This is a genomic window from Rhodococcoides fascians A44A (genome assembly GCF_000760735.1).
GTDB lineage: Bacteria > Actinomycetota > Actinomycetes > Mycobacteriales > Mycobacteriaceae > Rhodococcoides > Rhodococcoides fascians_E.
In genome coordinates this window covers 181,500-228,844 of the sequence record NZ_JMEX01000008.1, presented here as the reverse complement: position 1 = coordinate 228,844, position 47,345 = coordinate 181,500, and the positions used below count along the sequence as shown (strand labels likewise).

44 protein-coding genes (1 of these 44 only partly in view) are annotated in these 47,345 nt (G+C 65.3%); 23 read left to right on the top strand and 21 right to left on the bottom strand.

Annotated features, from left to right (window positions below; genetic code table 11):
* Positions 1-181: 181 nt before the first annotated feature.
* Together BH95_RS13255 and BH95_RS13250 are read left to right on the top strand one after the other, a co-directional pair.
* A complete protein-coding gene (locus BH95_RS13255; RefSeq protein ID WP_037158461.1) occupies positions 182-1,378 on the top strand; it encodes a metallophosphoesterase family protein in 1,197 nt (398 codons plus the stop codon).
* A complete protein-coding gene (locus tag BH95_RS13250; RefSeq protein WP_037182675.1) occupies positions 1,375-4,377 on the top strand; it encodes an AAA family ATPase in 3,003 nt (1,000 codons plus the stop codon). Before BH95_RS13255 ends, BH95_RS13250 begins: the two co-directional genes overlap by 4 nt.
* Here BH95_RS13250 and BH95_RS13245 read toward each other — a convergent pair.
* The 6 genes from BH95_RS13245 to BH95_RS13220 form a co-directional block, all read right to left on the bottom strand.
* On the bottom strand, positions 4,356-5,576 hold the full coding sequence (locus BH95_RS13245; protein WP_019665456.1) for an AI-2E family transporter: 1,221 nt from the start codon (positions 5,574-5,576) through the stop codon (positions 4,356-4,358). The two genes, BH95_RS13250 and BH95_RS13245, sit on opposite strands and share 22 nt — an antisense overlap.
* Before the next feature lie 193 nt (positions 5,577-5,769).
* Positions 5,770-6,282, bottom strand: a complete 513-nt coding sequence (locus BH95_RS13240) for a methylated-DNA--[protein]-cysteine S-methyltransferase (RefSeq protein WP_037158456.1) — start codon at positions 6,280-6,282, stop codon at positions 5,770-5,772.
* Entirely contained in the window at positions 6,279-7,724 is a 1,446-nt protein-coding gene (locus BH95_RS13235; RefSeq protein ID WP_037185132.1) for a DNA-3-methyladenine glycosylase 2 family protein, read from the bottom strand. Before BH95_RS13235 ends, BH95_RS13240 begins: the two co-directional genes overlap by 4 nt.
* 74 nt (positions 7,725-7,798) lie before the next feature.
* Positions 7,799-7,969, bottom strand: a complete 171-nt coding sequence (locus BH95_RS13230; RefSeq protein ID WP_371828032.1) for a YbdD/YjiX family protein — start codon at positions 7,967-7,969, stop codon at positions 7,799-7,801.
* A 1-nt stretch (position 7,970) separates the two neighbouring features.
* Positions 7,971-10,256 carry a carbon starvation CstA family protein gene (locus BH95_RS13225; protein WP_026347850.1) on the bottom strand — a complete coding sequence of 762 codons (2,286 nt, stop codon included), beginning with the start codon at positions 10,254-10,256 and terminating at the stop codon, positions 7,971-7,973.
* Between the two features lie 137 nt (positions 10,257-10,393).
* On the bottom strand, positions 10,394-11,569 hold the full coding sequence (locus BH95_RS13220; RefSeq protein WP_020112630.1) for an ROK family protein: 1,176 nt from the start codon (positions 11,567-11,569) through the stop codon (positions 10,394-10,396).
* 148 nt (positions 11,570-11,717) lie between these two features.
* Between BH95_RS13220 and edd the strand changes: the two genes are divergently transcribed.
* The 4 genes from edd (at position 11,718) to BH95_RS13200 (ending at position 17,013) form a co-directional block, all read left to right on the top strand.
* The gene (gene edd, locus BH95_RS13215) at positions 11,718-13,541 is read left to right on the top strand and encodes a phosphogluconate dehydratase (RefSeq protein WP_020112629.1); all 1,824 of its coding nucleotides are present in this window, start codon (positions 11,718-11,720) and stop codon (positions 13,539-13,541) included.
* A gap of 46 nt (positions 13,542-13,587) precedes the next feature.
* Complete coding sequence (eda, locus tag BH95_RS13210; protein WP_019665449.1) at positions 13,588-14,205, top strand: bifunctional 4-hydroxy-2-oxoglutarate aldolase/2-dehydro-3-deoxy-phosphogluconate aldolase; 618 nt, start codon at positions 13,588-13,590, stop codon at positions 14,203-14,205.
* 91 nt (positions 14,206-14,296) lie between these two features.
* On the top strand, positions 14,297-15,376 hold the full coding sequence (gene ychF, locus BH95_RS13205; protein ID WP_019665448.1) for a redox-regulated ATPase YchF: 1,080 nt from the start codon (positions 14,297-14,299) through the stop codon (positions 15,374-15,376).
* A gap of 77 nt (positions 15,377-15,453) precedes the next feature.
* Entirely contained in the window at positions 15,454-17,013 is a 1,560-nt protein-coding gene (locus tag BH95_RS13200; protein WP_037182672.1) for a carboxylesterase/lipase family protein, read from the top strand.
* Between the two features lie 4 nt (positions 17,014-17,017).
* Here the strand turns inward: BH95_RS13200 and BH95_RS13195 are convergent, their stop codons facing one another.
* The 3 genes from BH95_RS13195 to BH95_RS13185 are packed head-to-tail and all read right to left on the bottom strand — an operon-like array spanning position 17,018 to position 20,154.
* A complete protein-coding gene (locus BH95_RS13195) occupies positions 17,018-18,022 on the bottom strand; it encodes a polysaccharide pyruvyl transferase family protein (RefSeq protein ID WP_037182670.1) in 1,005 nt (334 codons plus the stop codon).
* A gap of 7 nt (positions 18,023-18,029) precedes the next feature.
* Complete coding sequence (locus BH95_RS13190; RefSeq protein ID WP_037158434.1) at positions 18,030-18,950, bottom strand: glycosyltransferase; 921 nt, start codon at positions 18,948-18,950, stop codon at positions 18,030-18,032.
* 40 nt (positions 18,951-18,990) lie between these two features.
* Positions 18,991-20,154 carry a winged helix DNA-binding domain-containing protein gene (locus tag BH95_RS13185; protein ID WP_037182667.1) on the bottom strand — a complete coding sequence of 388 codons (1,164 nt, stop codon included), beginning with the start codon at positions 20,152-20,154 and terminating at the stop codon, positions 18,991-18,993.
* 100 nt (positions 20,155-20,254) lie between these two features.
* Between BH95_RS13185 and BH95_RS13180 the strand changes: the two genes are divergently transcribed.
* The gene (locus BH95_RS13180; protein ID WP_230620848.1) at positions 20,255-20,614 is read left to right on the top strand and encodes a helix-turn-helix transcriptional regulator; all 360 of its coding nucleotides are present in this window, start codon (positions 20,255-20,257) and stop codon (positions 20,612-20,614) included.
* Positions 20,615-20,645: 31 nt separating this feature from the next.
* Here the strand turns inward: BH95_RS13180 and BH95_RS13175 are convergent, their stop codons facing one another.
* Positions 20,646-21,605, bottom strand: coding sequence for an SDR family NAD(P)-dependent oxidoreductase (locus tag BH95_RS13175; protein ID WP_020112623.1), 960 nt, complete (start codon positions 21,603-21,605; stop codon positions 20,646-20,648).
* A 35-nt stretch (positions 21,606-21,640) separates the two neighbouring features.
* Between BH95_RS13175 and BH95_RS13170 the strand changes: the two genes are divergently transcribed.
* The 4 genes from BH95_RS13170 (at position 21,641) to BH95_RS13155 (ending at position 25,491) form a co-directional block, all read left to right on the top strand.
* Positions 21,641-23,542 carry an alpha-amylase family protein gene (locus BH95_RS13170; RefSeq protein WP_037141174.1) on the top strand — a complete coding sequence of 634 codons (1,902 nt, stop codon included), beginning with the start codon at positions 21,641-21,643 and terminating at the stop codon, positions 23,540-23,542.
* Between the two features lie 83 nt (positions 23,543-23,625).
* Complete coding sequence (locus BH95_RS13165) at positions 23,626-24,612, top strand: alpha/beta hydrolase (protein ID WP_019665440.1); 987 nt, start codon at positions 23,626-23,628, stop codon at positions 24,610-24,612.
* A gap of 26 nt (positions 24,613-24,638) precedes the next feature.
* Positions 24,639-25,004: a VOC family protein gene (locus BH95_RS13160; RefSeq protein WP_019665439.1), complete on the top strand. Its 366-nt coding sequence runs from the start codon at positions 24,639-24,641 to the stop codon at positions 25,002-25,004.
* A 13-nt stretch (positions 25,005-25,017) separates the two neighbouring features.
* On the top strand, positions 25,018-25,491 hold the full coding sequence (locus BH95_RS13155) for an SRPBCC family protein (RefSeq protein ID WP_026347847.1): 474 nt from the start codon (positions 25,018-25,020) through the stop codon (positions 25,489-25,491).
* On the opposite strand, the gene BH95_RS13150 is transcribed toward BH95_RS13155, so the two are convergent.
* The 4 genes from BH95_RS13150 to BH95_RS13135 all read right to left on the bottom strand — a co-directional run bounded on the left by BH95_RS13150 (position 25,473) and on the right by BH95_RS13135 (position 29,249).
* Positions 25,473-26,351, bottom strand: a complete 879-nt coding sequence (locus tag BH95_RS13150) for a PE-PPE domain-containing protein (RefSeq protein WP_020112619.1) — start codon at positions 26,349-26,351, stop codon at positions 25,473-25,475. The two genes, BH95_RS13155 and BH95_RS13150, sit on opposite strands and share 19 nt — an antisense overlap.
* 49 nt (positions 26,352-26,400) lie before the next feature.
* Entirely contained in the window at positions 26,401-27,708 is a 1,308-nt protein-coding gene (locus tag BH95_RS13145) for a WS/DGAT domain-containing protein (protein WP_033188041.1), read from the bottom strand.
* A gap of 52 nt (positions 27,709-27,760) precedes the next feature.
* Positions 27,761-28,540, bottom strand: coding sequence for a hypothetical protein (locus tag BH95_RS13140; protein WP_019665435.1), 780 nt, complete (start codon positions 28,538-28,540; stop codon positions 27,761-27,763).
* 130 nt (positions 28,541-28,670) lie between these two features.
* Complete coding sequence (locus tag BH95_RS13135; RefSeq protein WP_019665434.1) at positions 28,671-29,249, bottom strand: TerD family protein; 579 nt, start codon at positions 29,247-29,249, stop codon at positions 28,671-28,673.
* 135 nt (positions 29,250-29,384) lie between these two features.
* Here BH95_RS13135 and BH95_RS13130 point away from each other — a divergent pair, with 135 nt between their 5' ends.
* Entirely contained in the window at positions 29,385-30,152 is a 768-nt protein-coding gene (locus BH95_RS13130; RefSeq protein WP_019665433.1) for a DUF1906 domain-containing protein, read from the top strand.
* A gap of 62 nt (positions 30,153-30,214) precedes the next feature.
* Here BH95_RS13130 and BH95_RS13125 read toward each other — a convergent pair whose 3' ends face one another.
* Both BH95_RS13125 and BH95_RS13120 read right to left on the bottom strand, forming a co-directional pair.
* Complete coding sequence (locus tag BH95_RS13125) at positions 30,215-31,444, bottom strand: MFS transporter (protein WP_037182663.1); 1,230 nt, start codon at positions 31,442-31,444, stop codon at positions 30,215-30,217.
* A 51-nt stretch (positions 31,445-31,495) separates the two neighbouring features.
* Positions 31,496-32,338, bottom strand: coding sequence for an Rv1157c family protein (locus BH95_RS13120; RefSeq protein WP_442981367.1), 843 nt, complete (start codon positions 32,336-32,338; stop codon positions 31,496-31,498).
* A 285-nt stretch (positions 32,339-32,623) separates the two neighbouring features.
* On the opposite strand from BH95_RS13120, the gene BH95_RS13115 reads away from it, so the two are divergent.
* The gene (locus tag BH95_RS13115; RefSeq protein ID WP_019665430.1) at positions 32,624-33,868 is read left to right on the top strand and encodes a mannosyltransferase; all 1,245 of its coding nucleotides are present in this window, start codon (positions 32,624-32,626) and stop codon (positions 33,866-33,868) included.
* Here BH95_RS13115 and BH95_RS13110 read toward each other — a convergent pair.
* Positions 33,810-34,100 carry a 4a-hydroxytetrahydrobiopterin dehydratase gene (locus BH95_RS13110; protein WP_019665429.1) on the bottom strand — a complete coding sequence of 97 codons (291 nt, stop codon included), beginning with the start codon at positions 34,098-34,100 and terminating at the stop codon, positions 33,810-33,812. The genes BH95_RS13115 and BH95_RS13110 overlap by 59 nt on opposite strands.
* Here BH95_RS13110 and BH95_RS13105 point away from each other — a divergent pair.
* Complete coding sequence (locus BH95_RS13105; protein WP_052060061.1) at positions 34,099-34,518, top strand: (deoxy)nucleoside triphosphate pyrophosphohydrolase; 420 nt, start codon at positions 34,099-34,101, stop codon at positions 34,516-34,518. The genes BH95_RS13110 and BH95_RS13105 overlap by 2 nt on opposite strands.
* Here BH95_RS13105 and BH95_RS29075 read toward each other — a convergent pair.
* Entirely contained in the window at positions 34,496-34,672 is a 177-nt protein-coding gene (locus BH95_RS29075; protein WP_019665427.1) for a hypothetical protein, read from the bottom strand. The genes BH95_RS13105 and BH95_RS29075 overlap by 23 nt on opposite strands.
* A 187-nt stretch (positions 34,673-34,859) precedes the next feature.
* Between BH95_RS29075 and typA the strand changes: the two genes are divergently transcribed.
* The 5 genes from typA to BH95_RS13085 all read left to right on the top strand — a co-directional run bounded on the left by typA (position 34,860) and on the right by BH95_RS13085 (position 40,207).
* The gene (gene typA, locus BH95_RS13100; RefSeq protein WP_020112613.1) at positions 34,860-36,797 is read left to right on the top strand and encodes a translational GTPase TypA; all 1,938 of its coding nucleotides are present in this window, start codon (positions 34,860-34,862) and stop codon (positions 36,795-36,797) included.
* A 134-nt stretch (positions 36,798-36,931) separates the two neighbouring features.
* The gene (locus tag BH95_RS13095; protein ID WP_037182661.1) at positions 36,932-38,659 is read left to right on the top strand and encodes an ABC transporter family substrate-binding protein; all 1,728 of its coding nucleotides are present in this window, start codon (positions 36,932-36,934) and stop codon (positions 38,657-38,659) included.
* On the top strand, positions 38,635-39,540 hold the full coding sequence (gene mshB / locus BH95_RS13090) for an N-acetyl-1-D-myo-inositol-2-amino-2-deoxy-alpha-D-glucopyranoside deacetylase (RefSeq protein WP_020112612.1): 906 nt from the start codon (positions 38,635-38,637) through the stop codon (positions 39,538-39,540). The genes BH95_RS13095 and mshB overlap by 25 nt, the downstream gene beginning before the upstream one ends.
* 27 nt (positions 39,541-39,567) lie before the next feature.
* Complete coding sequence (locus BH95_RS29070) at positions 39,568-39,726, top strand: hypothetical protein (RefSeq protein WP_019665422.1); 159 nt, start codon at positions 39,568-39,570, stop codon at positions 39,724-39,726.
* Positions 39,727-39,754: 28 nt separating this feature from the next.
* Positions 39,755-40,207 (top strand): hypothetical protein, encoded by a 453-nt coding sequence (locus BH95_RS13085; protein ID WP_019665421.1) that lies wholly within the window; start codon positions 39,755-39,757, stop codon positions 40,205-40,207.
* On the opposite strand, the gene BH95_RS13080 is transcribed toward BH95_RS13085, so the two are convergent.
* From BH95_RS13080 to BH95_RS13070, 3 genes are read right to left on the bottom strand one after another with little or no spacing between them, the layout of a single operon-like run.
* Entirely contained in the window at positions 40,134-40,826 is a 693-nt protein-coding gene (locus BH95_RS13080) for a uracil-DNA glycosylase (RefSeq protein ID WP_208601171.1), read from the bottom strand. The genes BH95_RS13085 and BH95_RS13080 overlap by 74 nt on opposite strands.
* Positions 40,823-42,313: a PH domain-containing protein gene (locus BH95_RS13075; RefSeq protein WP_020112611.1), complete on the bottom strand. Its 1,491-nt coding sequence runs from the start codon at positions 42,311-42,313 to the stop codon at positions 40,823-40,825. Before BH95_RS13075 ends, BH95_RS13080 begins: the two co-directional genes overlap by 4 nt.
* On the bottom strand, positions 42,310-42,798 hold the full coding sequence (locus BH95_RS13070) for a PH domain-containing protein (RefSeq protein ID WP_019665418.1): 489 nt from the start codon (positions 42,796-42,798) through the stop codon (positions 42,310-42,312). The genes BH95_RS13075 and BH95_RS13070 overlap by 4 nt, the downstream gene beginning before the upstream one ends.
* Before the next feature lie 236 nt (positions 42,799-43,034).
* Between BH95_RS13070 and BH95_RS13065 the strand changes: the two genes are divergently transcribed.
* From BH95_RS13065 to dapC, 4 genes are all read left to right on the top strand, one after another.
* Complete coding sequence (locus BH95_RS13065; RefSeq protein ID WP_052060060.1) at positions 43,035-45,614, top strand: bifunctional FO biosynthesis protein CofGH; 2,580 nt, start codon at positions 43,035-43,037, stop codon at positions 45,612-45,614.
* A gap of 1 nt (position 45,615) precedes the next feature.
* Positions 45,616-46,365: a hypothetical protein gene (locus BH95_RS13060; protein WP_037182656.1), complete on the top strand. Its 750-nt coding sequence runs from the start codon at positions 45,616-45,618 to the stop codon at positions 46,363-46,365.
* A gap of 111 nt (positions 46,366-46,476) precedes the next feature.
* On the top strand, positions 46,477-46,800 hold the full coding sequence (fdxA, locus tag BH95_RS13055; protein ID WP_019665415.1) for a ferredoxin: 324 nt from the start codon (positions 46,477-46,479) through the stop codon (positions 46,798-46,800).
* Between the two features lie 2 nt (positions 46,801-46,802).
* A protein-coding gene (gene dapC / locus BH95_RS13050; protein WP_037182653.1) for a succinyldiaminopimelate transaminase crosses the window boundary here: on the top strand, positions 46,803-47,345 show its beginning. Its footprint extends 561 nt past the window's final position; 543 of the gene's 1,104 nt are visible here — the first part of the coding sequence; the start codon lies at positions 46,803-46,805; its stop codon lies off the right edge, out of view.

Below are 47,345 nucleotides of genomic sequence, written 5' to 3'. Positions count from 1 at the left end.
CCCGCCGTTCCGCAGGCTCCACCCCCGCCCCCCGGGTCGTTCCGCAGGCTCCACTCCCGCCCCCCGGGTTGTTCCGCAGGCTCCACTCCCGCCCCCCGGGTCGTTCCGCAGGCTCCACTCCCGCCGACAGGCCGCGCCACGTCACGGAGTTTGTCGGTAGGTGAAGTTAGCGTCTTGTTCCATGAGGATCCTGCACACGTCGGACTGGCACATAGGCCGCACGTTTCACGGCACCGATCTGCTTGCCGACCAGGCTGCTGCGTTGAGCGCCATTGCAGATCTGGTTGCCGAGCGCGCGGTGGACGTCGTCGTCGTACCGGGCGACATCTACGACAGGGCGGTGCCCAGCGCCGACGCTGTGCTCGTGTGCAACCGCGGGCTCGAGGCCATCCGTGCCGCGGGAGCGGTCATCGTCGCGACGTCGGGCAACCACGATTCGCCTGCACGCCTGGGCGCTGGGTCCGCGTTCGCCGCTGCAGGCGGGTTGCATCTGATGACCCGCGTGTCCGAGGTGGGCACACCGGTGCTGCTCGAGGACCGGTTCGGCCCCGTCGCGTTCTACGGCATCCCGTATCTCGAGCCGGAGACCACCCGCGGCGAGCTCGACATCCCGGGCGCACGTAGCCACGCCGAGGTGCTCGAGGCCGCGATGAGTCGAGTGACAGCGGACCTGGAGCAGAGGCGCAGCAGCGGTGATGCGGTGCGGTCGGTCGTACTGGCGCACGCGTTCGTCGTCGGCGGGGAAGCAACCGGTTCGGAACGGTCGATCTCCGTCGGCGGGGTGGAGACGGCGCCGGCGTCGGCGTTCGACGGTGTGGACTACGTGGCCCTGGGGCACCTGCATTCTCCGCAGACTCTGACGGACAGGGTCCGCTACTCCGGGTCGCCGCTGCCGTATTCGTTCGGCGAGCGCAGCCACCGCAAGGCCGTCTGGATTCTCGATCTCGACGCTCAGGGTCTCGCCGACGTCGAACGCGTGGACCTTCCCATCGTTCGCGGACTGAGCCAGGTCCAGGGGACGGTCGAGGAACTGCTCACCGACGATCGCTTCACCGAGGCCGAGGATCATTACGTCTCTGCCGTGCTGACCGACGCCGTACGGCCGGTCGACGCGATGCGTTCCTTGCAGACGAGGTTTCCCCATGCAATTCACCTCGAATGGAAGCGTCCCGCAGACGATTCCACTGTTCGCTACCGTGACCGCGTGCGCGGCCGGACCGACAGCGAGATCATGGCCTCGTTCGTGACGGACATGCGCAGCGCGCCCAGTGCGTCGGAGATCCGCTTGCTCGAACGCGCCCTGGCCAGCGTTCAGCGAGACGAGGTCACAGCCGACGAGGCGACCGGCCAGTACGAGCTGTTCGGGAAGTCCGCGTGAGGCTGCATTCTCTGGAGATCACTGCATTCGGGCCGTTCGCCGGTACGGAGAAAGTGGATTTCGACGCTCTCGGAGCAGACGGGCTTTTTCTGCTGCACGGTCGTACCGGCGCCGGCAAGACCACTGTGCTCGACGCCGTTGCGTTCGCCCTGTACGGGACGGTGCCCGGTGCCAGGAAAGAAGGCAAGCGTCTGCTGTCCGATCACGCGGAGATCGGCGCCGTCCCCACGGTCACATTGGAAGCGACGTTGGGCGGCAGGCGGATTCGCATCGTTCGCAGCCCGGAGTTCCACCGCCCGAAGAAGCGCGGAACGGGCACCACGAAGCAGAACGCCAAGGCGTCGATGACGTGGCTGGACGGCAAGAGTCAGAACTTGACGCGGCTGGACGAGATCGGCGACGCCGTCGGCGCGGCTCTTGGTATGAGTGCGGATCAGTTCTTCCAAGTGGTGTTGCTTCCCCAGGGTGAGTTCGCCCGGTTCCTCCGGGCGGACAGCGACGAGCGCGGCAACTTGCTCGAGCGATTGTTCGACACGGCACGGTTCGGCGACATCGAGGAATGGTTCGCTGAGCAACGTCGTACCAGCGCCGCGGCTCTCGAATCGAGCCGGATTGCAACGGACAAACTACTGGGGCAGATTTCCACGGCATCGGGCGTGGCGGAGGAGCTGGATCGACCGCCGGTGGAGTGGGCGGGGGACGTTCTCGAATCGGCGCGGCACGCATCGGTGGACGCTGCGCGCACGCTGGCCCTCGCCCGTGAGGTGTCCGAGTCGGCAACCAAAGAACTGGCGGCACTGGACGCAACTCGGCAACTGCAGACACGCAGAGAGCTGGCCCGGCAGCAGCTGGCGGAATTCCACGCCGCCGCGTCCGCGAGGGACGCACTCGCCAAGGAACTGGAGCAATCCGCAGCGGCAGGCCCCATCGCAGCTCTTGCCGCGGACTGCGCGCGTATCACCTCGGCGAGCGAGGCCGCGACGCGGGAATTCGACTCCGTCCGAACGCTGTTCGAGCGCACCGAAGGATCGACCGTCGTGCTCGACGCCCTGGCGGTGGATCGGTCGCCCGACGCCTCGGACACGCCCGAGGCCCGGGCCGTCGTCGCGGCAGCAGTACGGCAGTGGACGACGGAGGTCGCGGCCTTCGAAGAGCTTCGTGTGCTGACGCGCAAGGCCGACGCAGCGGACAGATCGGCTCGGTCTCTTCTGGCCGAGCACGCAGCCGTCGAGAAGAAGTCGAGCGCTCACCGCGCCGATCGCAACGTCCTGCCCGAGCAGATCGCTCAGGCCGAATCGTCGTTGCGCGCGGCCGTGCATGCGGCTGCCGAAGTGCCTGCGCTCGAGGCAGAGTGGTCTCGTATCACGAGCGCCGTGGAAGCAGCGATCGAACTCGCGAAGACTCGGAAGCGGCTCGTTGCTGCGGAGAAGGCGCATCACGTAGCGGTCGCGTCGTTCAACGATGCGCGCGCTCACACCCTGGACCTGCGCGAGCAACGGCTGTCCGGAATGGCCGCCGAGTTGGCGTCGAGCCTGGTCGACGGTGCGCCGTGCGGAGTGTGTGGGTCACTGTCGCATCCCGCGCCGACCCGCGCCGAGGAGTCGACCGTCACCAAGGACGACGAGGCGGACGCCGCAGCCAGCGAGCGTCGGGCGGGAACCATCGCCGAGAAGAAGGCGGCGGAGGTCACTGCGCTGCTGCGGACCCGAGACGTGCTGGTTCAGCAATCGGGAGACCGCGACAGCGCAGAGTTGGTCGCTTCCCTGGACAAGGTCTCCGTAGCGCTCCGATCCGCACGGACGGCCGCGGAGCAACGAGAGAGCCTGGACGCACGGCTGACGCACCTGCGCGGCGAGGATCAAAGACTCGCCGCAGTGATAGCCGACGAGCAGGCCGCGGCAGCAGGATTGAGTGCGCGGGCCGCGCAGATGGCCGACGACGTGGCGCAGATGAGAGCCACGATTGCCGCAGCCGTCGACGGGACGGAGGGAATCGACGCCGAGGTGAAGCGGCTGGAAAAGCTCATCTCACTGTCGTCCGTCGTCGTCGAGCGGCGAGAGGAGGCTTCGCGCGCGCTCCTCGACATGGAGGACGTGACTCGAAGGCTGGATGCGCTGATCGCGGAGTCGGGCTTCTCGACTGCTCGCGAGGCTGCGGCCGCCGTGGTGTCTCCGTCGCGGGCGCAGTCCATCGAAAAGCAGCTCGCGCAAGCCAACGACATCCGCGCCCACGCCGAGCAAGTGCTCGCCGAACCCGCGATCGCGGCCGTCGCGGACCTCGACCCCGTCGACACCGCGGCGGCGCGGGTCGCCGTCGAGGACGCGCAAGTACGCTTGCATGCTGCCGTTGCCGAGCACGCCGAGTGCAAGCGGCGGGCCGAACAGTTGGAGGAGTTGACGGCCGGCTTGTGGGCGGCCATCGACCGTGCTGCGCCCATGCAGACCAAGCACGACGAACTTGCGGCACTCGCCGACGTAGTGGCCGGCCGCGGTCAGAACTCGCGGAAGATGTCCCTCCGGTCGTACGTGTTGGCGTCGCGGTTGGAGGAGGTCGCGGAATCCGCGTCGGCGAGACTGCGTCGAATGTCTTCGGGCCGATACGATTTCGTTCACTCCGACGAGGCAGAATCGCGGGGTCGACGTGGTGGACTCGGTCTCGACATCCGCGACGACTACACCGGTGCCGTGCGCTCGGCGAAGACTCTGTCCGGGGGTGAATCGTTCCTGGCATCGCTGGCATTGGCACTCGGCCTTGCCGACGTCGTCGCAGCGGAGAGCGGCGGTGTCGTCCTGGACACCATGTTCATCGACGAGGGCTTCGGCACGCTGGACGCCGACACCCTGGAATCGGTGATGGGAGTTCTGGACGAACTACGTGCAGGCGGCCGGGTGGTGGGCATTGTCAGCCACGTCGACGAGATGCGTCAACGCATCCCGACGCGCCTGCACGTCATTCGTGAGCGAGAGGGATCGAGGCTTCAGCTCTTCGCGGCGTCCTGATCCTTCTGTTTCTTCTCCTTGGAATCCTTGTTGACACCGTCCTCGTCGGTGACGAGATCCTCCGTGTCCGGAGCCTGTTCCTCGAGCTCCACTCGGTCTGATTCGTTGGAGTGCCTGTCGATCTGTTCCGACACGTAGCGGATCAGCACAGCTGCCACGGCTGCTGCGGGGACAGCCAGGAACGCGCCGATGATGCCGAAGACGGAACCACCGCCGGTGACCGCCAACAGAACGATCGCGGGATGCAGGTTCATGCTGCGGCTCTGCAGAATCGGTTGCAGCACATTACCTTCCAGTTGCTGCACCGCGATGATGATGACGAGCACGATGAGTGCCGTAGTCGGCCCGTTCGCGACGAGCGCGACCAACACGGCCAACGCACCTGCGACGAACGCACCGACGATCGGGATGAAGCCACCCAGGAACGTCAACGTCGCCAGCACCAGGGCCAGCGGCACGCCCAGAATGACCAAGCCGAGGCCGATGAAGAAGGCGTCGATCAGACTCACGATGGCCTGAGTGCGGATGAAGCCGCCGAGCGTCGCCCACATACGCGCGAGGACCTCGGCGAGGTGGCGACCAGCGCGGCCGCCGGCGATTCCGTGCAGCCACGGAATGAACCGGACGCCGTCCTTGACGAAGAAGAACGACAGAACGAGCACCAACGCGAGCGTGACGAGAATCGAACCCGCAGCGGAGACGCCGGTGAACACGCCCGAGGCGATCGCGGTGCCACTGTCCTGCAGTCGCGAGGTGATCGCCGACACGGCGTTGTCGATCTGCTCGTCCTGCAAGTTGACCGGCGGGCCCTTGAGCCAATCCTGAACCTGCGCGACGCCGTCGGTCGCCTTGTCCGCGAGTTCGGGTGCCGAGTCCACCACCGACGGCACGATCAACGTGATGATGCCGCCGATGACGAGGAAGAACACGACGAGTGCGGCAGTCGCGGACAACGCCGGAGGCAGCCCGACGCGCATCATCCATTTGGTCGGTGGCCACAGGACCGTCGCGACGATGATCGCGAGCAGAGCCGGCAGGATCACCACCCACAACGCCGAGATGAGCCAGCCGAGAACCCAGGCACCCGCCGAGACGGACACCAGGATCAGCGACCATTTCGCCAACCAGATTCCGCCGACACCGATGAGGTCGCCGCGATCACGCCCCGGTTTCACTTCGGGCGCTGTCTTGTCCGTCACGCTGCACGTTCCTTCCGTCGCCCCGCCGCTCGGTGCATCGTTCGATCCACTCGAGTGACCTTAACGTTTCATGACTCCACTCCCGCTCCCCTGGTCATTCCGCAGGCTCCACTCCTGCCTCCACCCGTCATTCCGCAGGCTCCACTCCTGCCTCCACCGGTCATTCCGCAGGCTTTACTCCTGCCTCCACCGGTCATTCCGCAGGCTCCACTCCTGCTTCGTGTGTCAGGAGCCATTCCTTCGCCGGCAGACCCCATCTGAATCCGCCGAGCGCGCCGCCGATTCGGAACACTCGGTGGCACGGCACGAACAGTGCGGCAGCATTGCGCGCGCAGGCGGACGCAGCCCCTCGAATGGCCGCCGGGCGCCCGGCCATTTCCGCGAATTGCGAGTACGTCACCGGCGACCCGGCAGGCACTGTCCGCAGAACCTTCCAGGCGTGGACCAGAAATTCTCCCGACTGTTGCGATACCGGTACGTCGTCGATGGCGTGCACGTCGCCGCGGTGATAGGCGTCGACGGCTGCGGTCACGCTGCCGAGCGTCGAGGCCTGCCGAAGATCGGTAGGCCGGAGACTTGTGTGGATCAGCGGGACCAGATTGTCGATCGAGTCCGTCCATCCCGAGGCGAGCACCGACCCCGCGTCGTCGACGACGGTCGTGAACGGGCCGATCGGGGTGTCGGTGGTGGCGAACGATGCAGTCATGCTGCTCTCCTTGTCAGGGCGATGTTCCACAGGTGCATGGAGACGTAGGACCGCCACGGCGCCCAGCGGTCCGAGTCCTTCAGCGAAAGTCCGAGTGCCTCGGCGCCCTGGCGGACGACGAGATCGGTGTCGAGCAATACATCCGGGTCGGCGAGAGTGCGCATGACGACGTACCGCGCCGTCCACGGGCCGATCCCTTTGAGCGCGAGCAAGTCCCGTTCCAGCTCCTCGGCCGGCCGGGCCGGATGAAGGACGATCTTGCCCGACGCCACCGCGTCGGCGACGCCGATGATCGAACTGACCCGTGCACGCGGGCCGGTGAGTACCTCGTGTCCGCGTTCGGCGATGACGGCCGCGCTGGGAAACAACCGCGTGACGGTGCCGCCGAGTGGATCCTCGATGTGGTCGCCGAGCGCGTCGACCAGGCGCGCAGTGTGGGTGGCGGCGGCGCGTAGTGAGATCTGCTGCCCGATCATGGTGCGCAGCAACAGTTCCTCACCGTCGATGCTGCCGGGCGCTCGCATCCCGCGGTGTGCGGCGATGTTCGACGCCAACGCCTGGTCCTCGGACAGCGCGGAGTCGACGGCTTCGGGGTCGGCGTCCAGATCGAGCAGGTGACGGATCCGGGCGACGGCGGGGGCGAGGTCTCGCATGTCCATCAGGCTCAGCGTTGCCTCGACGTACCCGTCGACGAAGCGCATCCCGACGACGGCGTGACCGTGGGGGAGACGCAGTGACCGCCGGTAGAGGCCGTTCTCGAACGATTCGATGCCGGGTACCGCGTGGCCTTCGAGGAACCACTCGAGCCACCCGGTGTCCATCGGCTGACGATAGGGGAGTCTCACCGACACGGTTCCGTTGGACGAGATGGTCTTTCGGCGATTCGCTTCGTCGCGCAACGTCGTGGGGTTGACGGCGAATACTTCCCGAACGGTGTCGTTGAACTGCCTGATGCTAGAGAACCCCGATGCGAATGCGATGTCGCTCATCGACATGTCGGTCGTCTGGATCAGGGTGCGGGCCGTGTGGGCGCGGTGGGCCCTGGCCAGCGCGAGCGGGCCCGCGCCGATCTCTGTGGTCAGCACCCGCGTCAACTGCCGGGTCGAGTACCCGAGGGTATCGGCGAGAGCGTCGACGCCACCGCGCTCCACCGCGCCGTCGGAAATCAAGCGCATGGCGCGCGACGTCAGATCCGAGTGGATGTTCCATCGCGGTGAGCCCGGAGTGGCGTCGGGCTGACAGCGTCGACACGCACGGTATCCCTCGTGCTGCGCGGCGGCAGCGGTCGGAACGAACGTGACGTTATGTGCCTTGGGGGTGGTCGCCGGGCACGACGGGCGACAGTAGATGCCCGTCGTGCGCACGGCAGTGAAGAACTGCCCGTCGAAACGGGTGTCTCGTGCCGAGACGGCGCGGTAACACCGGTCGAAGTCCAATTCCATGGACTCCACTGTGTCACCGCGCCCCCTGTAGTCGCTAGCGGGAATCGGACACGCATGTACGACGCCAGTTCACCTCAACAGCAGCGGGCGCCGGGGTTCGTGTCGGCGTCGGCGTAGCGGTCCCGCCAGAACTGACGTTCGGACGGAACCGGTTCGCCGGGGTGGACCCGCTGCATGTGGGCGACGTAGCGCTCGTAGTCCTTGTCGCCCATCACCGAAGTGATCCACCACAGAAGCCCGCGCATGTCAGTGATGCCCTGCGTGCGCCGCACCCGGTGCGCGGACGGTGCCGTCGGCGATGAGCTTGTCCCATTCGCCCTGGATTTCCTTCTCTGCCGCGGTCGGGACGAAGCCTGCGGGTCCGAAGATCTTCGACGGAACCTCGGGTTCTTCGTTGTCCGGGAGTCCGCCTGCTCGAACAGCCTTGATGCAGACCAGAATGCCGGCTGCGGCGACGATGATGACCAGCACGGCGAAGATGATCGACAACGTTCCCTGGATGAACGTGTTCCTGATGACGGCGTCGATTGCTTCGGCGGACTTGGCGCTGCCGAATTCGGTGAGGCCCTGGTTCTTGGCGTCGACGAACTGGGAGTGCTGCGCCCAGTATCCGATGGCGGGCACCGACGAGAAGATCTTCTGGTACGACGCGGTCATCGTCACGATGAGGTCCCAGGCAAGGGGGACACCGGGAATCCAGGCCCACTTGAACAGGCCGCGCTTCATCACGATGGTCAGGACCACCGTCAAGGCGATCGCGGCGAGCAACTGATTTGCGATGCCGAAGAGCGGGAACAGCGTGTTGATGCCGCCGAGCGGGTCGGTGACGCCCATGAGAAGGATTGCGCCCCACGCTGCGACGACGATGAACGAGCACACCCATGCGCCGGGTCGCCACGACGGGTCCTTGAACTTCTTGGCCGACGAGCCGGGCAGGTTGCCGATGCTGTCGGAGAGCATGAAGCGTGCAACGCGCGTGCCTGCGTCGACCGTCGTGAGAATGAACAGTGCCTCGAACATGATCGCGAAGTGGTACCAGAACGACTTGAGGCTTTCGCCGCCGAAGACCTGATGCAGCACCTCGGACATACCGAATGCGAGCGTCGGTGCACCACCGGTGCGGGAAATGATCGATTCTTCGCCGACGTCGGATGCCGCCTGGCTCAATTCCGCTGCGGTGATGTCCCCGCCGCTCAAGCCGAGCCCGTTGACGTAGTCCGCCGCGGTTTCCGGGGTTCCGCCGGTGAGCGTCGCCGGAGCGTTGAGCGCGAAGTAGATGTGCTGATCGAGAACACAGGCGGTGACGAGCGCCATGATCGCGACGAAGGATTCGGTGAGCATGCCGCCGTAGCCGATCATCCGCATCTGCTTTTCCTTCTCCAGCAGCTTCGGAGTGGTGCCGGAGCAGATGAGGGCGTGGAACCCGGACAGGGCGCCGCAGGCGATGGTGATGAACAGGAACGGGAACAGCGAGCCGGAGAACGCAGGACCGTTGCCCTCGGTGGCGAACGACGTCATCGCGGGCATCTGGATCTCGGGCCGTGCGATGAGGATGCCGACGGCCAGCAGTGCAATGGTGCCGACCTTCATGAACGTGGACAGGTAGTCACGCGGAGCGAGAAGCAGCCACACCGGCAGGATCGAGGCGGCGAGGCCGTATCCGATCAGGCACCAGGCGACGGTGACCTTCGAGAGAGTGAACCAATCGGTGCCCCATTCGGTTTCGGCGACCCAGCCGCCGGCGACGATGGCGAACAGCAGCAGCACGACGCCGATCAACGACACCTCGGACACCTTGCCGGGACGCAGGTAGCGCAGGTAGACGCCCATGAACAACGCGATGGGGATGGTCAGTGCGATGGAGAAGACGCCCCACGGGCTCTCCGCGAGAGCGTTGACGACCACCAGCGCGAGCACGGCGATGATGATGATCATGATGACGAAGACGCCGATGAGTGCCGCGGTGCCGCCGACCACTCCCAGCTCGTCGCGGGCCATCTGGCCGAGGCTGCGGCCCCGGCGTCGCGTCGAGATCCACAGGACGAGGAAATCCTGCACGGCACCGGCGAACACGACGCCGATGATGATCCACATCGTGCCCGGAAGGTAGCCCATCTGAGCGGCCAGAACAGGGCCGACGAGGGGGCCTGCACCGGCGATCGCGGCGAAGTGGTGACCGAAGAGCACCCGCCGATCCGTCGGCATGTAATCCTTGCCGTTCTCGAGGATCTCGGCAGGCGTGGCTCGGTCGTCGCGAGGGAAGACGATCTTACGCTCGATCAACCGTGCGTAGAACCGGAACGCGATGATGTAGGTGCAGACCGCTGCGATCACGAACCACACCGCATTGGGGTTCTCGCCTCGGACGATCGCGACGACCGTCCAGGCCACACCACCGAGCAATCCGATGAGGACGAACAGGACGCGTTTGGCGGGAGTCATCGGAGATTTGTCGACTACTCCGACCGGGGGCAGATCCGCATCGGTCTTCAACAACTCGATGTTCGGATCGTCTGCCGCTTTCAAAGCCATGGGGACCGCTTTCAGCATTCGCGAATGTGACAGCGATCACCCTAGACGCTCCTGGTGGCAGCCCGGCCACATTCCGGTGTAGCTGCGGTCAATGGTTCCGATCCTGCGCCGAACGGGAGAAGCGCCGTGGGCGGACGTCAGCCGCCCAGTGCGTCGTCGACCGCTCGCGCGCTCAGTACCTGGTCCAATACCATTGCCGCGCTACCTATGACGCCGGAGTAGTCGCCGTGTGTTGTCGCTTGAATGGTCAAAGCCTTGGTGGCCAGCGCCGTCGCATTTCCGTAGACGGTCTCACGTAACCCGGCGACGAAGATGTCGTAGGCCTTGGCCATGTCTCCGCCGACGATGAGGACCTCGGGGTTGAGTAGGTTCACGGCGCCTGCCAGCGTCTCGCCGATGTGGCGGCCGCTGTCGCGAATGAGCCGACGCGCCTCGGGGTCGCCGCTCACCGCCAGGTCGACGACGCCTCGAATGTGGCCGACGCTTCTGCCTTGTTCCTGCAATGCGCGTACCAGTGCCCAGCCGCCTGCGATGGCTTCCAGGCAGCCGCTGTCTCCGCAGCGACATGCGACTCCGGCCGCGGCGGAGGTTTTGGTGTGGCCGAATTCTCCTGCTGCGCCGAGTGATCCGCGCTGCAGTTCGCCGCCGGCGACAATCCCCGCGCCGAGACCCGTCGACGCCTTGACCAGCAGCGCATTCGTGAATCGATGCCGGTTGTCGCGGCGTTCGGCCAGCACCATCGCGTTGGCGTCGTTGTCGAGGAAGACCGGCGCGTCGGTCGTGTCGGCGAAGAACGGTGCGAGCGGGACTCCGTCCCAGCCGTGCATGATCGGGGAGTCGAGACTGCACCCACGGGCGGTGTCCGCGGTGCCGGGGATGGACAGGCCGACTCCGAGAATGCGGTGATCGCTGCGTGCAGCGTCGTCGACGAGCGCTTCCAGTCGCTTGGTGATCTGCGGCATCAACTCGTCCGGTCCGATGCCGATCTCCTGGTCGACGGTGTCGCCGAGGAGGAATTCGCCACCGAGGGTGAACACGCCCAGTTGTGAACGACTTCGGCCGATGGCTGCAGCGAGCACGATTCCCGCGTCGACGTCGAACGACAACCGGGCAGGTGGCCTGCCCCCGGTCGAGAGAGTGTCCTCGGTTTCGACGATCAATCCGAGTGTGGTGAGCGCAGTGACGCGTGCGGCGACGGCCGATCGCGACAGGCCGGTCGTCTTTCCGAGGTCCGCTCGGGTGTCGGCATCACCGTCACGGATCAGCGCGAACATCTCACCTGCTGTCGCAGGTGGAGCACTTGCACGTGACATTCGCATATACGTCATTCAACCAATCCGCAACCGTTGCGGCAACAACGCAAGATCGCAGACTTAGGGTTTTGAAAAACGTAAGTTGGGTTGTCGTGACGCGTAAGTGCCTCTAGTCTGAATCGTGAAAGACCGAACAGGGAGACACCTCATGGACACCATCCACCCGGTCCTGCGTCAGGTCACCGACCGCATCGCAGCCCGCAGCCAGTCCGCCCGGGCCACCTACCTCGATCGCATCGCCGCAGCAGGAAGTCGAGGCCCCGCTCGCGGGCGGCTTGCCTGCGCCAACATCGCCCACGGTTTCGCCGCGTCGGGAAAAGCCGACAAGCAAGCCCTGCGCGGCATGGTGAAGCCGAACATCGCCATCGTGTCCGCGTACAACGACATGCTCTCGGCGCACAAGCCGTTCGAGACCTACCCGGCTGCACTCAAGGCCGCTGTCATCGAAGCAGGCGGAATCGCGCAGTTCGCCGGGGGAGTGCCCGCGATGTGCGACGGCATCACCCAGGGCCGCGACGGGATGCAACTCTCGCTCTTCAGTCGTGACATCATCGCGATGTCCACCGCAATTGCGCTGTCGCACGACATGTTCGACGCCACCCTCATGCTGGGCGTGTGCGACAAGATCGTGCCAGGAATGCTCATGGGCGCCTTGAGCTTCGGCCACCTGCCCGCCGTGTTCGTCCCCGCGGGCCCGATGACCTCCGGACTTCCCAACGGCGAGAAGGCGAAAGCTCGCCAGCTCTACGCCGAAGGCAAGGTGGGACGAGAAGCGTTGCTGGACGCGGAGGCGGCGTCGTACCACGGCAGTGGCACGTGCACGTTCTTCGGAACTGCGAACTCCAACCAGTTGCTGATGGAGGTCATGGGTCTGCACCTACCCGGCTCGTCCTTCGTCAATCCCGGAACCCCGTTGCGTGACGCCCTGACTCGCGAAGCCGCCCATGTCGTCACCGGTCTGACCGATCTCGGTGAGAACTACACACCAGTCGGCGAAATCGTCGACGAGAAGGCGATCGTCAACGGCTGTGTTGCACTCCTGGCCACCGGCGGCTCGACCAACCACACCATGCACCTCGTTGCGATCGCCCGCGCCGCCGGTATCACGCTGACCTGGCAAGACCTGTCGGATCTATCGGCTGTCGTGCCACTGATGGCACGGATCTACCCCAACGGCAAGGCGGACGTGAACCACTTCCACGCCGCAGGCGGCCTCGGTTTCGTGATCGGTTCGCTTCTCGATGCCGGTCTGATGCACGACGACGTGAAAACCATTGCTGGATTCGGTCTTCGGCGTTACACGCAGGAACCCAAGCTCGACGGCGAGGGTGTGATGTGGCAAGACGGTACGCGAATGAGCCACGACGACAGTGTGCTTCGCGGCGCCGACGAACCGTTCAGCGCCGACGGCGGCCTGAAGATGCTGACCGGCCCGATCGGAAAGAGCGTCATCAAGACCTCCGCGCTGGCGGCCGAGCACCGCGTGGTCACCGCGCCCGCGAAGGTGTTCGACGACCAGGCGGACTTCCTCGCAGCGTTCGACGCAGGAGATCTGGAAGGCGACTTCGTCGCAGTGCTGCGTTACCAGGGGCCGCAGGCCAACGGAATGCCTGAACTACACAAGCTGACGCCGGCCTTGGGAATCCTGCAGGATCGCGGCTACCGCGTCGCGCTCATCACCGACGGGCGCATGTCCGGAGCGTCCGGGAAAGTTCCTGCAGCAATTCATCTCACGCCCGAAGCAGCCAGTGGGGGTGCGATCGCGAAGATCGAGGACGGTGACATGATCACCCTCGACTCCGTCGCCGGAACGCTCGACATCGACGTGCCACTTGCGGACTTCGAGGTCAGAGTGGTCACCGGCCGAGCGCCGGCGCAGGACGAGTGGGTCTCCACCGGCCGAGACCTGTTCTCCGGCATGCGCGCTCTTGTCGGCCCCGCCGACGAAGGCGCCATGTTCGTGATGCGCTGACAGTTCCGCCGTTCAGAAGACCCGACGCACAGAAGAAGGACTACACATGACCGAATCCCTGCTGGACCGCGTACCCGTCATCCCCGTGGTGGTGGTCGAAAATCTCGACCACGCCGTGCCGATCGCCCGCGCCCTCGTCGCCGGCGGCCTGCCCGTCATCGAACTCACCCTGCGCACCCCGGTGGCCCTCGACGCGATCGAACGCATTGCCGCCGAGGTGCCCGAGATCCTTCTCGGTGCGGGCACGATCGTCACGCCCGGCCAGGCGAAGCAGGCATCCGACGCCGGCGCGCAGTTCCTCGTCTCACCCGGCAGCACACCAGGGTTGACACAGGCGATGCGCGACACCGGTCTGCCCCACCTACCCGGTGCCGCCACCGTGTCCGAGGTGCTCGCCCTGCTGGAAGCCGGCTACACCGACCTGAAGTTCTTCCCGGCCGAGGCGTCGGGCGGCGCGAACTTCCTGAAGTCGATCCACTCACCCGTTCCAGCGGCCCGCTTCTGCCCGACGGGCGGGATCTCCACGGCCAATGCGTCGACGTACCTGTCGCTGCCGAACGTCGGATGCGTCGGAGGGTCATGGATCACCCCGGCGCCCGTGCTTGCTGCCGAAGATTGGGACGCCGTGACCACCCTCGCCCAGGCGGCACGCGCCCTCACCTAGGGTGGCGATGATTCTCCCGTCGTCACGTCCTCCGACGAAGATCTTGGGCGACGCGGTGCTGGTCCCGACGTCAAAGTAGACTCCATAGACCGTGAGCCTCACCCTCGGAATCGTCGGACTGCCCAACGTCGGCAAGTCCACCCTCTTCAACGCATTGACCAAGAACGATGTGCTGGCCGCGAACTACCCGTTCGCGACCATCGAGCCCAACGTCGGTGTCGTGCCGTTGCCGGATCCGCGGCTGGGCAAGCTCGCTGAGGTCTTCGGCTCCGAGAAGGAGGTTCCGGCGCTCGTGTCGTTCGTCGACATCGCCGGCATCGTCAAGGGCGCGTCCGAAGGCGCTGGCCTAGGCAACAAGTTCCTCGCCAACATCCGTGAGGCCGACGCTATCTGCCAGGTGGTGCGCGTCTTCGCCGACGACGACGTGGTGCACGTCGACGGCCGCGTCGATCCCGCCGCCGACATCGAGGTCATCGAGACCGAGCTCGCGATCGCCGACCTCCAGACGCTCGAAAAGGCCATCCCGCGCGTCGAGAAGGAAGCGCGGATCAAGAAGGACCGCAAGCCTGCACTCGACGCCGCCATCGCTGCGCAGGCAGTACTGAACGACGGCAAGACTCTGTTCTCCGCGAAGGACAAGCTCGACTTCGAGCTCCTCAAGGAGTTCCAGCTGCTCACCACGAAGCCGTTCCTCTACGTCTTCAACGCCGATGAATCGATCCTCACCGACGACGCACGCGTCGGCGAGCTCGCACGATCCGTCGCACCCGCAGACGCGGTGTTCCTCGACGCCAAGATCGAATCCGAGCTCCTCGAACTCGACGCCGAATCGGCCGCCGAACTGCTCGAGAGCGTCGGCCAGACCGAACCGGGCCTCGATGCTCTCGCCCGCGCCGGCTTCCACACCCTCGGTCTGCAGACCTACCTCACGGCAGGACCGAAAGAAGCCCGCGCGTGGACGATCCACCAGGGCGACACCGCTCCCCAGGCTGCGGGAGTCATCCACACCGATTTCGAGCGTGGCTTCATCAAGGCCGAAATCGTCAGCTACGACGACCTCATCGAAGCCGGCTCCATGGCCTCGGCCAAGGCCGCAGGCAAAGTCCGTATGGAGGGCAAGGACTACATCATGGTCGACGGCGACGTCGTCGAATTCCGCTTCAACGTCTAGACAGCGCTTCACCCGCTTCGCATATCCTTTCGGAGAACGGAACGTACGGCGGTCGGTGATCACGGACGAGGCGATCGATGAAGAAGACCTTGGCGGCAGTGGCGTGTGTGCTGTTGGTAGTCGGATGCGCTACTGCGACGGACAACCAGCCCGAACCACGGGACCCTCTGTCCGTGGACACGACGACGGGCCTGCTGCGCGGTAGCGAAGTCGGTGGCACGCGGCAGTTTCTCGGAGTTCGATATGCGCAGCCACCGGTCGGTGATCTGCGGTGGGCGTTGCCGGAAGCTGCTCCGGACACCGAGGACACCGTCGACGCCACGTCGTTCGGCGCGCGGTGCCCGCAGGGGACAGGTCCGGATGTGCAGACCGACGAGGACTGCCTGTTTCTGAACGTGACGGTTCCTTCGGACGCGGGTGACGGCCGGCTTCCGGTCGTCGTGTGGTGGCACGGGGGCGGTTTCACCAGCGGAGCGGGCTCGGATTACGACGCCACGCGTTTCGCCGAACAGGGCAACGTGATCGTCGTGACGGTGAACTATCGGCTCGGCATGCTCGGCTATCTCGGACTCCCCGGCGTGGAGGGCTCCGGCAACTTCGGGCTCGCCGATCAGCTCCTTGCGCTGAAGTGGGCGAACGACAATGCCGAGGCGTTCGGTGGCGATCCCGACAACGTGATCGTGATGGGGGAGTCGGCCGGAGGAATGTCTGCCTGTGCAGCGCTGGGATCCCCTGCTGCGGAGGGGCTCGTCGACAAAGCGATCATTCAATCGGGGTCGTGCCTGATCGACTGGCCCGCCGGAACTCTCTACCCGGGGCTGCCCGAGTTGACGCCGTACGCTCCGCTTGCCGAAAGCGAAGCAACGGGCAGTGCAATCGCAGACGCTCTGGGCTGCACCGACGATCGGCTGCGTTGCCTGCGGGAGTTGCCCGTCGAGAAGGTTGTCGAGCAATCGTCGTCGTTCGGCAATGGTCTGGCCTACGGTACGGACCTGCTTCCGACCAATCCGGCAGACGCAGTTCGAGACGGACGCACGATGCCGATCCCAGTGATCATGGGTGGTAACGCGGACGAGCATCGATCGTTCGTCGGGGGCGCGTTGCTGGCAGATCCGACGTCCGTCACCGACGAGACCTACAGGTCGCTCATCGAGCAGGCATTCGGCACGCGTGCGGGCGAGGTGGAACAGCGTTACCCGAGAAACGGATTCGACAGTGCAGCACTGGCATGGTCCACCCTGGTCACCGATGCGGCCTGGTCGTGCCCGATGCTGAACACGTCCGCGTTGCTTTCTACGAACGCCGACGTGTGGTCCTACGAATTCGCCGACGAGACAGCCCCGGATGTGAGCGGTGTATCGGCCACGGGATTGGCTCAGGGCGCTGCACATGCGACCGATCTGCCGTACACGTTCGACCTGAACGGCAGTGACCTTCTCACCGGTCCCGGCCAGAAAGACCTGTCGGAGAAGATGATCGAGGCTTGGTCCGAGTTCGCACGATCCGGCGACCCGGGGGAGGGCTGGCCGAAGACAACGGACGCCAGCGGTCCGGTGTTGGAATTCGGCAACCCGGACACCGTTGTGGGCAACTACTACGACGCGCACCAATGTGGGTTCTGGAGCGATCGGGGTTAGCCCATCATCGGCTTCGCGTCACCGCGTCTTCGACCATTTCGACAGCCTCTGCCGCTGTCGACGCCAGTCGCACTGTGTCGAACCGATGTAGGTAGGCGCTGTAGATGCCGGAAACCTTCTTGTTCGCGTTGTCGAGTGCAACCACCCGTTTTCCCATCATCGCGGCCAGTACCGCGGCGTGGAGTCTGTCGGTCAAGACTACCGAGCCTTGGTTCAGAATGCGTTGAGCAACACGCAGATTGAGCTGCGCGGCGAAGGGGTAGGACCGGGCGAGAGCCGGATAGAGAATTCGGGTGGTCCGTGGCACGTTGTACGCAATTCTGGTGGGCAGCGTGATCGCGTTCCACAGCGCGCGATCCGGTCCGCGTAGACCCCAATCTGCTTGGACTGAAGACGCGCCGAGGTCGACGGCGCCGTGATCGATGCCCTCGGAATCGACGCGCAGCAGCTTCACGACATCCACCGCCGAGCCGCCTGGACTGCTGTCGATTTGCGCTCCGAATGCCATATCGGGGCAGTATTCGACCCGATTGTCGGGGAATGCGGCTATGGCGAGATCGTAGGATTTTCGTTCACGGAGCAAGAGCGTCAGATCGGAATGCTTCGAGTACAGGTCCGCCGTCCGCCTCAGTGCCGCGGGATCGGCGTAGTCGATTCCTTGTGGGAGGCAGACGATTTTATTGTGCGGGAACCGCTCCACGATACCCTCACGAAATCGTTGATGTCCGGGCCAGCGGTCTCCGAAACTTCCTCCCCCGCGCAGGAAGATCGTGCCCGCGCCCACTCGATCCCGCAGAAGCCCGTCGTGGTGGGTGTGCACGTCCGAGACATAATCGACCTGGACGTTCGATTCTTCGAGGTACCGGATCTCACCGGCGTAGATGAGAGAGTCGCCCGCGTTGTCGTAGCTGGGGAAATCGAGCAGCGCCACACGTTCACCCGGGGCGACGTGACTGCGCAAGACCGCCAATGTCTCGTCTCGAATGGATGCGAGTGCACGCTGGGTCATGAGGCGCTCACGATTCCTGCCATTGTCCCTCGATTTCGGTTCGAACACGCGGATTGAGCAGGCGCAGACGCATCACCATCGCGCCGTACTGAAGGCCGAGGTGCTGAGCCCAGATCTCGCGCGGAACTGCGCCGGATCGTCTGCGCAACCACGGATTTCGAGCGACCAACATGAACGCAAGGCTGGCCAGATGTGCCGGAACCTGTACGAACGGGGACAACTGCGGGCAGCCACGCGACCGATGCTTGACGGCAACCACGCAGGCTGCCCCACCGTATTTGCGTCCCTGTGCGAAACATCCACCGAGCGTAGTCCTCAGGCGGTACGCGACGACGGCTTCCGGTGCGTGCCCCAGCGTCAATCCGGCCTCTTGAATCCGCCACGAATAGTCGACGTCGTCGCCGCCGCTGGTCAATTCTTCGTCGTAGTAACCGACCTGGTGCACGACGTTGCGCCACATACCGAAGTTGTTGCCCTGAGCCCACGGAAGGTGGAAGGTGTCGAGGCGTTGTTCCGGAGTGGGGGCGCCTGGCCAGGACGCGACCTCGGGGGAATTCAGTGAATACAGCTCGATCGGGCCCCCTACTGCGTCGAAGTTCTCCGCTTCGCGGGTCAGGGCGGTCAGCCAACCGGGATGGACCGAATCGTCGTGGTCGACGATGGCAATGAACTCGCCTCGGGCGGCGTCCATGCCGACGTTTCGTGCATGCGACACACCCCGGATCCGGGACGCGTCGACGCAACGGACTGTGAGGGATGAAGACAGGCAGGCGACGTACTCACGCGTACCATCGGTCGAGCCGTTGTCGCTCACGATCACCTCGAACGCGCCCTTGTAATCCTGAGCCTCCAGGGCCCTGAGCTGCACGTCCAAGTGCGGCAAGCCGTTGTAGACCGGCACGATGACGGAAACGAGACTGATCGGCATGGTTTAAAACTGTACTGGGTGCACGTTCGCACCGAGTCGCTTACCTACCGCGCAGTCGTTTTTCCAACGGCGTCGGGAAGGACGGTACGACGGCGGTGCCGTCGAGGAGTGTTGTGATCCGCTCGGCTTCGGCGGTGACGTCGGCGGTGTTTGATCCGATGTCCTCGAACAGTTCGGTCGCGACTTCGCCTGCCGGAGTGACTGCCCATCCGCCGACGATTCGGCCGTCGAGCCAGATGGTCGGACCGATGTTGCCGAAGGTGTCGAACAGCGGTGGCTTGTAGTCACCGAGGTACCAGTCGCGGTGCTTCCAGCCCATCGGCGTCGGGTCGAGGGCGGGGAGCAGCACGACGCCGCGCGCGCAGCCGGACAGGTCTGTATCCGGCAGCATGATGCCTTCGCCTGCGGTCAGTTCGACGGCGACCGTGTCGATGGCTGCCACCGCCGCACGTGTCTGGGTCTTGTTCCATCCGGTCCACCATTGGATGTCGTCCATGGTGGCCGGACCGAACACTTCGAGCCACCTGCGCACGAGTTCTCGGCGACTGTCGGTCTCGTCGACGGCGGGGATGCCGCCTGGCCAGCAGTGATCGATCGGAGCCCACGCGTGCCGCCGTGACGTCCAGGCGCCGCGAGGTTCGACCCTCACCATTTTTCCTTCGGCTGCCATCATCACCAGGACTTCGGAGGTGACGTAGCGCCTGACGTCGTACGATTTGTCGGTCGTGGGCAGAAACGCGGTCTTGAGCAGTGGAACCGCGGCGGACAACTCGGCTCCCGTTGCTGTGCCGACGGCCTTCAGGCGTGTCTCGGTCTCCTGTTCGACCTGCGCGATCCATGCCGCGGGGTTCTCGACCACCGGATCGGTCGGTCCCTTCTCGACTTGGGTGAGCAGCCGTTTGCGCATCGTTCGTGCGACGCCGAGACTCGCTGCGGCATGGACGAGCGGTAGGTCGTCGTGTGCGAGAACGAACAGCGTGCGGCGCATCGCCATCGAGCGGACCAATGTCCGACGCTCGTACATCGCGGCGCGGACGTCGTCGATGCCCAGCGACCGGGCACGCGCGACAACGGACAGGTAGACCGTCGCCGGATCGGTGGCGTGCAGGGCCAACACGGACTCGACGACGGCCTCCGGCGTCGATGCCGCCGCGAACTGCCGTGACACCAACCGGGCGCGGCGTTGTGCATCGGTGATCTTCACCCGAACAGTGTGCCTCGCGGGGCCGACATGGCACGATCCGTGCGTGGACGAATCGCAGAACTTGAAGGATCTCGCGCGCCTGCGACGCGTGCGCGACCGGATGGATCGCGACTACGCTCAGCCGCTGGACGTCGAGGCGTTGGCGCGCGGTGTGCACGTGTCGGCCGGCTACCTGAGTCGGCAGTTCAAGCGTGCCTACGGCGAATCTCCTTACTCGTACTTGATGACTCGCCGGATCGAACGTGCAATGGCGCTGCTGCGACGAGGAGATCTCTCGGTCACCGACGTGTGCTTCGAAGTGGGGTGTTCCTCGCTCGGCACGTTCAGCACGCGCTTCACCGAGCTGGTGGGAATGTCGCCGAGCGTCTACAAGCGACGTGCGGCCGGAGACGCGGCAGGCATACCGTCGTGCGTCGTGAAACAGGTGACGAGGCCGATCAGAAGCGGCGCACGCCGATGACGTGTCGAGATGCTCGCCCGTACAGCTCCGTCTACAACTCGATTCCGGTTGCCTCCACCACCGTCGACCACAGGGCATCCCTGGCGTCGGGGGAGTCCTTGCGCCACGACGGGTAGTGGGTCGGCCGAATGGCTCGGTCGTGCCAGAACTTTCCGGTGCTGGTGAGCGCTTCGTCGCCGGCGGCGAGCCAGACGATGGTGTCCGCGCCTTCGTCGGGTGTGCGGAGGATGGGTTTCATGACCGTGCCGAACATCGGAATCGAATCGGTCACTCCCGGTGTCGCGGCCCAGCCGGGGTGCATGCTGTGCACCACCGGATCGTGTTCTTCGGTCATTCGCTGAGCCAGCTGCTCGGCGACGACCACCTGCATACGTTTGGTGCGGGCGTACGCCGTCATGCCGGAGTACTTTCCGGAGGCGAACTCGAAGTCGCGCGTGTGCAACGGCACCGGATACATGCCGCCGCTGGAGACGAAGACGACTCGGGATCCGGCGTCGAACAGTTCCCTGGCGCCGACGGTCAGGGCGACGGGGCCGAGGACGTGGGTCGCGAATGCGGCCTCGTGGTTCTGTGCTGTCGACGTGCGCTCCTCGGGCATGACGCCCGCACAGTGGACGATGGCATGCAGCCCGGTCAGCTCCGACGTCAGGTCCGTCACCAGCCGTGCGACGGAATCGAGATCGCTGACATCGCATTCTCGGACGACGATCGACGCTTCCGATGCAGCTGTCTTGATGATCCCGGCGGACTTCTCGAGTCTTTCGGCCGATCGCCCGACGAGGTGTACCCGGGCGCCGAGTTTCGCGAGGGACGTCGCTGTGGCGGCCCCGAGCCCGGAGCTGCCGCCGGTGACGACGACGTCGATCGGTTCGGGAAACGGTGCCGGGTCCGACGCCCAGAACCTGCTGCGCACCGTCGACCCGATGCGGGAGTAACCGGGTACGACGGTTCGATCGAGGACGGTGTCGAGGATGCGCGTCACGGAGACCATGCGTCCTTCGTACCCCACCGTGTCATCATGCAAGCATGGTTCTCTCCGAGGAGGCACGCGATCTGCTCGCGGATCTACCTGCGCACAGACGTCAGACGTTCGAGCTGCGTCTGCAGCAGTGGGGGCCGGATCTGCTCGACGCGGTGACCGCGCTGTATTCCGCACCGGACGACGTGGCGTCGGCTCTCGTCACCGTCGCGGCCCGGGGGTTCGCCGCGCGGTCCGACGAGTTGCACCGGCTCGACGAACGCAGGTTGTTGCAGCCGGACTGGTTCCAGCGGCCGAACATGTTCGGGTACGCCTGCTACGTCGACAGGTACGCGAAGACGTTGAAGGGCTTGGGGGACAGGCTCGATCATCTGACCGACCTGGGGGTCACGTATCTGCACATGATGCCGTTGCTGAAGCCTCGTCCCGGTGACAACGACGGCGGATATGCCGTCATGGACTTCTCCTCGGTGCGTGAGGATCTCGGTACCAACGAGGATCTGGCGCAATTGGCCGCCACGTTGCGTAGCCGCGGAATCAGCCCCGTCGTCGACCTGGTTCTCAATCACGTTGCTCGCGAACATGACTGGGCGGTCGCCGCGCGCGCAGGTGACGCGAAGTATCGTGACTACTTCCTGATCTATCCCGATCGCGACACTCCCGACAGGTTCGAGCGCACCCTGCCCGAGGTGTTCCCGGACTTCGCGCCCGGTAGCTTCACCGAGGTCGACGGCGAATGGGTGTGGACGACGTTCAACGAGTGGCAGTGGGACCTGAACTGGGCGAATCCCGCCGTGCTGCTCGAATTCGCCGAAGTAGTGGTGCATCTGGCGAACCTGGGAATCGAGGTGCTGCGCCTCGACGCCATCGCATTTCTGTGGAAGAGGCTCGGGACCAACTGTCAGAACCAGCCGGAGGTGCACGCCGTCACGCAGGCGCTGCGGGCGACCTGCCGGTTGACCGCTCCTGCGACGTTGTTCAAGGCCGAGGCCATCGTCGGGCCCCGCGACCTCATGCCCTATCTGGGCGAGGGGCGCCATGCGGGACGCGTGTCGGACATCGCCTATCACAACAGCCTGATGGTGCACGTGTGGTCGATGTTGGCGTCCGGCTCCACCGATCTGGCCCGGCACGCGCTCGCTGGGTTGCCGCCGACACCGCCCGGCGGTACCTGGGTGACCTATGTCCGCTGTCACGACGACATCGGCTGGGCCATCGATGATTCCGACGCCTCCGCCCGGGGTGTCACCGGCGTCGGGCATCGGCAGTTCCTCGCGGACTGGTACTCCGGCGAGTTCGACGGATCGTGGGCGGAAGGGCTTGTCTTCCAACACAACAGGGAGACCGGTGATCGGCGGATCAGCGGCACGGCCGCGGCCCTCACCGGTCTCGGCCCGTCGAGGAAGGATCCCGCGGGCGGGTTCGCGCGCATTTTCCTCGCGCACGCCGTCGTCGCCGCATGGGGAGGCATTCCTGTCGTGTGGAGCGGCGACGAGATCGGGTCACCGGGCGACCCCGAGTGGGCGTCGGAGGACGGACACTCCGCCGACAACCGCTGGGTTCACCGGCCGCGGATGACCGACGCCGACCGAGCCCGCCGCCACGAACAGGGCTCCGACGCCCAACGCGTTTTCGACGGTGTAGCTCACATCGCACGTGTCCGAGCCGGCCTGCCGATGCTTCATTCCGAGGCTCCGACGCGGGTCCTCACCGACGCGGACATCGACGACGGCCTCCTCGTCGTACAGCGTCGACACCCGAGCGGGACTCTCGTCGGTGTCTTCAACGTGACTGCCGATCATCGACCACTCGCCCGTGCCCGGTTGGCGGACCTGGGGTCGGTCGATGTCCGCGAAGTGCTGTCCGGCCACGATCTGGCAGAGCACGGACTGCACGATCCCGGCGGAACGCTGTGGGTCCCGCCGTACGCCGCGTGGTGGATCGTCTGAGAATCGGCGAAGAGGCGCAGGCGTTATATCCCTGTTACCCTGCCTCCCGAAGGTCGTCGGATTCGGACGTTAGGGACTCGTTGATGTTTTCTCGTGCTCGTAGCTCGGTCGGCGTGCTCCGGGGGCTGCGCTCCCGCCTGCTGTTGGGTCTCGTCACCGTGCTGGTCGCTGCATTCGGCGCCACCTTCGTGGGGACGGGTGTTGCGCAGGCCGATTCCGCTCTGGTCTACGTCCACTCGGATGCAATGAACAAGGACATCCCCGTCAAGGTCCTGAAGGCTGCAGGTGAGGGTCCTGCTCCGACGATCTACCTGCTCGACGGCCTGCGCGCGCCGGACGACAACAACGGCTGGCTCATCGAGACCGACGTGGAGCAGTTCTTCGCCGACAAGCACGTCAACGTGGTCATCCCGTTCGGTGGCGGCGGAACGTTCTACACCGACTGGGAGCGCCCCGACCCCAAGCTGGGCGTCGTGAAATGGGAGACCTTCCTGACGCAGGAGCTGCCGCCGGTCATGTCCGCGCAGTTCGGCAGTGACGGCGTCAACAATGCAGTCGCCGGTCTGTCCATGAGCGGCACCTCCGCGCTGAACCTGGCCGCAAACCACCCCGACTTCTACAAGGCCGTTGCATCGTTCAGCGGCTACCCGACGGCCAGCAGCCCCGGCTACGCGCAGGGTATCCAGGTGTCGGTCGGCGAGATGGGCGGCAACGCGCGCAACATGTGGGGCGCATGGCCGTCGGCGTCGTGGCTCGCCAACGATCCGCTGCTCAACGTCGGCAAGCTCCGCAACACCAAGGTGTTCGTCTCGGCCGGTACCGGTTCGCCGTTGACCGACCCGACCGTCAACCCGGTCAGCGCCAGCTTCGACCCGGTCAAGTTCGCACAGATGGTTCCACTCGAGACTGCGTCGGGTCTGTCCAGTCGCGCCTACGTCGGAGCTCTCCGCGCAACCGGCAACAACCCGGAGGTGCGCATCACCGGAGTCGGAACGCACTGGTGGAACTTCTGGGAAGAGCACCTGAAGGACGCGTGGTTCACCACCTTCGCACCGTCCCTGGGACAGTAGGCATTCCCTCGTATTAGCGTGCACGCATGACTGCACCCAAGATCGAGGTCGACTACACCGTTCTGGACTGCCCGGACCCGGCTGCACTCGCCGGGTTCTACGCGAAGGTTCTCGGATGGAAGCCCACGAGTGACGACGGCGACTGGGTCGTGATTCAGGGACCGGGGGAACTTCGCCTCGCGTTCCAACGAGCCCCCGAGTTCACACCGATCGACTGGCCGTCCGACGGCATCAAGATCCACCTGGATTTCGTCGTCGACGACATGAAGGAAGCCGAGGACTACGTTCTCGAAATCGGCGCGACGAAGATCGAGGGCAACGAGAACCACCCCGGCTTCGCCGTGTTCCGGGATCCTGTCGGCCATCTGTTCTGCCTGTGCCGCAGAGGGTGACTACTATTCGCGCATGAGTTCCTTCCTGGTACAACGCACTACGGTGATCAACGCGTCGCCGGACAAGATCCACCCGTTGATCAACGACTTCCGTGAGTGGCGTACCTGGTCACCGTGGGAAGGCGCCGATCCTGATCTGTCACGGACCTACACGGGTCCGAGCAGTGGCGTCGGCGCCTCCTACGCCTGGTCCGGCAACCGCAAGGCAGGAGCGGGATCGATGACGATCACGGATTCGAAGCCGGGGCAGATCGTCGTCCTCGACCTGGTGTTCACCAAACCCTTCAAGGCGAAGAACGTCACCACGTTCACCATCGACCCGGGCGCGAACGGATCCGAGATCACCTGGTCCATGACCGGCGAGAACAACCTCTTCTTCACTCTTCTCGGGAAGATCTTCCCGATGGACAAGGTCGTGGGGAAGGACTTCGACAAGGGTCTGGCTCAGCTCAAAGCACGGGCGGAAGGTCAGGCGACCAGTTCGTGACTGCGGGGTGACCGATGATCGGCGTGCACCTGCAGCCACTGCGCGAGTAGCTGGCAGCCGGTGAGGCCGCTTCCGTCGACATCTGCGGCGTCGAGCGGTTCGGTCGCGTACGCGATGTGGCGGTCGCCCGACGGATTGGCCACCGACCAACGACGCCACGCCAGGGTCTTCGGAAGGTACCCCGAAAGTTCCCGCAGGGCGACGCGTACGCGTCGGGCATCCTTTCTCCATTGCCGCGGCGAGAAGCTGGTCTTCGACGCGTTCTGAAAACCGTTGGTGCGGATGAGATGCCACACCTGTCGAAGCCACAACCGGGTCGTGCGGAACGACATCCACCTCGTGAGATCGGCGATGTCGCGGATGTAGCTGTCCTCGCTGGCGTTGCAGATCATGTCGTGTGGGTGCCCGATCCACATCGTCTCGACCTCGGCCGGTACGTTCGGGCCGACGCCCGCGACTCCGCGACCGGTACAACCGTCGACGGCACCCGCGGGTTGCTGAGGATCGGAGATCAGCCCCGCTGCCGTCACCGTGGGCAGGTGGATCGCCCCGGAAGCCATCTGTCCCAGAACTTCGCGGATGACCGAGCAGCCCTGCGAGTAGCCGATCAGTGCGACCGGGCCTGGGGTCGCTTCGACGGCAGCGATGAGTCGGCGGACTCCCAGTGCGGTGCTGTGCCGATAGCTCAGCCCACCGACCGCGACGGGACCGTACGACGCCGGGTATCCCACCCATCGGCAGGCGAACCGATCGTCCAGCGCGCCGGTGACGTGGCCGAGCAGTCCCGTGACGAAAGTACGGTGGTCGTCCGGTCGGGACTCTCCGGTTCCACCTACGGCGAGAACGGTCAGCTGGGTCATGTCCTCGACTATGACGCGGCATTCTGTGAAATCTCTGGGAAGACGACCGCTACCGGGCGCAGCTCCGGCGAAGCGCGGTCGAGACCTCGTCGATCGCGCGGTCCAGGAACGAGCAGTAGACGTCGGGATCCGGCATCGCCGACGCCGCCGATGTCACGCTGACGGTCACGGCGTCGCCGATGCCGTGGACTCCGTGCGTGAGGCCCATGATCGGAGACAGCGCGGGGAAGCCGGCGGTGAAACGAACCGGTCCGCCACCGACCTCGAGGTCCGCGGCACCACGCGCGACGCTCGACAGGACCGTGTTTCCGGTGACCGTGTCCGGAACGGCGGTGGCGTCGAACTGGCGGACACCCCAGTGCAGCAGTACAGCGGGAACGGCTTCGGATGCGAGCGACTGAGCCTCGGCTGCGGGATGGGCTGCGCGGCGACGACGAGCCTGCAGTGACTCGGAGATGGCGTGCGCTCGGGCGGCGAGATCGGTGATGTCGGGGCGTAGGTCCACTCCGGCATTGCCGAAGTGGTTGCGCGCCCGGCGTTCACCGTGCTTGCCTAGTGTCGCCTCGGCACCGAGCTCGGGAGGTACCGGGTCTCCGTGGTGTGCGAGATAGCGTTCCAGGGCGAGTGATATCGCGGTTGCGGCACCGACCGTGACGCTGATGCCCGGGGCGGTGAAATCGCTGCGATCACGAACGAGGCATCGCACGGACGTGCGGCCCGCCGGTGCGACGTTGACTCGGATCCTGGGCCTACCCGGCGCAGGAGCGGGGACGGTTCCCGCGGCGGTGTCGGCTGCCAGCTGTCGTTCGAGATCGTGTGCGCGAGTGGCTCTTCGGAAGAATTCGCGCGGGCCGATTCGGGTCCGGTCGGCGATGGGGGCCGGCGCGGACCGGTCGTCCCCGAAGAGTCTTCGGGCCAGGCTCGACGCGACACGGCCGTCGCCGAACGCATGTGAGATCTGCAGTATCGCAACGAGTGCCGGGCCGTCGCACCGCGGGGCGCCGGTGACGCCACCGACAAGGTGCAGACGCCAGACGGATCCGTGGGGGTCGAGCTGATCGGTGAATGCCTCGGCAACGGTGTCGAGGCAGTCCCTCCACGTGCGGCCGGTCTCCCGGATGTGTACGAGGTCCGTTGTGTCGGGTGCCCGACGAAGACTCGGATAGCGAAGCGAGAGTGGGAAATCGACGATCCGCATACCGAGGTCGCTGATCTGTTCCGCGCGGCGCAGCAGTTCTTCGCGGACGGACTCCGCAGGCGAGTCGGTGTCGAAGCAGTACAACAGAAATTGATCGTTGGGAATCTTCGCGGACATCCAGTACGTCTGGGCATCGGTGGGATGCAGACGAACGGTCACCTGCCGAGACCAGCTGCGGCAGGTGACCGGTGCGTGGACGACGTGAGAGTCGTCAGGCTACGTTCACCAGCCCGACAGTCGGGAAGAAGAAGCAGCTCTTGTCGCTACCGTCGACTGCCTTGTGGTTCACGGTGCCGAAGACCGCGGCGAGTACGGTGCCGGCGCCGGTCTCGACCGGGACGGCCCGCGCGCCTGCAGCGGGCAGCACGGCGAGTGCGTCGGTCAGTGGTCCGCGAACCAATTCCTTGACGGCCGGGTTGACGTCGAGGTTGTCCAGAATCGACTGCACCAGCGTCGATGTCGCGCCGCCGAAGTCCGCGAAGCCGCCCTTCAGAGTGTTGACGTTGAACCACGCCACCTGCATGCCGCTCTTGTCGCCGGAATCGTCGACGATGCCTGCCGGAACGAATGCAAACAGTGTCTCTCCGGCCTCGGCCGCATTGAGTGCCGGCAGCGGGACGGGCGAGGGGATGGTCAGGTTGGGCCACGGGCCTGCGGCCCCGCCGGCCACACCGGGCACGATGCCGAGCGGTGCGCCGGGCGCGGCGGCGCAGTTGATTGCAGCCGTCGGGTAGAAGAACGGCGTGATGCCGACTTCAGTCAGAATGCCGTTCACCGTGTCGAGTGCAGCGAGCGGATTGGCGCCGGTCGGTTCGGCGACCTCCGTGCGAGTCGCCGCGATGGCGTCGGCAGCAGCCTGGGACACGGCATCGAGAGCTGCGGGTGCAGGCGACGCGGGGCCGGGATCGGCCGCCGCGGTCGCGGGAACCGCGAGTAGAGCCGCGCACGACAATGCGACGGTTCCCGCTAAACGGCTGAGGCGACGAGACATATGTGACTCCTGGGACTCATGAGGTCAAAGTTACGAATGGGGTGATAGGACCACAATTCTTACGAAGTTCTCAAGCCCAGGAGTTCACGGTTATGCAATTGCAACGTCCGCCTACGCGGAGTTCGGTGCGTCAGCTTGCGTTGATTCCGTAGTCACGCACAATGCCGGCGAGACCGGAGGCATAACCCTGGCCGATAGCTCGGAACTTCCATTCCTGGCCGCGGCGGTACAGCTCGCCGAACACCATCGCGGTCTCGGTGGAGGCGTCTTCGGTCAGGTCGAATCGCGCGAGTTCACGACCGTCGGCCCGGTCCACGACACGAATGAATGCATTGATGACCTGGCCGAAACTCTGCCCCAACGCGTCGGCGTCGTGGATGGATACCGGAAAGACGATGGAATCGATCTGCGGGGACAGTGCGACGAGGTCGATGTCGATCGACTCGTCGTCGCCCTCACCTTCACCGGTGCGGTTGTCGCCGGTGTGCTCGATGGCGCCGTCGGGGGAACGGAGATTGTTGTAGAAGACGAAGAACTGATCGCCCGCGGACTTCTTGTCCGCGCCGAGTCCGATGGCGCTGGCGTCGAGGTCGAAATCCCCGCCCGTCGTGCTGCGCACATCCCAGCCCAATCCGATGGTCACGGCAGTCAGGTTCGGGGCTTCCTTCGACAGCGATACGTTTCCGCCCTTGGCCAGGGTGACGCCCATTCACTTACTCCTTCATTCGTAGATGAATTGCCTGCTCTCCACAGTAGGTGGTGAAGAGAGGGGAGGGTGTGACTAGCGATGCTGGAGTGATTGTGGTGAAATACCGAAACCGAAAAAGTTATCAGGGCGGCCGGCGTGCGCGTCGGCGACACGCCGAGCGAAACTATCGATCTGGGGACTTACGTGCACGTATCGCGTCGAGACTTGTTCAAGTACGCCGCTGTGGGATCGGCGGCCGCCGTCGGTCTGGCCGCAGTGTCCACCCAGGCGGCACGCGCCGACGGGCTGGGGACGTTGATCGATTACTCGGGCGGGGTTCCGTCGCCGGAGTCCATCCGCGCTGCCGGGCACCTGGGCGCGATCAGATACGTGTCGGACCGTAGGCCGGGAGCCGAATGGATGCTCGGCAAGCCCATGAAGCGTGACGAGGCGGACGCCCTCACCGAGGCAGGCCTCGAAGTGGTGTCCAACTACCAGTTCGGTAAGGGCGAAACCTCGGACTGGAAGGGCGGATTCGCGGCCGGCGTCAAGCATGCGAAGCGCGGCCTCGAACTGCACCGAGCAGCAGGGGGACCGGAGAATCGCCCGATCTACGTCTCCATCGACGACAACCCAACCGCGGTGCAGTTCGCGACCCTGATCGCGCCGTACATCCTGGGCTGGGAATCGATCGTCGGCCCGGAGAACACCGGCATCTACGCCAATTCACCCACGATCGAACTGGCGTCCATCGCCGGGCTCGGTCAGTGGTACTGGCAGCACAACTGGGGCACTCCGAAAGGATTCCGCCACCCGGCTGCGCATTTGCATCAGGTTCAGATCGACAAAGCGAAAATCGACGGAATCGGCATCGACCTGAATGTAATTCTGAAGCCCGATTACGGCCAGTGGTCGTTGGCCTGAACCGGAAAGAATTCCGCAATGAATCTCATCGATGTCATTTATTCGATCGCGGCGTATTTCTATCAGCTTTTCTCGGATTCGCTCGGCTCCTGATTCGCTGTCGTTCTTCCGAACAGCAGAATCAACGACACGACTGCCAATGCTGCGACCGCCGCAGAGAACACGACACCTGCGGTGACCAGACCCCACGCCGTCGCTGCAGCACCTGCGCCGATGACGGGGACAGAAATGGCGATGTAGAGGACGACGAACAGCGTCGACGTCACCTCGGCGCGGCGGTCCGGGGGTAGTTCCTCGGTCACCGCCGCCAATCCCTTGCTGAACGTGATGCCCTGACCGATGCCGCACACCACCGCGGCGACCAACAGTACGGGCAGGGATGCGGTGGCCAGAGCCAGGCACAGAGCGCCGACGCCGACGATCAGCGTGATGCACCCACCGCGTAGTGCGACGGTGGTGTCGAGACCGCGCAGGGCGATCTGCGCGGCCGCCGACGACGCGAACGTCACGAAGACGACGGCGCCGACGACGGCGTGGTTCTGCACTCCCAGAATCTGCGTGACGAAGCCGGGGGAGACGCCCGTGAACAGCCCGAGAACGGCGAAGCCGGCGAACCCACCGATCGATGCCCGGACGAACGTGGCCCGGACCGGGCCGGGCACGGACAATCTCTGCATGTGCGGACGCGCTCCGGGCAGCACGGTCACCGGCTCCGGAATCAGGAACACGGCGACGCCTGCGACCGCCAGCAGGACGAGGTTCACGACGAACGTCAGCTGCGTCGGCTCGGGGAGGTACTCGACCAGCAGTCCCGCCACGAGCGGTCCGAGCCCGAGTCCGCCGATGTTCGCTGCCGTGGCTATCGCGGGAGCCCGGGACTTCCACGTCGAGGCGCTCGAACCCTCAGGCCGCGGACGTGGAGCGGGAGCCAGTTCCACCAGGGTGACCGTGGCCGTGCCGACGAAGATGCCCGCGGACAGGCCGGACAGGACACGTCCGACGAGAAGGGCAGCGAGGGACCCGGCGAAGACGAACACCAGTGCGCTGGCGATGCCGAGCGCAATGCCTGCAAGCAGGAGCGGGCGCCTACCCAGCGAATCGGACCAACGTCCGAACGCCAGGAGGGCGGCCAGGACGCCGAGCGCGTACGCCGCGAAGATCACGGTCACGACGAACACCGAGAACCCGAACTCGGCCTGGTACAGCGAGTACACCGGGGTGGGCATCGTCGTGCCCATCATCGCGATCGTGAACGCATAGGTGATCGCTACGAATGCAACAGGTTTGCTCACCAGCAAACCTTAGTGGGTAATGCCGGCCAGGGAACGACCAGGCTCGGTCGATCAGGGAACGAACACGGTCCCGATGGTCGGCAGGAATCCGCACGTGCGTGCCGGAGCGGCCGGATCTTCCTTGGACTGCGTCGTGATGGAACCCGAGACGACGGCGAGCACGCGGCCGGGACCGGTGTCGGCGATAGCCGAGACGGTGGCCGGTCCGTCCGGGTTGATGTTCGATGCCCCGGTGAGTTCCGTGGTGCCTGTTCGACGGTTGTCGAGGTTAAGCCACGTGACCGTCAGCGGAGCTTCCTGGACCTGCGCGATGGGCGCGGTGCCGAGCGCGGTGAAGACGAAACCTGCCTGGCCGGCGGGCGGACCGGGAGGGGGCAGCGTTGCCGGGCCGGGTACTGCGAGTGCTGTGCCGACCGAGTCCGCGCTGTCGGAGATGCATCCCTTACCGATGGTGGGGTACAGGAACTGCGCGATGACCGGACCGTCCGCGGGAGGAAGCTCCGGGCCACCGCCGCCGGAACCGTCGAGGAACGTGATGACTCGCTCGAGGGTGGACTTGACCTGATCCGGCAGAGCCGAGTTCTCGAGGAGCGCGCGCGCCTGGGCGAGAAGATCCGCCTGAGGTGCGGCGGCGACATCCGTCGGACCGGCTGCAGCGCCGAGAATGGCCGGCGCGAACGAGGCGAGGGCTTCGATCTGTGCGTAATCGGGAAGCGGCTGATCCGGAGTAGGGAGGAAGAAGGGAGGTACCTGCGTCTCGGGAGTCGGGGACTCGGGAGCGGCGGGGGCCTGCAGTGCAGGTTCGGCCGATGCGGTGGCCGGCACTGCCAGCGCGGCAGCGATTGTCACAGCCACTGCGGTGACGGTCCTGCGCGTTACCCCGTTACGAAGCACTTGATTTCCCCATCCTCATCGAAAGCGGGCCGTGGAACTGTTGCTGGCTCGAGGGGTCACTCTATGTATACGGCCCATCGTTGTACAGCCGATGCCGATGCCAGACTGCCACCGTAGATTAGCCTGTTACAGAAGTGAATAGTGTTACTGGTGATGAAACTGTTATTTGTGACAACCCAACACGAGGCCGCGGAATTGTTGTGAACGGCTGTTTCGGAACCGGATCCGGCGCCCTATAGGCTCAGGCGTCAATCGCGGTCGAATCGAACGGGAGCAGTTACTTCAGTGAACCCCCCGCCCCGTCTGTCGATCCTCCGGCTCGCACCTCTCCTGCTGGCTGTGTCGGTGATCGCGCGTCTCGTCTGGGCGTTCGCAACCGAGAACGGCATGAACCTCGTCGACCTGCACGTCTACGTCGACGGATCCGCGGCGCTGCTGCGGGACGACCTCTACGACTTCACGTATTCCGAAGAGACTCCGGACTTTCCGCTTCCGTTCACGTATCCGCCGTTCGCGGCACTCGTGTTCTTCCCGCTGCACTACCTGCCCTTCACGTTCGTCGGCGTGTGCTGGCAGCTCGCGACGATGGCCGCACTGTTCCTGCTGATCAAGCTCGCACTCGAGATGATCCTCGGCGACGACGCGGCAACCGTGCGACCCGCCATGGCGTGGACCGCGCTGGCTCTGTGGACCGAACCGGTACGCACCACGCTCGACTACGGGCAGGTCAACGTCTTCCTCGCCCTGGGGGCCGTGCTCGCGGTACGCAGCTCCAGATGGTGGGTCGCAGGCGGCATCGTCGGTTTCGTCGCCGGCATCAAGCTGACGCCCGCGATCACCGGACTGTTCTTCCTCGCCACCCGACGATGGAAGGCCGCTGCATTCTCGGCCGTCGCGTTCGGGGCGACTGTCGCCGTCAGTTACGCGGTCCTCGGACACCAGGCGGGCACGTACTTCACGACTCTGCTGGGCGACGCCGACCGCATCGGTCCCGTCGGATCGGTGTGGAACCAGTCGCTCCGAGGGGCGATGAGCCGCATCGCGGGATACGACGTCGAATCGTCCGTCGCCTGGATCGCCGGCGTACTGGTGATCGCTGCCCTCGCGGTCGCTGCGTGGCGGGCGCTGCCCCCCGGTGACCTCCTCGGCACGCTGATCATCGTCCAACTGCTCGGGCTCGCCGTCTCGCCCATCTCCTGGTCCCATCACTGGGTCTGGGTCATGCCGATGCTCGTGTGGTTGCTGCACGGCCCCGACCGCCGACGAATCGGAACCCGCATCGTCGCCGGATACTGGCTGCTCACGACGCTCGTCGGAGTGCCGTGGATACTCAGCTTCTTTCAGGAATCGATCTGGCTGGTCTCCCGGCCCGGAGTGCTCGCCTGGTTCGGTGCCGTCGACATCGTCGGAATCGTGCTTGTCTACGGCTGGGTCGTCTACCTCGGTCGAGATCGCCTGCGCGAGCAGTTGCTCAGTCTTCGGGCAGCAAGGCGTCGATCCGATGCGCCAGATCCACATCCTTCTGCGTGAGCCCGCCCGCCGAATGCGTCGACAGAGCGAACGTCAGCTTGCGCCATCGAATGTCGATGTCCGGGTGATGGTCGGCGGCCTCCGCGGCAGCCGCCACACTGGAGACGAACTCGATCGCGGACGGGAAGGTCGGAAGTTCGACGGTGCGGACGATCGACGAGTCCACCCGTCGCCACTGGGGGAGGGCGCGAAGGGCGTCGTCGACATCGGAATCGGAGAGTAGGTCGTCCATGACTGACGATGGTGGCACGAAGAAGCGTCTCGTGGTGGCAGGAGCGATCGTCTCCGACGGATTGTTGCTGCTCGCGCAGCGCTCGCGGCCCGCCGAACTCGCCGGCCTGTGGGAGCTTCCCGGCGGGAAAGTGGAGCCGGGCGAAACCCCCGAGGCGGCGTTGGCGCGCGAGCTGCGTGAGGAACTGGGCGTCGAGACCGCCGTAGGCCATGCGTTGACCGGTGATGTCGGTCTGGCCGAAGGCCGTGTGCTCCGCGCCTACCGTGTCGAGCTGATCTCCGGTAACCCGGTACCGCTCGATCACTCCGCGCTTCGCTGGGTGGATGCGTCGGCGCTGTCCACAATGGACCTCGTCGACGCCGATCGCGCCTGGGTCCCCGAATTGAGTGCCTTTCTCAGGCAGCCCGGGCCTTCTTGAGGCCCTTCTTCAAGTCCTTGCCGGTGGCGCCAGCATCTTCGAGTTTCTTCATACGCATGATGACGACGGGGCACTTCAAGCACCGTGTTTTCTTGCGGCAACACTTCTTCTTGGGCTTCAGACCCGAGATGTCCTTGGCCTTGACCTTGCCCATTTTGGTGGCTCCGCTTTGCTCGACTCGAAGGTGAATTCCTACCCAACAGTACTGCGTGGTGCAGGTCACCCTGTGCGAGCGGGTAAACTCGATCGGTCGCGAGAACCTCGCGGTGCAGCGCGCTTCTCTAGCGACATAAGCCCGCTAGCGAACAAGAGCCCGCATTCGACCCAGGAGAATTTTTCGCGTGAGCGCCCCAAGCAGTGCAGACAACATCGACAGCACCACAACCTTCCGCAACGTAGCCATCGTTGCACACGTCGACCACGGCAAGACCACGCTGGTCGACGCCATGCTGCGGCAGTCGGGAGCGTTCGAGGAACGCGCCGAACTCGTGGACCGAGTCATGGACTCCGGTGACCTCGAGAAAGAAAAAGGCATCACCATCCTGGCGAAGAACACCGCCGTTCACCGCCACAACCCGGACGGCACCATCACCGTCATCAACGTCATCGACACCCCCGGCCACGCCGACTTCGGTGGAGAGGTCGAACGCGGCCTCTCGATGGTCGACGGCGTCGTCCTGCTCGTCGACGCGTCCGAAGGCCCATTGCCGCAGACGCGCTTCGTGCTCCGCAAGGCGCTCGCCGCGTCGCTGCCCGTCATCCTGGTCGTGAACAAGACCGACCGTCCCGACGCGCGCATCGAAGAGGTCGTCTCCGAGAGCCACGACCTGCTGCTGGATCTGGCGTCGGACCTCGACGACGAAGCGTCCGAGGCAGCCGAGCTCGCCCTCGACCTTCCCGTTCTGTACGCCTCCGGCCGTGAGGGCAAGGCATCGAAGGTGCAGCCCGAGAACGGCAGCGCACCGGACGCCGAGAACCTCGACGAACTGTTCGACGTCCTCCTCAACTACGTTCCCGCGCCCAAGGGCAACGTCGACGCGCCGCTCCAGGCGCACGTCACCAACCTCGACGCGTCGGCCTTCCTCGGCCGCCTCGCGCTCGTCCGTATCCACAACGGCACGCTCAGCAAGGGCCAGACCGTCAGCTGGATGCGTGAAGTCGACGGCGAGCCCGTCGTCCAGAAGACCAAGGTCACCGAGCTGCTCAACACCATCGGTGTCGAGCGCGTCCCCGGCGAGAAGGGTGTCGCGGGCGACATCGTCGCTGTGGCCGGTTTCCCGGACATCATGATCGGTGACACCCTGGCCGACCTGGAGAACCCGGTCGCCCTTCCCCGCATCACCGTCGACCAGCCGGCCATCTCGGTCACCATCGGCACCAACACGAGCCCGCTCGTGGGACGCGTCAGCGGCCACAAGCTCACCGCTCGCATGGTCAAGAGCCGTCTGGATTCCGAGCTCGTCGGCAACGTCTCGCTCAAGGTCCTCGACATCGGTCGTCCCGACGCCTGGGAGGTGCAGGGTCGTGGTGAGCTCGCCCTCGCCATCCTCGTCGAGCAGATGCGCCGCGAAGGCTTCGAACTGACCGTCGGCAAGCCCCAGGTGGTCACCCGCCAGGTCGACGGCAAGATCCACGAGCCCTTCGAGGAGCTCACCATCGACACCCCCGAGGAATTCCTCGGCAGCGTCACCCAGCTCCTCGCGGCACGCAAGGGCAAGATGGTGCAGATGACGAACCACGGCGCAGGCTGGGTTCGGATGGAGTTCATCGTCCCGTCGCGAGGCCTGATCGGTTTCCGCACCGACTTCCTCACCGACACCCGCGGCACCGGTATCGCCAACGCCGTCTTCCACGGCTACGCACCGTGGGCAGGCGAGATCCGTGCGCGCCACACCGGCTCGCTCGTCTCGGACCGCAGCGGAAGCGTCACCCCGTTCGCCATGATTCAGCTGGCCGACCGCGGAACGTTCTTCGTCGAGCCCGGCGCGGACACCTACGAGGGCATGGTCGTGGGTATCAACCCGCGTCAGGAAGACCTCGACATCAACGTGACCCGCGAGAAGAAGCTGACCAACATGCGTCAGTCCTCCGCCGACGTCATGGAGACCCTGGCCAAGCCGAAGAAGCTGGACCTGGAAATGGCCATGGAGTTCTGTGCAGGCGACGAGTGCGTCGAGGTGACCCCCGAGGTCGTTCGCGTCCGCAAGGTGCACCTCGACTCCAACGAGCGCGCTCGCGAGCGTTCGCGTAGCAAGTCCCGCGACAAGGCTGCTCTGTAATCAGCCTGTTTCGGTAAATTCTGGGCTGATATCTCCGGTTCGAGCGTGGTGACCCTGCAGAGGGCCACCACGCTCGTGACAGGAGTGGAGCTCGAGGAGTGGACAGGTGCTGTGACGACGAAGGAGCGGCCATAGTGCGGCGGACGAAGAGTGGCATTGCAGTCGCAGCCATTGCACTGGCGTTGGCAGCCTGCACGGCCAATCCGCCGCCTCCCGTCGAGAGCGAACCCACTCCCGAGACCACGACGACCACTCCGGCGCCGACCGAAACCGGCGATCGGGTGGTCGTGGCCATCGACGACGTGGGGATCGGTTTCAATCCCCACCTGCTCTCGGATCAGTCGCCGGCCAATTCTGCTGTCAGTTCCCTCGTCCTACCGAGCCCCTTTCGTCCGATCGCCGATCCGAACGATCCGGCGAGCACCGTCTGGGCTCTGGATTCGACTGTCCTCGTGTCGGCCGAGGTGACGTCGCAGAACCCGTTCACGGTCAGATACCAGCTGCGCAACGATGCACAGTGGTCCGACAGTGCGCCGATCGCCGCCGAGGACTTCAGATACCTGTGGCAGCAGATGATCTCGCAGCCAGGCGTCGTCGATCCCGCTGGATACGCGCTGATCGAGGACGTCGCCTCGTCCGGTGGAGGCAAGACCGTCGACGTCACCCTGTCTCAGCCGTACCCGAACTGGCAGCGACTGTTCACCGACCTGCTGCCGAGTCATCTGCTCAAGGACTCGCCCGGCGGCTTCGAGACCGGCCTCAGCGACAACGTTCCCGTCTCCGGCAGTCAGTTCAACATCAAGTCCATCGACCGTGGGCGCGACGAAATCCTGCTCGAGCGCAACGACCGCTATTGGGGTGAGCCCGCCCTGCCGTTCCAGATTCTGCTTCGCCGGGGCGGAACTCCGGCTCAGCTCGCGGATTCGCTGCGTTCGGGCGACGCACAAGCTGCGCAGGTCCGAGCAGGAACGGCTACGGAAGCGCAACTGTCGGCAATCCCCGGTATTCGCACCGGCATTCGGTTCCAACCCCGCGTTCTGGATCTGACGCTGAACGGGCGCACGCCCGTGCTGGCCGACCCGGTCGTGCGGCGAGGGATGCTGGGTCTGCTCGACTCCTCGCTGTTGTCCACCGTGGCAGCAGGATCCGGATCTGCCGATCATCCTGCCCGTGCGCATCTGACCTCTCCGTCGGACACGCGCTACGACGCCACCGCGCCGGCTCCGATCTCTCGCGAGGCCGCGGTGACGCTGCTGGAACAGGCCGGGTACGTTCCCTTGGCCGACGGGTCTTTCGGAAAAGCCGGTGTGCCTCTCGATTTCGTGATCGGTGCCGTGGAGAACGACACGGTGTCGATCGCCGTCGCGAACACCGCGGCGGACCAGCTGTCCGGCGCAGGAATCAAGGCAACGGTCACTGCGCTGCCTGCGGAGGAGTTGTACAGCACCGCTCTGACCGACAGCGAGGTCGACGCGATCGTCGGGTGGTCCGCGGCCGGAGTGGATCCGGCAACCGTCATGGCGTCTCGATTCGGTTGCCCGGCAACGCAGACCGACGCGCCCGCGCAAGTGGAGACCGAGGGCGACGACGCGCCTCTGCCGTCACCGAGCAATCTGTCCGGGCTGTGTGTGCCGGAGCTCGAAGGCTCGGTGGACCGCGCGCTTCGAGGGGAACTACCGGTCGACCGCCTCGTCGCCGAAGCCGAGCCGAAGCTCTGGGAGTTGGCCGCGGTGCTCCCGATCATGCAGGATTCTTCCGTCGTCGCAGCGGGCACCGGCGTGGAAGGTGCGTCGTTGACCGGTCCCATCGAAACGGGGATCTTCGGCGACGCATCGAAATGGGTGAGGACACCGACCAAGTGAAACTGCTACTCGTTCACGCACATCCGGACGACGAGACCATCACCACCGGAGGCACCATCGCGCGTTACGCGCGAGCAGGCGTGGAAGTGACGGTCCTGACGTGCTCGCTCGGCGAGGAGGGCGAGGTCATCGGAGACACGTGGGCACACCTCGTGGTCGACGAAGCGAACCAGCTCGGTGGATACCGCATCCTCGAATTGGACAGGGCGCTGGCAGTTCTCGGTGCACAGCCTCCGAGATTCCTCGGTGGAGCAGGGAAGTACCGCGACTCGGGAATGGCCGGAACGGCGGCGGCGGCCAATCCGCGGGCGTTCGTCAACGCGAATCGAGACGAGGCGCTCGAAGCGATGCTGTCGGTGGTACGCAGTGTGCAGCCGGACGTGATCGTCGGCTACGACCCGGAGGGCGGCTACGGTCACCCGGATCACCAGCAGGTGCATTCTCTGGTGACGGAAGCGTTCGACCTGGCGGGAACGGACCACTATCCGGACGCGGGTGCGCCCTGCACGCCGAGGAAGTTCTACTGGACCGTCACCGGCGAGAAGCAGCTGCACGACGGTATCGACGCGATCGGCGAGGTGCCCGACGGTTGGAGGATGCCGGAGGACGGTGAACTCCCCTCGGTTCCGGAGAGTGTCGTGACGACGTCGATCGATGTGCGTGAGGTCTTCGACCTCAAGCGTGATGCCCTGCGTGCCCACGCCACTCAGGTGACCGTGGCGCCGTCGGGTGTCGAGTACGCGCTGTCCAACAACATCGTGCAACCCATCCTCGCCGACGAGCAGTACGTGCTGGTCCGCGGCGAGCCGGCGGACCTCGATTCGTCGGGTAGGGAAACGGATCTGTTCGCCGGCGTACTAGGATATGGCGTGAATCACTAATTTGATTGCATTTGGGGTGGGTCACACATGTACAACTGGATCGTGCAGGACGCCATAGTCGCGTTCGTCAACTCGCTCATGCCGGACTTTCCGCGGCAGGAAATGCTCTACCAGCAGGGACTGACCGATATCGCGTCGGCGCTGAGCAACCTACTGACCTCGTTGGGATACCCGCCGGTCTCCTGATCGATCTCGATACGTCAGTATTGGACGCATGATCTCGAAGGCCGCATCCAATGCTGTCGTCCTCGTGTCGAGGGCAACTCTCGCAGTACTGATCTTCGACGGTTTTCTGTGCGGCGTTCTGTCGATCCTGTTTCTTCCCACCTACCTCGGCTCGGTGCCGTTCCCGGTGAGTGCGCTCCTTGCCGGGGCTGCGAACGTTGCGTTGCTGTTCGCGGCCCGCAAGGTCGCCGAGGAACCGGTTGCCGTCGCGTCGCCGCTGATCGCGTGGTTCGTGGCCGTCCTGCTGTGCATGTTCGGTGGCCCCGGCGGAGACGTCCTGCTCCTGGCGGACTGGCGCACGGCGGTACTGCTTCTCGGCGGACTCGTTCCACCGGGTGTCCTGCTGTTCAGCTGGAGGCTGCAACGCCTCACAGCAGCCCCGCATGCTCACCCGCATCCCGGAGCACATTCTCGATCATCGTCGGGGTCAGCCTCCCGGTGAACGTGTTCTGCTGGCTGACGTGGTAGCTGCCGAACAAGCGGACGCCGTCGAGTTGGACGTGCACGCCGTGCCCGAACTTCGGCCGCGGTCGCGGGACTTCCCACCCGTTTCGTTCGAGCATCGGCAACAGTGATTGCCAGCCGAAGCCGCCGAGGACGACGATCGATCGCAGTGTCGGCTTCAGCAGGCGCAGTTCGATATCCAGCCACTTCTGGCACCGGTCACGCTCGGTGACCGTCGGCTTGTTGTCCGGGGGAGCACAGTGCACGGGAGCCGTGATCCGTATACCTCGTAGCTCGAGGCCGTCACCGATATGGGTCGACGTGGGCTGGTTGGCCAGCCCGACGGCGTGCAGCGCCGCGTAGAGAAAATCTCCGCTTCGGTCGCCGGTGAACATGCGCCCGGTGCGATTGGCTCCGTGAGCTGCGGGCGCGAGCCCGACTATCAGAACGCGTGCATCCGCCGGCCCGAATCCAGGGACCGCTCTGCCCCAGTAGGTTTCGTCGCGGAACGCCGCCCGCTTCTCGACGGCCACCTTTTCACGCCAGTTCACCAGGCGTCGGCAGGCCCTGCACTGCGATACCGCCGCGTCGAGCTGAGGAATGTCTCGTGGGGTCATCGAGCCCACTTGTCACCGGCTCCCGGAGTCACCGCCTCGACGAGTGACCACGCCTGGTCGACGGGTACGTCGAGGATTTCGTAGTGCCCGACACCTGCGGGAGTCGCGGCGACGATGGTCGCGACCCCGGCGCGGCGCTGGAAGAAGCTCTGGCGCACGGTCCACCCGATGATTCCTGCAGCCTCGAGGCTGTGGCGCTTGCGATCCAGCGAACCGTGCTGCGTGATCAGCCAACCCGGTAGAACGGCGTGGCCGAGACCCCGACAGCGGTCCCAGGCAACCAGGAGTGCGCCGACGAACAGAACGGCCAGTGCGGCCCAGACGAGGATGGGGATCGGTGCACCTGCGTACTCCGCGACGCCGACGCCTGCTGCGACGACGGCGACAGGTAGCACCGCCCGTGTGTAACGCCGACGCTGTGCAGCCGGGCCGTGCACCACCAAAGGTTTTCTGGCGTCCCCGTGAAGTCCCGCGTCACCGAGGACGACGGTCATCATTCGTCTGGCTTCGACAGCGGGAGCCTGGGGGAGCAGCAGTGACGACTCCTTCTTCTCCGCACTGACACCGGTCATGATGGCGTCGAGCTTCGCGCCTTTCGCGACCCGCAGCAGCAGCGGCTCGGACAGTGACGTCCCGCGCAGACGTTTACGGTCCAGTGTCGTCGACCGGGTCCTCAGCAGTCCGTGTGCGACGTGCAGTCGAGTGCCGTCGTCGGTGACCGTCAGGTTGCCGTACGCGATCAGGTAGCGGACGCAGGCGAACACGCTCGCTATCGCCAGCAGGACGAGGAGTCCGACCACGATCACCACTGCGATCCCGAATCGCTCGGCGGAGTCGATGCTGTCGGTGACGACCGAGGACTCGGTGATCGTTTCCGCGAATCCGTACTGGAACAGGACACCGATCGCCGCGGCGATGGTGACGACGCCGGTGAACGAGAACGGTGCATAGCGCACCCACGACGTCCGCCAGTGCGCGATCTCGTTCTCTGCCGGTGGCGCTTCGTTCGGAGAGTCCGGTCGTCTCGTGACTCGCTCGAGCAGCTCTTCGCGCAGGGCAGGTACGACCTTCGAGTCGAGTGCGTTCAGCTCGAACTTCTCACCCTTGCCCGCCTGCTGACCCGTGCCGATGCGCAGGATCGACAGACCGAGCACGCGGTGGAGCACACCGGCCTCGATGTCCACGGACCGAATGCGGCTGCGCGGCACCGACAGGAGCTTCTTCTGAAAAACGCCGGTACGCAGCTGCACGTGCACCGGGCCGATTCGGTAACTCGTGGTGAACCAGCGCAGAATCGCGAACACGACGACCACCGCGACGATGATCAAGCCCCACAGATGATTGCCGCTCTGACTACCGACGATGAACGACACCAGCAGGACCGGCAGAACCTTCACTGCCTCGTTGACCGGATGCACCAGCAGCATCCGCTTGTCGAGCCGCAACCACGGTTGCTGCTCTTCCTCGGCGAGAAGTTCGTTGCTCATGTGGCGTCGCCCAACGTCCGTCCCGCGATGTCGGTCAGCTGTGCGACGGTCTTGTCTGCAACCTCCTTGTCGAGGGCCGTGATCTTGACAGCACCCGCGGAGGACGCCGTCGTCACCGTCACCGTCGACAACCCGAGCAGGCGATCGATCGGACCACGCTCGGTGTCCACTGTCTGCACCCGGCTGATCGGGGCGACACGTCGCTCCTGGTTGAACCACCCCGTGCGGGTGTAGACCGCGGTGTCGCTGATCTCCCAGCGGTGCACTCGATACCGCCAGATCGGCGTCACCACGATGTCCAGTACCGCGAGCACAACCGACACCCCGAACACCGTGACGTGCGGCCACGTCGTCCACGTATCAACGACCACCGCCCACACGACCTGTGCAACGAACACCGGAATCCAGATCAACGTCGCATTGATCGCCCACAACTGCTTGGCACGGGGACTCGGACGCCACGCCGGGTCGGTCATCGTGATCATGCCTACAGACCCTATCCGCACACCCTGGCCGCGCGGGTTGTAGCGGGAGCGCGGGTTGCAACCTGCGCGGTGGAACAGAACGTGCGCGGGGAGCGTGGTGACGAGGGATGTTGCGCCGAGCACGTTTGCAGCGGGAAACCCCTGCAGGGTGATCCGGTCGTTGTCGTGACGATTCACCCGCGAAGCGGTCCCGGTGGCACGTCCGTGTGTCGGAGGAGCATGATCGACTGGTGACTATGTTGCCCGATCCCGTTTCCGTGCCGTCCGCAACAGAGAAAGCTTCCGCAGCCGAGAAAGCTCCTGCACCGTCCGCTATGCGTCGGGTGCTCCGGCGCGCGCGTGACGGTGTCAGCCTGAACGTCGACGAAGCCACTGTGCTGCTGCATGCTCGCGGTGACGACTTGGTGGACCTGATGGCGTCGGCGTCTCGGGTTCGCGACGCCGGTCTTCTTGCGGCCCGGCGGGAAGCCACCGTCAGTTATTCGCGCAAGGTGTTCGTGCCGATCACGCGGTTGTGCCGGGACAAGTGCCATTACTGCACGTTCGTGACGGTCCCGGGAAAGCTGAAGGCAGAAGGCCACGGGCTGTTCATGGATCCCGACGAGATCGTCGAGGTCGCTCGGCAGGGTGCGGCATTGGGCTGCAAGGAGGCGTTGTTCACGCTCGGTGATCGTCCCGAGGAGCGGTGGCCGGAGGCGAAGGAATGGCTCGATTCGCGTGGCTACGACTCGACGTTGGATTACGTGCGTGCCATGGCGATCAAGGTGCTCGAGGAGACCGGTCTTCTGCCGCACCTGAATCCGGGTGTGATGTCGTGGCAGGAACTCTCGCGTCTCAAGCCTGTCGCGCCGTCGATGGGCATGATGCTCGAGACCACGTCCCGTCGGTTGTTCGAGGAGAAGGGGCAGGCGCATTACGGCAGCCCCGACAAGGATCCCGAGGTGCGCTTGCGCACGCTGACCGACGCGGGCCGGTTGAACATTCCGTTCACCACGGGAATCCTCGTGGGAATCGGCGAGACCATCCGTGACCGCGCGGAGTCGATCATGGCAATCCGCAAGGTGCACAAGGCGTTCGGGCATGTGCAGGAAATCATCGTGCAGAACTTCCTCGCCAAGCCGGACACCGCGATGCGCCAGGCGCCGAATGCCGGCATGGAAGAGTTCCTCGCGACCATCGCGGTGACCCGGATCCTGCTGGGGCCGGCCATGCGAATTCAGGCTCCGCCCAACCTCGTCGAGGCAGCAGAGACGGCTGCGTTGCTGGGCGCGGGCGTCGACGACTGGGGCGGTGTGTCACCGTTGACGCCGGACCACGTCAATCCTGAGCGGCCGTGGCCGAATCTGGACACCCTCGCCGAGCTGAGCCAGGCCGCGGGATACACCCTCGTCGAGCGGACCGCGGCGCAGCCGCAGTACATCCTCGCCGGCGCGCCCTGGATCGATCCGAGGATCTCCGCGCACGTCAAGGCGCTGGCCGACCCCGAGACCGGGATGGCGCGCGAAGGCGTCATCCCGGAAGGGCAGCCGTGGCAGGAGCCGGACGAGGAGTGGGAATCGTCGGGACGTGTCGACCTGAACACCGAGATCGACACCGAAGGCCGAAACACCGACACTCGAAGCGATCTCGCGAACGCGTTCGGTGACTGGGAGTCGATCCGTGAGCAGGTTCGTGACCTGGCGGGCCTCGAGCGGGTCGACCGAGACCTGGTGTCGGCGTTGAATGCGGCGGAGAAAGACCCGGCAGGGCTGTCGGACGAGCAGTATCTCGCGTTGGCGACGGCCGAGGGCCCTGGCATGGATGCCGTTGCGGCGTTGGCCGACGATCTACGCAAGCAGGTCAACGGAGACACCGTCACCTACGTCGTCAACCGGAACATCAACTTCACCAACATCTGCTACACCGGTTGCCGATTCTGCGCGTTCGCGCAACGTAAGGGCGACGCCGACGCCTTCACGCTGTCGACGTCCGAAGTAGCCGATCGTGCATGGGAGGCACACGTCGCGGGGGCGAGCGAGGTGTGCATGCAGGGCGGCATCGATCCGGAGTTGCCGGTCACCGGCTACGCGGATCTGGTGCGTGCGGTGAAGGAGCGGGTGCCGTCGATGCATGTGCACGCGTTCTCTCCGATGGAAATCGTCAACGGGGCCTCGCGCGGCGGTCAATCGATCCGTGAGTGGCTGACGGAACTCCGGGCGGCAGGCCTGGACACCATCCCCGGCACCGCCGCCGAGATTCTCGACGACGAGGTCCGCTGGGTGTTGACCAAGGGCAAGTTGCCTGCAGCCGAGTGGATCGAGGTCGTCACCACCGCCCACGAAGTGGGACTGCGCTCGAGCTCGACGATGATGTACGGGCACGTGGACAACCCGTCGCACTGGGTCGGACACATGAACGTGCTCAAGAAGATTCAAGACAAGACCGGGGGATTCACGGAATTCGTGCCGCTGCCGTTCGTGCACCAGTCCTCGCCGTTGTACTTGGCGGGTGCGTCGCGTCCCGGCCCGACAAATCGGGACAACCGCGCTGTTCATGCGTTGGCGCGCATCATGCTGCACGGACGGATCGACTCCATCCAGACGTCCTGGGTCAAGCTCGGGATCACGGGAACTCAGGTGATGCTGAACGGCGGAGCCAACGACCTCGGCGGAACGCTGATGGAGGAGACCATCTCGCGGATGGCGGGCAGCCAGAACGGGTCGGAGAAGACCGTCGCCGAGTTGCACGAGATCGCTAACGGCATCGGGCGCCAGGCACGCGAGCGCACGACGACCTACGAACTCGTCGACCGTGTCCCTGCCGTGGAGCTGGTCTGACATGGAGGATCGCACCGTAGCGGCGGCTCTGGGGCGCGCCGTCGCCATCATCGACCCCGTACTCGACCTGCTGGCCCAACGGGACCCGGTGGGACTCAAAGGCAGAACGTTCAGGACATCGACGGACACCGACACGGCGCTCGACAAGGTTCTGGACACACTGGCGTCGGCGCTCGATGCGACCGACTTTCCGGGGACCAAGGGGTGGCAGGCTCTCGACGAGGACGCGCGATCGCAGTGGTGGGTGGCGCGCATCGGCGCGTTGAACACCGTCGCGGTCGCGTTCCCCGGTGTGTTCGGCGTTCTCGTCAACCGGCTTCCGCTGCAGGACCTGCTCGGTTTCGCCAACCAGGCGATGGTCCTGGTCGCGGTGGCGCGCGAGAGCGGCGTCACCGACCGAGCGGATCACGTCCGGATGCTCGCGTCGGTGCTGTGCGAACGTGAGATCGATCTCTCCGCCCCCGAACCCGAGCGTCCTGCCACACCGAGAGGTCGCGGTCCTTTCGCGTTGTTGCGCGGAATGTGGGAGGTGGCGAACGTGCTCCGCGATGTGTCCGGCGAGCTGGCGAAACGCCCACGTAGCCGGGGTGTGCTCCGGGTGCTCTCCGCCATCCCGGTCGTCGGGGGCGTCGCCGGATACCTGGGAGAACGTGGTGCTCTGTCCCGGGCTGCGGAACAGGGGAGGCAGTGGATCCGTGCGCACCGGAACGACGCAAGCCACGTAGGCTCGAAAGCGACTGTGCGTAAGTGAGGACACCCTGCGCTGGTTGTCGGAATTCTCCGGCGCGATACTAGGATCTTCAGGGCGCCAGGTTCGATCGGATCGTGGCGCCGACTTTGCGGAAAGGGAGGGAGAGCAGCAGTGCCCTACACGATTGCGGAACCGTGCGTGGATGTGATGGACAAGGCATGCATCGAAGAATGCCCGGTGGACTGCATCTACGAGGGCAACCGAATGCTGTACATCCACCCCGACGAGTGCGTCGACTGCGGTGCCTGTGAGCCGGTCTGCCCGGTCGAAGCCATCTTCTACGAGGACGACGTTCCGGATCAGTGGAACGGCTACATCAGCGCCAACGTCGACTTCTTCGACGAACTCGGTTCGCCCGGCGGCGCGGCCAAGCTCGGCCGAGTCGACCACGACTCGCCGTTCGTCAAGGCACTTCCCCCCATGGCCGAGAACTGACGTTGGCGCGCATCTCCGTTGCCGCTGGACTCCCGGATTTTCCGTGGGATTCGCTGACCGCGGCCAAGGACAAGGCGTCGGCGCACCCGGACGGCATCGTCAATCTGTCGGTGGGCACTCCGGTCGACCCCGTCGCTCCGATCATCCGTGACGCTCTGAACTCGGTCTCGGACCAGCCCGGCTACCCGACGACCCTGGGAACGGATGCGCTGCGGAGCGCAGCAGCCGAGTCGTTGGCTCGCCGCTACGGAGTCACCGGTATCGACCCGTCCGCGGTGCTCCCGGCCATCGGTACCAAGGAAATGATCGCCTGGTTGCCGAAGCTGCTCGGCCTCGGCGCCGACGATCTCGTGGTGATCCCGGAACTCGCCTACCCGACGTACGAGGTCGGCGCTCTGCTCGCCGGCGCGCGCGTCACCCGGGCCGACGGGCTCAACCGTCTCGGGCCCGAGAACGCGTCCCTGGTCTTCGTGAACTCGCCGTCCAACCCCACCGGCAAAGTGCTGCCGGTCGATCACCTGCGGAAGGTGGTCGCGTGGGCGCGG

Excerpts from the sequence above, each read along its gene's own strand:
- BH95_RS13255 (WP_037158461.1), top strand. The coding sequence starts at position 182 with ATGAGGATCCTGCACACGTCGGACTGGCACATAGGCCGCACGTTTCAC.
- BH95_RS13240 (WP_037158456.1), bottom strand. The coding sequence starts at position 6,282 with ATGACTGCATCGTTCGCCACCACCGACACCCCGATCGGCCCGTTCACG.
- BH95_RS13235 (WP_037185132.1), bottom strand. The coding sequence starts at position 7,724 with ATGGAATTGGACTTCGACCGGTGTTACCGCGCCGTCTCGGCACGAGAC.
- BH95_RS13230 (WP_371828032.1), bottom strand. The coding sequence starts at position 7,969 with ATGCGCGGGCTTCTGTGGTGGATCACTTCGGTGATGGGCGACAAGGAC.
- BH95_RS13225 (WP_026347850.1), bottom strand. The coding sequence starts at position 10,256 with ATGGCTTTGAAAGCGGCAGACGATCCGAACATCGAGTTGTTGAAGACC.
- BH95_RS13220 (WP_020112630.1), bottom strand. The coding sequence starts at position 11,569 with ATGTCACGTGCAAGTGCTCCACCTGCGACAGCAGGTGAGATGTTCGCG.
- edd (WP_020112629.1), top strand. The coding sequence starts at position 11,718 with ATGGACACCATCCACCCGGTCCTGCGTCAGGTCACCGACCGCATCGCA.
- eda (WP_019665449.1), top strand. The coding sequence starts at position 13,588 with ATGACCGAATCCCTGCTGGACCGCGTACCCGTCATCCCCGTGGTGGTG.
- BH95_RS13200 (WP_037182672.1), top strand. The coding sequence starts at position 15,454 with ATGAAGAAGACCTTGGCGGCAGTGGCGTGTGTGCTGTTGGTAGTCGGA.
- BH95_RS13195 (WP_037182670.1), bottom strand. The coding sequence starts at position 18,022 with ATGACCCAGCGTGCACTCGCATCCATTCGAGACGAGACATTGGCGGTC.
- BH95_RS13190 (WP_037158434.1), bottom strand. The coding sequence starts at position 18,950 with ATGCCGATCAGTCTCGTTTCCGTCATCGTGCCGGTCTACAACGGCTTG.
- BH95_RS13180 (WP_230620848.1), top strand. The coding sequence starts at position 20,255 with ATGGATCGCGACTACGCTCAGCCGCTGGACGTCGAGGCGTTGGCGCGC.
- BH95_RS13175 (WP_020112623.1), bottom strand. The coding sequence starts at position 21,605 with ATGGTCTCCGTGACGCGCATCCTCGACACCGTCCTCGATCGAACCGTC.
- BH95_RS13170 (WP_037141174.1), top strand. The coding sequence starts at position 21,641 with ATGGTTCTCTCCGAGGAGGCACGCGATCTGCTCGCGGATCTACCTGCG.
- BH95_RS13165 (WP_019665440.1), top strand. The coding sequence starts at position 23,626 with ATGTTTTCTCGTGCTCGTAGCTCGGTCGGCGTGCTCCGGGGGCTGCGC.
- BH95_RS13160 (WP_019665439.1), top strand. The coding sequence starts at position 24,639 with ATGACTGCACCCAAGATCGAGGTCGACTACACCGTTCTGGACTGCCCG.
- BH95_RS13155 (WP_026347847.1), top strand. The coding sequence starts at position 25,018 with ATGAGTTCCTTCCTGGTACAACGCACTACGGTGATCAACGCGTCGCCG.
- BH95_RS13150 (WP_020112619.1), bottom strand. The coding sequence starts at position 26,351 with ATGACCCAGCTGACCGTTCTCGCCGTAGGTGGAACCGGAGAGTCCCGA.
- BH95_RS13140 (WP_019665435.1), bottom strand. The coding sequence starts at position 28,540 with ATGTCTCGTCGCCTCAGCCGTTTAGCGGGAACCGTCGCATTGTCGTGC.
- BH95_RS13135 (WP_019665434.1), bottom strand. The coding sequence starts at position 29,249 with ATGGGCGTCACCCTGGCCAAGGGCGGAAACGTATCGCTGTCGAAGGAA.
- BH95_RS13105 (WP_052060061.1), top strand. The coding sequence starts at position 34,099 with ATGACTGACGATGGTGGCACGAAGAAGCGTCTCGTGGTGGCAGGAGCG.
- BH95_RS13110 (WP_019665429.1), bottom strand. The coding sequence starts at position 34,100 with ATGGACGACCTACTCTCCGATTCCGATGTCGACGACGCCCTTCGCGCC.
- BH95_RS29075 (WP_019665427.1), bottom strand. The coding sequence starts at position 34,672 with ATGGGCAAGGTCAAGGCCAAGGACATCTCGGGTCTGAAGCCCAAGAAG.
- mshB (WP_020112612.1), top strand. The coding sequence starts at position 38,635 with ATGGGTGAGGACACCGACCAAGTGAAACTGCTACTCGTTCACGCACAT.
- BH95_RS29070 (WP_019665422.1), top strand. The coding sequence starts at position 39,568 with ATGTACAACTGGATCGTGCAGGACGCCATAGTCGCGTTCGTCAACTCG.
- BH95_RS13085 (WP_019665421.1), top strand. The coding sequence starts at position 39,755 with ATGATCTCGAAGGCCGCATCCAATGCTGTCGTCCTCGTGTCGAGGGCA.
- BH95_RS13080 (WP_208601171.1), bottom strand. The coding sequence starts at position 40,826 with ATGACCCCACGAGACATTCCTCAGCTCGACGCGGCGGTATCGCAGTGC.
- BH95_RS13075 (WP_020112611.1), bottom strand. The coding sequence starts at position 42,313 with ATGAGCAACGAACTTCTCGCCGAGGAAGAGCAGCAACCGTGGTTGCGG.
- BH95_RS13070 (WP_019665418.1), bottom strand. The coding sequence starts at position 42,798 with ATGATCACGATGACCGACCCGGCGTGGCGTCCGAGTCCCCGTGCCAAG.
- BH95_RS13065 (WP_052060060.1), top strand. The coding sequence starts at position 43,035 with ATGTTGCCCGATCCCGTTTCCGTGCCGTCCGCAACAGAGAAAGCTTCC.
- BH95_RS13060 (WP_037182656.1), top strand. The coding sequence starts at position 45,616 with ATGGAGGATCGCACCGTAGCGGCGGCTCTGGGGCGCGCCGTCGCCATC.